This is a genomic window from Bacillus sp. RIT 809 (assembly GCF_016892495.1).
GTDB classification, from domain to species: domain Bacteria; phylum Bacillota; class Bacilli; order Bacillales; family Bacillaceae_G; genus Bacillus_A; species Bacillus_A cereus_U.
Map to the genome: position 1 here is coordinate 168567 of NZ_JAFEMR010000004.1, position 57671 is coordinate 226237.

Genomic DNA, 57671 nt, shown 5'->3' on the forward strand with positions numbered 1-57671 from the left:
TTAGACCAAGAAAGCATTCATTATTTACGCCTTATTCGTCATTTGCAATATGCTATTGAACGGGTGAAAAAAGGAGAAAAAGTAGAAGAAGCACAAAGTTTTGCTGATTTATTAAAGGCAGAATATCCAGTCTGTTATAACTTAGCTTGGAAGCTAGTTAAGGTAATGCAAAAAGAATTACAACTTCCTGTTTATGAAGCAGAGAGTATTTATTTAACGATGCATTTACAACGATTAGTGAAAGCAGAACATGTGTAAAAAGACATATATTTTTGTCTAAAATGAAAACGTTAAAAAAAATGATTGAATCGCTTACAATAGTTATGTATAATAACTATTGCAAAGTTATACAAAATTCGACAAACAAATTAAGGTAAATAACGAAAACGTTTGCTTTAATTATAGTGAACTTATACGTAATCCTATTTTTGACACGTGTTACTGATTCGATCAGGCATGAGTGGAGAAAAGCTGGGAATGTAAGCTAAAGAAAGGGACATACTACCCTTTGTATAGCTATCGTTCTATCTTTTTTTTCCTCATGCCTTTTTGGCGTTTGTCGAAAAGTATCAATATAGATAAGAGAGGAAGGGTTTCCATGTTTAAGAAGATCTTTGGTGTTCTTCAAAAAGTCGGAAAAGCGCTTATGCTTCCAGTAGCGATTTTACCGGCAGCAGGTATTTTACTTGGATTTGGTAATGCATTTCAAAATCCACAACTAACAAATGTTATTCCTGCTTTAAAAGCAGATTGGTTCGTAATGGTTGCAAAAATTATGGAACAATCTGGTGATATTATTTTCGCTAACCTTGCGCTATTATTCGCAGTTGGGGTAGCAATCGGTTTAGCTGGTGGAGACGGAGTAGCTGGTTTAGCAGCGTTCGTCGGCTACTTAATTATGAACAAAACGATGAGTGTGTTCTTAGAAGTAGATAAACTAGTGAAAGTAACAAGCACTGGAACAGATCCAGTGAAAATTGGATTTTCAGATCCAGCATATGCAAACGTATTAGGAATTCCAACGCTGCAAACAGGAGTGTTTGGTGGTATTATCGTCGGGATAGTAGCGGCATATTGTTATAATAAATACTTCAACATTGAATTACCATCATACTTAGGTTTCTTTGCAGGTAAGCGTTTCGTACCGATCGCAACTGCAACATTCTCTTTAGTAGTAGGTATTATCATGTGCTTCATTTGGCCATACATTCAGGGTGGCTTAAATACGTTCTCACATCAAATGATTGATGCAAATAGAACGATAGCAGCATTTATATTCGGTTTAATCGAACGTTCATTAATTCCATTTGGATTACATCATATTTTCTATTCACCGTTCTGGTTCGAATTCGGTCAGTATACAAATGCAGCTGGCGAATTAATCCGTGGTGACCAAAAAATCTTTATGGCACAGTTAAAAGACGGCGTAGAATTAACAGCTGGTACATTTACAACTGGTAAGTATCCGTTCATGATGTTCGGTCTTCCAGCAGCAGCTTTAGCAATGTACCATGAAGCACGTCCAGAAAATAAAAAATTAGCAGCTGGTATTTTAGGATCTGCTGCATTAACATCTTTCTTAACAGGTATTACAGAACCGCTTGAATTTTCATTCTTATTCGTAGCACCAGTATTATTCGGAATTCATGCAGTATTCGCTGGTCTATCATTTATGACAATGCAAATTTTAGGTGTTAAAATTGGTATGACATTCTCTGGTGGTTTAATTGACTTCATATTATTCGGTGTACTACCAGGTCGTACGGCATGGTGGTGGGTAATTATTGTTGGTCTTGTACTAGCAGTTATTTACTACTTCGGATTCCGTTTCGCAATCCGTAAATGGAACTTAAAAACACCTGGTCGTGAAGTAGCAAATGCTAATGAAGGCGCAGGGAAAACAGAAGCAGGAGAACTTCCACGTGAAGTATTAGTAGCACTTGGTGGTAAAGAAAACATTGCTTCGTTAGATGCTTGTATTACTCGTTTACGCGTTCAAGTTAACGAACAAAAAAATGTAAATAAAGACCGCTTAAAAGAGCTTGGAGCAGCCGGTGTACTTGAAGTTGGAAATAACATTCAAGCTATTTTCGGACCGAAATCTGACACATTAAAATCACAAATTCATGATATTATGTCAGGTCGTACACCTCATGTTGAAAAAGAAGCGCCTGTAAAAGCGGAAGAAGCTCCTCAACAGGTTGATGAAAATGAAACAATCGTTTCACCAATTGAAGGAAAAATCTTACCGATTACAGAAGTACCTGACCAAGTATTCTCAGGAAAAATGATGGGAGATGGATTTGCGATTGAGCCAACAGAAGGAACAGTAGTTTCTCCGGTTAATGGTGAGATTGTAAATGTATTCCCTACAAAACATGCGATTGGTATTCAGTCTGAAGGCGGAAAAGAAATTTTAATCCACTTCGGTATTGATACTGTAAAATTAAATGGTGAAGGCTTTGAAGCGCTTGTAGCACAAGGTGATAAAGTGAAGCAAGGACAACCATTATTAAAAGTAGATCTTGCATTTGTAAAAGAAAATGCACCATCTATTATTACACCAATCGTCTTTACGAATTTACAACAAGGGCAACAAGTCGAATTGAAAAAAGATGGAAATGTTAAGAAGGGCGAAAACGCTATTATTGACATTCAGTAGGAATTTGACGCAAAATGTTTATAATTATAATAGGCGATGTGGTTGACCGAACATCGCCTATTATATACAATAGATGATGTAGTACTCACGTCTATACAACTAAAAAAATACTGTATTTAAAGGAGATAAATTATCATGGAAAAAATCTTTAAAGTAACTAGCGACTCAGGAATTCATGCTCGTCCAGCAACTCTACTTGTAAACACTGCAAGCAAATTTGGTTCTGACATTAACTTAGAGTATAACGGAAAAAACGTTAACTTAAAATCAATCATGGGTGTTATGTCTTTAGGAATTCAACAAGGCGCGGAAATTAAGGTCACTGCAAATGGTGATGATGCAGCTCAAGCACTAGCAGCTATCGAAGAAACTATGAAAAACGAAGGATTAGGAGAATAATGACTCTTAATATCCAAGGGATCGCTGCATCAAGTGGGATTGCTATTGCAAAGGCTTTCAGACTTGAGAATCCTGAATTTAACATTGAAAAGAAATCAATTACAGACGAAGCTGCTGAAATTGCACGCTTAGACGCTGCGCTTGAGAAAGCAAAATCTGAACTAGAAGCTATTAAGGACCATGCTTTTGCTGAGCTAGGTGCTGATAAAGCTGCTATCTTTGAAGCGCATTTATTAGTATTAAATGATCCAGAATTAGTAAATCCAGTAAAAGATAAAGTAAATGGCGAAAAAGTAAATGCTGAATTTGCAATGGATGAAGTTGCATCAATGTTTATTTCTATGTTTGAAAACATGGATAACGAATACATGAAAGAACGTGCTGCGGATATTCGCGACGTAACAAAACGTGTTCTTGCACATTTACTAGGAATTAACTTCTCAAATCCTGGTACAATTTCTGAAGAAGTAATCATCATTGCTGAAGATTTAACACCATCTGATACAGCTCAGTTAAACCGTGAGTATGCAAAAGGTTTCACAACTGATATCGGTGGACGTACATCTCACTCTGCAATTATGGCTCGTTCTATGGAAATTCCAGCTGTTGTTGGTACGAAAGTTGTTATGGAGAAAATCCAAAACGGCGATATCGTAATCATTGACGGTTTAGATGGAGAAGTAATTGTAAACCCATCTGAAGAAACTCTTCGTTCTTTTGAAGAAAAGAAAGCGAAATTTGAAGAGCAAAAAGCTGTATGGGCAAAATTAAAAGACCAAGCAACTGTAACAAGTGATGGACATCACGTTGAGCTTGTTGCTAATATCGGAACACCAAATGATGTACAAGGTATTATCGATAATGGCGGAGAAGGTGTTGGTTTATATCGTACAGAATTCTTATACATGGGCCGTGACAATCTTCCAACAGAAGAAGAGCAGTTCGAAGCGTATAAAGCAGTTCTTGAAGGTGTAAAAGAAGATCAACCAGTCGTTGTTCGTACACTTGACATCGGTGGAGATAAAGAGCTTCCATACTTACATTTACCAAAAGAAATGAACCCATTCTTAGGATACCGTGCAATTCGCTTATGTCTTGATGAGCAAGATGTGTTCCGTACACAACTTCGTGCATTACTTCGTGCTAGCGTATACGGTAACTTAAAAATTATGTTCCCAATGATTGCAACTCTTGATGAGTTCCGTCAAGCGAAAGCAATCTTATTAGAAGAGAAAGAAAGACTTGTTCAAGCGGATACAACTATTTCTGATTCTATTGAAGTTGGTATGATGGTTGAAATTCCAGCTTCAGCAGTATTAGCAGATCAGTTCGCAAAAGAAGTTGATTTCTTCTCTATCGGAACAAATGACTTAATCCAATACACAATGGCTGCAGACCGTATGAACGAACGTGTAGCTTACTTATACCAACCGTATAACCCATCTATTTTACGTCTTGTAAAAATGGTTATCGATGCTGCTCATAAAGAGGGCAAATGGGCTGGTATGTGTGGTGAGATGGCGGGAGATTCACTTGCTATCCCATTATTATTAGGCTTAGGTTTAGATGAGTTCAGTATGAGTGCAACATCTATTCTTCCTGCAAGAACACAACTAAGCAAGTTGTCAAAAGCAGAAATGGAAACATTAGCAGAAAAAGCATTAACAATGTCAACTGCTGAAGAAGTTGTTGAATTAGTTAAAAGCATATAATAGTAAAAAAACCTGAGACGATTCGAAATCGATCTCAGGTTTTTTCTATGAGAAAAGTAAATCTTATTTTGCGGCTATTGAGGATAAAGAACAGAATTAGATAGCGATTGCAACGATATCAGTTGGGCATACACGTAAAATACCAGTAAAACGATTTTGATTCTGATTGTTCTTATCGTCGTTATTGTTATTTTTGTCATCTTTGTCATTACGAGCTAAAGCAGAGAAAAGAGCAACACCGTTAGCGAAACCTTCAAAAATTAAATTACGGAATGATCCGTCGCCTCTAATGCTTAAAAGGGAAATTTCTGTTCCCACTGAAATGCTAGCAAGTACGTTACATACAGCAGTTCGTTGTGGTCTAACTTCTTCTCTCTCTTTTTCGCGATGTTCGCGATGGTCACACTCTCTTTCACGATGATGACAGTCTCTAAAGTTATCACAGCATCCAAATGATCCAAACATAATCCTCATCACCCCCTTCACACTTATAATCTATGTAAGTTTGGCAGTCGGTGACTGGACAGATAATGGAAATTTTTCTAGGGGATTTTCTCATTTTAAATGACTAGATGGGTGTTTAGTATGGAATGATGTTTAAAATAGGGGAAATATCACAAAAAAATGTAAAGACCACCGAAATGAATGAAATAGGTAGCCTTTACACTTTTTTGCTTTTATATAAAACGATGATATATACAGGAAGAGCTAAGAGTAGTGGTGCAATGGATCGTGCAGTATGTTTTTCTGCTTCTAATTGTAACGCTTCTTCTTTAGGGAATTGTAACACTGATATGTTTGCAGCATCGCCAATAAAATATAGCAGCAGTACAGTTACTATGTAACTTAAAAGTGCGATAAAGCTTCCGTATGAACTCAATGAAAATCCCTCTCTTGTTATCTATTTGTTATCATTGTATCACAATTGTAACAAAAATACACGGTTATATTTCGATACTTTAACAAATTTCGACACAAAACGCCATATTTGTTTATGGGGATAGCATGAAAATTACGATTTCTCTATGTATAGATGTCGAATAATACATTGTAATATTACGGATGTGTGACAGAATATAAAAAAACGAAGGTAATGAAATTACCTTCGTTTTTATTATTTCGCCCATTCACTTACTTGTTCTACGCTCATGCGTGGTGCAGGGTGACCTTTTAAAGTTGATTCACCAATTGTAATAAGCATAATTGGTACGTAACGCGATGAAACATTAAATTCTTCCATTAGTGCTTGTGGGTTGAAACCACCAATTGCGCAAGTATCCCAGCCAGTTGCTTTAGCAGCAAGCATAAGTTGCATTGCTGCTAAAGCAGCATTTGAAAAGGCAGCATCTCGTGGGTATTGCTCACGAGTATATGCAGATTCAATGTTTTTAGCTAAGCGTTCTTTAGCTTCTTCTTTCATAAATCCTTGTTCTACAATTGGACCGTAAACAGGTTCAACATTTTTATATGCTTCTAAATCACCTAAAATAGCGACTACGGCAGAAGCATCGAGAATTTGTTGTTGGTTATAAGCAATTGGATGTAATCGTTTTTGTACATCTTCGCCTTGGAAAACAAGGAATTTCCAGTGTTGCAGGTTCCAAGCAGAAGGTGCTTGAGCAGCTGCTTTTAAAATTTCGTGTAATTCTGTAGATGAAATTTCTTTTTCGGGGTTGAATGCACGTGTAGATGTGCGTTCATATAAAACGTTAAAAAAGTCACTGTTTGTCATTATATATCCTCCAAATTACATAGCAGCTTAATTTAAAATACATGTAATATATTCTACTTACATTTTGTAAGTTATTGAATTTAAGAATATAATAACTTTATTTTAATTGTCAAGTTTTAAGTGCTAAGGAGGGCATTCATACAAACGATACAATTCCTACAATCATACACTAAAAAAGGAATTTATTGAGTAAAAAGGCGAAGATAACATTCTCAATTAGCTTGTTAATATGTATCCCTCACTAATCGAATTTTTTTGAGAACAATCTTTTATAAAATGATTGTGAGGAATTCAGTAAAACAAGATATATGAAGTGAGTGAAGACTAGTGATGAACATACTACATTTTTTATTAGAGAATACTGTTTTCCAAAATGTATTACAAGATCTTCAGTTGAATGTCCTTTATATAGAAGATGGATGTACACATCAACAAACGATAGAAAATGTCCATCCAAAATGTATGTTTATAGCAAATAGTTTTGAAGAAGGAGAAATATTGTTTCATCGAACTAGACCGCATATTGTAATTATGTATGTAACAGATTTTGCTCAAATAAAATATATAAAGAATATATATGATTCGCGGAGTACATTCATTATCATTTGGGATCAACAGATAAACAATGAGTTTGCAGATTTACTAATGTTAGGAATACGTAATATTGTTATAGCACCAGTAACCCCACAAGTGGTACTAGAGGAAGTGAATAAGAGTTTATATCAACTTTCTTTAGTGCGGCAAGTAGGTTTACAACAAGAATTGCTTCAAACGATGTTTGATTTTCAAAATGATTTATTATTTATAGTAGAAGATGATGAGATTGTTGATTGTAATACGAATTTTTTACAATTCTTCGGATATGATAATTTATTTACGTATCGCGAACAACATTTAGTGTTTGCAGAACATCTTATTAGAGAGAACGGATATTATTCGACGACTCACGATATAACATGGTTGGATGATACTTTATCAAATGGAAGAAGAATTAAAATGTACAATCATGAAGGAGAAGCATTGACTTTTCTATTACGTGCGATACCATTACCAGAAGACTTATCGCGATTTATAGTAAAATGCACAGAGATTACAGAATTAGATGAAATCTATCAAGAGCAAGAAAGACTTGCAATGATAGATTCATTGACAGAAATATATAATCGTTTGAAATTCCAACAAATATTGGAGAAAGAGTGGGAGAATGTAATACGTAACGATGAAAAAATAGCACTTATTTTGTTTGATATAGATAATTTTAAATCAGTAAATGACACATATGGTCATGATTTTGGCGATTTAGCATTAGTACAGCTTGCAGATCTTATGAAATCTAAAGTTGAAAATCAACATATATTTGCAAGGTGGGGAGGAGAGGAATTTATAATATTAGTGACAAATACGGTAGAAAAAGAAGCGTTTCAAGTTGCGGAGTCATTACGATTTTTTATTGAAACAAAGCAATTCTCTGGAATTTCAAAGTTAACAGCGAGTTTTGGAGTTGCGTTACATGAGAATGGGATTACTAAAGAAGAATTAATGCAAAGAGCGGATATTGCATTATATGAAGCAAAAAAAAATGGGAAAAATCAAGTATGTATATATAGGAAAGAAAAAATGTGATTTTTCGCAACAAATTGTTGCGATTTTTTTTTATTACCTGATAATAGAATATGGGGGACCATTTTAAATGAAGTAACGACGGAGGAACAATATGATAAAAAAAATAATGGCTATGGTTTCACTGTCTGCTGTAGTTTGCGGCGGAGTATACTATTTTCTCTATAGTCCAGATCCAAAGGAACAAGCAGTATTAACAACAAAGGTAACGCCTGCTATTGAGTCAGAGGTACAAGATAATATAGAAGAAGTACAAAAAATTGATTATGCTAGTATATCTCAAAAGTTAGATCAGTATTTAGTAGGAAAGCAATTTAATGGGACAGTTTTGGTGACAGATAAAGAGCATGTTATATTGAATAAAGGATATGGATATGCTGATGTTCAAAATAAAATAGAAAATACACCTCAAACAAAATATCGTATCGGTTCTATTACGAAAACAGTTGTTGCTACATCCATTCTACAGTTACAAGAACAAGGGAAGTTAAATATCCAAGATAATGTAAATAAATACATTCCTTCATTTCCAGCAGATAAAAACATCACGTTATATCACTTATTAACGCATACATCTGGTTTACCGGAAAATGGGAAAGGAAAGGTTAATGTAGCTTCACGTATAAATTTAATAAATTGGATTGGAAGTCAAAAGTTAGATTTTCCACCAGGAACAGGTTGGAAGTATACGGATTATAATTATATGGTGCTCGCTTATATTATAGAAAATATAACGAAAAAGCCTTTAGGAGATTATATAAAAGAAAATATATTTACAAAGGCAGAGATGCATGAATCAGGTATGGGAAATATGGTGCCTGGAGATAAAAACTTCACGAAGGGTTATGTGAAGAAAGATCAAGAACTTGTACCAGCGCAAAAATTAGGGATGGACTGGTTATATGGCTCTGGTGAGATGTATACGACAGTAGGAGATATGAAGAAATTAGATGAAGCGATTATAAATGGCAAGCTTCTTTCTGAACAAAGTATACAAGCGATGTTTACACCTTCACAAGAAAGAAAATATGCATTTAGCTTTTACATATATCCTGATTTTTTCCATAACCATGGTGTACTATCTGGTTGGAATACGTTTAATAATTTCAATAAAGAAAAAGGAACGTTTGTTATTTTATTTTCAAATGTGAAGAATGGTTTGGATGATGATTTTAATAAGGAATTTCGGAAGATGGTAAATGATTTATTAGAACAAAGGGGATGAGAAGATGGAAAATAAAAATTTATCAATAGGTTTTATTGGTATTGGTGTGATGGGAAAAAGTATGGTTAACCATTTAATGCAAAGTGGTTATAAAGTATATGTATATAATAGAACGAAGGAAAAAGCGGATTCTTTAGTGCAAGAGGGTGCGACTTGGTGTGATACACCGAAAGCGTTAGTAAAGCAAGTTGATGTTGTTATGACGATGGTTGGTTATCCTCATGATGTAGAAGAAGTGTACTTTGGGATAGATGGAATTTTAGAACATGCAAATGAAGGTACGATAGCAATTGACTTTACAACATCGACACCAACATTGGCAAAACGTATTAATGAAGTTGCGAAAAGCAAGAATATATATACATTAGATGCACCAGTATCTGGAGGGGACGTTGGGGCTAAAGAAGCTAGACTAGCAATTATGGTCGGTGGAGAGAACAGAATATATGATATTTGCTTACCTCTATTTGAAAAACTAGGAACAAATATTCAGTTGCAAGGCCCTGCTGGGAGTGGACAACATACAAAAATGTGCAATCAAATTGCAATTGCTTCTAACATGATAGGAGTATGTGAAGCGGTAGCGTATGCGAAAAAGGCGGGACTTAATGCAGATAAAGTATTAGAGAGTATTTCGACAGGAGCTGCAGGTAGCTGGTCATTAAGTAATTTAGCTCCTCGAATGTTAAAAGGAGATTTTGAACCTGGCTTTTATGTAAAGCATTTTATGAAAGATATGAAGATTGCTTTAGATGAAGCTGAAAAATTACAATTACCAGTACCGGGTTTAACCCTAGCGAAGGAATTGTATGAAGAGCTAATCGCAGATGGAAAAGAGAATAGCGGAACACAAGTATTATACAAAAAGTATATAAGGGGGTAAATGAAATGGATCTCCAAAAGTTTGACGAAATGATTGATGCTGTGCAGCGAGCAACTTGTGTACAGATTAATGATAAGCAAAAAGAAGCTTTTAAACAAAAATACGATTTTGAACCAAATTTTGAATATGGAAGAGATGAGAAAGGGCATTATGTTATCCGAACCTCGAAAAAGATGTTAGAGGAAATGGAGTTTTATTTGGCATTGAAATATGATCGGGATGGAATTGCCCTTTATATGCATGCTGAGATTGAAGGGACATGTCATGTATCAGTTAGCTATAGTGAAGATGCACTTCATTTACAAGAATTGTTTCAATTTCTAGAAGAAAATAAATAAAAAGTCCTCATTTGAGGACTTTTTATTTATTTAGGCAGGCATAATATTTAAGTTGGATAATCTATAGGCTGGAAGCGCGACGGCATCTTTCAATTGGGAATGGAATAACTTGTGCAATGTGATTAGGACCCAACTGTTTCGCGCGAGCATGGCGTAGTATATAAAATGCGCACAGAATAGAAACAGGAATAGCACCATATAAACCGAAAAATAAAGCGCTTACACAAGATGCAGCAAAACCTAAAACACCAACTTCTAATTCTTCCATAATAGCTCCTAAAATGACAGGAATAGCTCCGCATATAACTCCTAGTATAAGTGCGATAAGTAAACTCATGATTATCCCCCTCTGTTTGCAATATTCTTTTCCTTCTTATTAGTTGTAGTATATCATACATAAAACAGAATTTTCAGAAAAGATTCAAAAAAAGTTCAATAAATGTTCAAAAAGTATTCCGAAATGTACTTGATAAAGTGGAAGTATGATTCGAGATATTTGATTTAAACAAACGAAAGGGACAAATCATTTTAGTAAATAAAAAATCAGGCTTACTTCAATGTTATGAAATAAGCCTGTTCCATAGGAGGATGTATATATGTAGAGTGAATAAAAGGTTGGAAAAGGGGTTCCAAGTTCTTTTATTCAACTAGCTACCTTAATAAATTGGAACCCAGCCTTCTGTTGTAACAAAAATACGAATAGCTACAACTTGGCGATCATCTTGTAAGGTAAAATAGTGTCTTGCATTTTCAGGTACAGATATAAGATCACCAGGCTCAAGTTCAACATCAAAGAATCGACCATCTTTTCCTTCAATAGCGAAGATGCCATGACCGCTGACAATAAAGCGAACTTCATCGTCAGTATGATGGTGTTCTTTTTGAAAATTAATTAATAACTCGTCAAGGTTAGGTGTGCTATTTGAAAGTGAAATCACATCATATGCTTTATAACCTCTGCGCTCTGAAACATCCGCAATTTCTTTTGAAAACAACATTAATATTTCAGCTTTGTTTTCATCTGTTAAGGAGTAATTTTCTTTTAAATGAGTAGGAAGTTTAGAAATATTCCATTTCTCATATAAAACATCTTCTCCTTGTAGAAAGTTTGATACTTCTACTTCATTCTCAATACGAGTATTTTCCTCATGAATACGAATTTGCGCCATTAGAAACGCCTCCTTGAATTGATAATAATTTTATATGAAATTGGAATAAAAACTCATAAGCTTCTAATCTTTTTTTTGCATCAAAGCTATCATGGCCCCATACGGTAATGCCATGGTTTCGAATTAATACTGCTCCTGAATCTCCTTGTATATGCTTTCGAAATTGCTCTCCAAGCGTTGGGATATGAGCATCATTTTCGATAATAGGAATGTTAATCGTTGCACCTTCTTCCCAAATATCAAGAGCTTTAATAATCTCTTGATTTTGAAGGGTGACTTTATCGCTATACAAATTTGTGATGACATTATTATCAGTTGTATGAACATGAAGTACGCACCCAGCATTCGTACTGTTATAAATATGTGTATGCAATATTGTTTCTGCTGAAGGGCGTAACTCAGTTTCTAAAACGGGAACTCCTTGATGATTTACTAATAGAAAATCATCTGGAGTGGTTTTTGTTTTATCTTTGCCACTTGCTGTAATAAGAAAAGTAAGGGGATCATGACTGACTTTTATAGAAATATTTCCACTTGTTGCTGGAAACCAATTCCGAGTTGTTAATTCTTTTTTTATTTCACTTAAGTCATACCATTGACGAAAAAGTTGTTTCATGATTTCACCTCCAACAAATGTTGTAATTCGACTTGAATATCGTGAAATGTGTTAAAGGATGTATAAGCAATATGATTTTCTTCACATTTTGTAATAAGGAAGTCACGGGCAAATACTTTATCTGCTTGTTTTGCTGCTTGTAAATCAGTAATGGAATCTCCTATCACAATATGAAAATCATCTTTAGAGCTTAGTTTACGAATTAATGATGATTTACAGAGACCACAACTATGCTGACATTGCTCGTCACAAGGGTGCGGCCATTTAACTTCAACAAATTCTCCTGAAAAGTCAGTTGCATTACAATAAATTTGTTCTTTAGGGATTATTTCTTGTAAGAGTGGATAGACGAAGAAATCCATTCCACCTGATATAACGTAAAAGGAAATATTATTTTCATTAATGAATTGTATGAATTCGTGAAAACCTGTACGGATTTCAGCAGTTTCTTGTAAAAACTGAATAATATCATCGTGTAGATTAATAGGTATTAATCGAAATAATTGAGAAACACCTTCTTGAATAGAAAGTTCTTGCGATAAAATTTTTTGCTTTATTTCCTCTGCTTCTGGTGGTGCGAATTTTTCCATAATGGACATGATATTATCGTTATTTGTAATCGTACCATCGAAATCACAAAATACTTGAATACTCATAATTTCACCTCATGAGAAGGATTTCCCCATATTTGTAGTGCGCTATGCAAATTTATTTCATCCACTTCATGGAGTGGTTTACCTTGTAAAGTAGCTTCAATTGCAGCACGGAAAGCTTTGCCACCACCTTGAGCTCCATTTGGATGCCCATGAATCCCGCCGCCGGCATTAATAACAACATCCTTACCAAAATCTCGTAGAATAAAGGGAACGAAACCAGGATGAATTCCAGCAGATGGAACAGAAAAACTTTTCTTGAAATAGTGGTCTTCCTCAGTTAATGCTTCTGTAATGAGAAGAGCTTCCTCTTTTTCTAATGCAACGTTGCCGTATGGTGATGGGAATAAAGAGAAATCAGCACCAGCGTAACGTAGTAATTTTCCAAGTAGTAATGGAGAAGAGAACCCGTATAGTTTCGATGACGAATATGCGCCACTTACAGCAGGGTGTGCCATAATAGGAATTGGAATTTCATCGTCTTCTACAAGTGATTGCAGTACATCTAATCCATAAGAAAATACATTAAATAAAAGAATGTCTGCTCCAGCTAACACCGCACGTTTCGCATTCTCTTTTAAATCATAAGTTCGCCCTGTTAAATTTACTGCGTATAAAGTTTTATGTCCGTAGGTTTCGTATACAGATTGTAAAACTTCTTTCCCAGATTCAATTCTTTTTGTAAGTGGTGTTAATGAGTTTTCGAATAAAATTTCATCATCTTTTACAATATCTACGCCTCCAATTGCCTGATCACGTAGTTGAGTTTTTAAATATCCAATATTCCGTCCTATCATCCCTTTGAAAATACTCATTAGAAGAGGGCGATCTTGAACTTGTAGAAGGTTTCGGATGCCTTCAATTCCAAATTTCGGTCCAGGGAACTGTTTCTTTAATTCGTCTGAGAATGTTAAATCAATTAGTTTAATTTCCCCATCTAACGAAAGTTTTCCAAATGTTGTTGTCAAAATGGCTGGTAAGTCTGGGCTGAAGTTCAGCGATGGATAATGAATTTTAATGATTCCACGTAATACTTTTTTGCCAAGATAGGAGTTAATATGTTCTTGTTCGTCTAACTCTTCAATATGAATGACATTGCCTTTATGTTGTTTTAATTGTTCTTGTAATAAGTGTGGTAAATGAGTCCATGAACCAATTGTTAAACCAATTGCAATTTGTTCTGCTTTCTTTTCTAAGTTGTGAGAATCATCGTGGATTAAATATGTCGCTATAATTCCGCTCATTGTTATAACCTCCTAGTTAAATAAAAAAACCTCTCAGCTAAGGAGAGGTTTTTTTACAACCAGCTCCTTATCTGTCAGCGTAACGCTGCGAGAATTAGCACCGTGTCTACAATTGTAGATCGGTTGCCGGGTTTCGTCGGGCTCGTCCCTCCACCTGCTCTTGATAAGAAGTATTTAGAAATGTTTAAATTTTTAAGATAACTGAATTTTGTCAGATTTTTTTTATGTTGTCAATGCCTTTTCGAAAAAATTTAATTTATCAATTCGATTAATTGCTTCTCGTAATCGATCTTCTGTATGTAAGAGACCAACACGAACATACCCTTCGCCGTGCTCACCAAATCCAATACCAGGGGCAACAGCGACATGTGCTTTTTCTAGCAAAATATCAGAAAATTGCTCAGATGTATAGCCTTCTGGTACAGGAAGCCATGCAAAGAATGATCCGGTTGGAATATTTACATTCCAACCAATCGAGTGACAAGCTTTAATAAGAGCATTTCTTCGAGATTCATAACTATTAACAAGTTCTACCACACAAGACTGAGAGCCTAATAGTGCTTCGCGGGCAGCATCTTGAACTGCACCAAAAATACTAACATACATATGATCTTGCAATAGGTTAATTGTTTCGATGACACTTTCATTCCCCACTGCAAAAGCAATACGCCAGCCAGCCATATTGAAAGTTTTTGATAAAGTGTAAATTTCAATTCCTGTATCTTTGGCGCCGTCTGCTTGCAAGAAACTAACAGGCTTTTGACCATCAAATCCGATAGCACCGTAAGCAAAATCATGAACAACTAATATATTATGTTTACTAGCAAAATGAATGGTTTCATCAAAGAATTCTTTTGATGCAGTAGCACCGGTAGGATTATTAGGGTAGTTTAAAAACATTAACTTGGATTTCTTGGCAATAGAGTCATCAATTTTTGTATAATCTGGTAAAAAGTTATTTTCTGCAATAAGCGGCATTGTTTCAAAGTGCGCTTTTGCTAAAGCAACTCCGGATAAATAATCTGGATAGCCTGGATCTGGAACGAGAATGGTATCACCAGGGTTTGTAAAACAAATTGGTAATTCTACTAATCCAGCCTTTCCACCAAACAAAATAGCAACTTCAGTTTCTGGATTTACTACTACATCATATTCACGTTGATAGAATGTTGCCACGGCTTCTTTTAAGCTTTCATGTCCGCGAAATGGCGGATATTTATGATGAATGGCCTTTTCAGCAGCATCTTGTAAAGCTTTTACGATATGCTGTGGTGTTGGTTGATCTGGATTACCTTGACCTAGATTAATAACATCGTGACCAGCTGCAACGACTTTGTTAACTTTTGCAACAAGTGAAGCGAAAAATTGTGTCGGCAATGATGTTACTACTTCGGAAGGTTGAAAATTTTTCATACTTTTCACCTCTTTTGAAAGTTGTTACAATTCTAGTGACAAATGATATAATCTTTCCAGTATTTTGTAAAGAAAAAATTAGGAATGGGGCGGACAAAATGAAAGTCGCATGTATTCAAATGGATATTGTCTTTGGTGATGTAGAAAAAAATATTGAGAACGCTAAAAATAAAATAAGCGAAGCGATGAAGGAAAGACCAGATGTTATCGTCTTACCAGAATTATGGACAACAGGATATGATTTAACAAGACTTTCTGAAATTGCAGATAGGGATGGATTGGAAACGAAAGAAAAGTTGAAAGAGTGGTCGAAACAATATGGTGTACATATTGTTGGTGGTTCCATAGCGAAGCAAACAGAGCAAGGTGTTACAAATACAATGTATGTTGTAAACAATGAAGGGAATCTAGTCAATGAATATAGTAAAGTACATTTATTTCAGCTTATGGATGAACATAAATATTTAGTAGCTGGTAATGAGACAGGTGAATTTAAGCTAGATGATGTAGAGTGCGCTGGCACAATTTGCTATGATATTCGTTTTCCGGAGTGGATGCGTGTTCATACTGCTAAAGGTGCAAAAGTTTTATTTGTTGTAGCAGAATGGCCATTAGTACGTTTAGCGCATTGGCGTTTGCTTTTACAGGCGAGAGCAGTTGAAAACCAGTGTTATGTTGTAGCATGTAATAGAGCAGGAAAGGATCCGAACAATGAGTTTGCAGGTCATTCTTTAATTGTCGATCCTTGGGGTGAAGTTGTAGTAGAGGCAAATGAAGAGGAATTTATTTTATTTGGAGAGCTGAAATTCGAGAAAATTAAAGAGGTTCGCAAAGGAATCCCAGTTTTTGCAGATCGTCGTCCAGAATTATACAAATAAAATGTTGACAAGTGATTTTTATTCTTGATATAGTCTTCATCATAAAGTTAAAAATTCAAAAAATTATACAACTCTTATCAAGAGCAGGTGGAGGGATTTGGCCCGATGAAGCCCAGCAACCGACCGCAATACCATTGTGAAATGGGGCGTTTATGACGTCAAAAGGCACGGTGCTAATTCCAGCAGAAAGTAAACTTTCTGGCAGATAAGAGGGGAGAAGATAAACTTCAAACCTCTTTCTTTGTGGGAAGAGGTTTTTCTGTGCTAGAAAAACCTCTGAATTAAAAGGGGGAGAAGACGATGGGATATTATTCATTAACAGAAGTAACAGCTGTACACTACGCAAAAGAACATGGATACTTTGATAAGAAAGCGAATGTAATCTGCCATGAAATTGGAGATGGCAATTTAAATTACGTATTCAAATTAGATGATGGAGAGAAGACAATTATATTAAAACAAGCACTTCCATATGCAAAAGTAATTGGTGAGAGCTGGCCATTGTCAATAAAAAGAGCAACAATTGAAAGTAAAGCACTACAAATTTTCGCGAAGTATGTACCGGAATACGTTCCAGAAGTATACAGTCATGATGAGGAGTTGGCAGTGACAGTAATAGAAGATTTATCAAGGCTAACGATTACAAGAAAAGGATTAATAGACGGAGAAGAGTATCCTCTTTTATCCCAGCATATTGGTCGCTTTCTAGCACATGTTTTATTTTATACTTCAGATTTCGGCGTACGTTCAGATGAGAAAAGAGTGTTAGATAGTGAATTTGTTAATCCAGATCTTAGTAAAATCACAGAAGATTTAGTGTTTACAGATCCGTTTGGTCATTATGATACGAATGATTATGAGCCAGAGTTACAACTAGCGGTTGATGAACTGTGGAGTGACAAAAATTTAAAATTAAAAGTAGCACAGTATAAGTATAAGTTTTTAACGAGAAAAGAAGCGCTCATTCATGGGGATTTACATACTGGTAGTATATTTTCATCGCCTTCTGAAACGAAAGTAATTGATCCAGAATTTGCAACGTACGGTCCATTTGGATTTGATCTTGGCCAATTTATTGCAAATTTATTATTAAATGCGTTATCGCGTGAAGAGGAAAAAAGAAGTGTGCTATTTTTCCATATCGAGAAAACATGGAGTTATTTTGTAGAAGCTTTTACAAAGCTATGGATTGGAGAAGGTGTAGAAGTATATACGAAAGAGAAACAATGGTTACCAATTATTTTGCAAAATATTTTTAGTGATATTGTTGGATTTGCTGGATGTGAACTTATTCGTAGAACAATTGGTCTAGCACACGTGGCAGATTTAGATGAAATATCAGATAAAGAAAGAAGAATTCAAGCTAAAAAACAAGCACTTTATTTAGGGAAAGAACTATTAAAATATGAATCAAAGAGCGCAGATATACAACTGTTCCGAACATTATTTCAACATACAATTTCAGGAGGCGTAAAGGCATGAGTACAATCATTACTATTCCGAGATCTGTAAGTTGGAAAGGAGATACCATCGCGGTATTAAACCAAACAAAGTTGCCGCATGTCACTGAATACAAAACATTAACGAATGTTGAAGATGTATGGAAAAGTATCATTATGTTAGAAGTACGCGGAGCACCTGCAATTGGAATTGTAGCTGCGTTTGGTTTGGCGCTTGCGGCAAAGAAATATGATGCTACAAATATCGATGAATTTCAAAAGAAGTTTAATAGAGATTGTAACTATTTAGGGACATCACGTCCGACGGCAGTCAATTTATTTTGGGCAATTGATCGCATGAGAGAAGCTATACGAGGGATTTCTACAATAAAAGAAGCACAAAAAATATTAGAAGAGGAAGCACTTCGTATTCAGCAAGAGGATGAAGTGGTGTGCCGAAGTATTGGAGAACATGCTTTAACATGTTTTAAAGACGGTGATAAAATTTTAACAATTTGTAACGCTGGAAGTATTGCAACTGCTAGATATGGAACAGCATTAGCCCCATTTTATATTGGGAAAGAGAAGGGTGTACGTTTACATGCCTATGCGTGTGAAACGAGACCGGTTTTACAAGGTGGTCGTTTAACGACATGGGAATTGAAGCAAGCAGACATTGATGTAACGCTTATTACGGATAATACTGCAGCACATGCAATTCGAACGAAAGAAATTAATGCGATTATTGTAGGAGCAGATCGAATCGTTGAAAACGGTGATACTGCTAATAAAATAGGAACATTAAATTTAGCTATATTAGCAAAGTATTTCGGTATCCCATTTTACGTTGCAGCACCGTTATCTACATTTGATACTACGAAACAAACAGGTGCTGAAATTGTCATTGAAGAAAGAGATGAAACAGAAGTTACGAAAATTTTTGGGAAACAAGTGGCGCCACTTGGAACGCCTGTATTTAACCCTGCATTTGACGTAACACCGCATGGATTAATTACAGGAATTATAACTGAGAAAGGTATTTTACGTGGAGATTATAAGCAAGAAATTACGTCATTATTTGAAAAAACAAGCTAATCACAAATAGCTTGTTTTTTTATGCCTAAGATTCTCTTTTCCTCTTATTTATGTAATGAAGGGAGGAGAGAAAGATGGAAGAGTGGATCAGGATGATAGGTAATGTGGGGTTTCCGATTGTTGTAACGCTATATTTACTACATCGCATTGAAAGTAAATTAGACGGAGTGATTGTTGCAATTGAGAAACTCCCTAAACAATTACTAAAGTAGGAAGATCCTCGCGATAGAAAGTAAAATAAAGTTTGCTCTTCGTGAGCAAACTTTATTTTTTATCCCGCATTAACGGGCAGTAAAACTCCCACCTCAAAATTTGGTTGGAGCAAAGAAGTTAGGTCGGAGATTAACTGCCCGTAAAAGCCCGATTGGTGAAGGCTAATAATCAGTGGGGGATGAACAAAACCCCCACTGATTAAAGTTTCACTTTATTGAGCAGTATATCCACCATCGATAACAACAGCTTGACCAGTTATGCCTTTTGCCTTTTCACTTGCTAAAAACATAGCATAATCTGCAATTTCTTGTACTTGCAACAAGCGCTTCTGCGGTACAAGAGGATAAATAACATCTTCTAAAACATTTTCAAGTGGTACATTTCGTGTAGTTGCTAAATCTTGTAGTTGATTTCGTACAAGGGGAGTATCAACATATCCGGGACAAAGAGCGTTTACAGTAATTCCATGAGTTGCTCCCTCTAAAGCAGCCACTTTTGTTAATCCGATTACGCCATGTTTCGCACTATTATAAGCAGCTTTTCCAGCAAATCCGACAAGGCCGTTAATAGAAGCGATATTAATAATTCGTCCATACTGTTGTTTCTTCATAATAGGAAAGGCAAGCTTGGTTGCAATAAATGGAGCAATTTGCATAATTTTAATAAGAAGTTCGAACTTATCCGTTGGAAAATCTTCAATTGGTGAGACGTGTTGCATGCCTGCGTTGTTAATTAATACGTCTAATGAACCGAAGTGAGTAACTGTTTGAGAAATTGCTGCTGCAATTTCTTCTTCAGCTGTAACGTCACATTTTAAACCGATAGCTTGATAGCCTTCTTTTTGCAATTGTTCAGCAGCTTCTTTTGCACGATCTTCAAGACGATCACTAATGACAACTTTAGCACCTTCTTTTGCGAAAGCACTTCCCATTTCATAACCAATACCGCTCGCAGCACCTGTTAAAAAGACAACTCGATTTGTAACCATGATGAAAAACACTCCTTCATAATAAAAGTTCTCTTATTGGTCTATTTAGAGAGGTGATAATGAAATTCCTGCAAACATTTGGAAAAATATATTTAGCTATCTTGTTTTACAAAATAGTCTCTGCTATACTATTTTGTAAAGCAAGATACTTACGCTTATCTATCTTGTAAAACAAGATAGTGGGAGGATTTGAAATATGTCGACAAGTCAAATGCTAAAAGGGATTTTAGAAGGTTGCTTACTTGCTATTATTTCTGAAGGTGAAATATATGGTTATGAAATGAGTGAAAAATTAGCGAAATATGGTTTCACAATGGCGAGTGAGGGAAGTATTTATCCGTTATTAATACGAATGCAAAAGGAAGGATTAATAACAAGTGTAATGAAGGAATCTCCATCTGGTCCAAAGCGAAAATATTATACATTAACAGAAAAAGGCGAGGAAGCACTGGATGAATTTATGGATCGCTGGGAAGCGATGCAAAGTAGTGTAGAGCGTCTACTTGAAGGGAAGGGAAGAAAAAAATAATGCTATCAAATGAAGCACGCAATTTTTTATTGGATATGAGATTATTTTTAACTGCAAAGAGTGTGAAAGAAAGCGATATTGAAAGCTTTTTAGAAGATGCAGAGTTGCATTTAATAGAAGGTGAGAGTGAAGGGAAAAGTGTAGAAGATATTTTCGGAAGTTCACCGAAAGAATACGCGAATGAACTTGTAAAAGTGATGGAAAGGGATAGAAAGGAAACGTGGAAGCAAATTGGGTTTACGGTAATGAATATCGTTTCGTTTTGGATTATTGCTTCTATTTTAATAGTTAATAATGGGGTTTTACAGATTTCACTTATTCAGTGTATTGGCTATAGTTTTACATTGATTTTAGCTGTTGTGGGTCCTAATTTTCTGCTTCGTAAAATGACATTTGTAACAAGTTTTACAAAAACATGGTTTTCTATGTGGTCTTTAGTCATGATCGCGCCAATGTTTTTATTAGGAGCTAGTACGATATTAGATGTAATATATCCTACAAAGATGGTTACATTTACCCAAGTGCAAAGTTATATGTTAGCTGGAGGAATCTTTATCATCACAGTAGCTATAAATATATATTTTGAAGGATGGTTTAAAAATTTATATTTAATCATTCCGCTTTCTATTATGTTAGTGTTTAAAACATTTACATCGGAAGATCTTATGCCAATGTTATTTCAAATTATATGTTTATACGGAAGTTTGTTTATTTTAATTTTCGTTGAAATTATGATGAAGGCGAATAGAAGAGAAACGATTAAATAAGGGAGGGGTTATAATGCAAGTTTCTAAAGAAGGGGAAAAGTTTCTAATCGATACGAAATTGTATTTAATAACGAAGGGAATTAAAGTAGAAGATGTGGATGCATTTCTAGAAGATGCAGAGCTACATTTAATAGAAGGTGAGAAAAAAGGAAAGACAGTAAGTGATATATTTGGTGATTCGCCAAAAGCGTATGCGGAAGAATTGGCGAAAGAGATGGAGAAGGATAAAAGAGGGAGTATAAAAAGTATTCTTGCGATGATAATTGGGATTGGCGGGTACTGGATATTAACACATATTTTGTTTAATAATCCGAATCAGCAATTTACGCTAACAAGTATACAGTTAATTGGCTATCCTATCGTCTTAATCATTACGATTATTGGAACAATTGTTGCCTTTAGAATGTCTTCTTTTAAAAATAAGTTTGTAGAGTTTGGGATTATTTACGTAATAGTAATGGTTCCTATCTTATTATTAGTATTATTGATGTTTATTGATAAATGGTACGGTACACCTATTTTGCAATTGTCGACAATACAAATATATATATTAGCAGCAATTATCTTTTTAGTACTTCTTATTGGTGAGGTGTATGTTCTTGGTTGGATGGGCGTTTTGGTGCTAATTGTTCCTTTGGCAATTATGTTTATATTTAAAGACTCAGAAGAAAGAAATGTATTTTGGGGAATTGCAAAGATTTTACTTATGTATGGAAGTATATATGGATTAATGCGATGGTATTTAAAAATTGAAGAGCGAAAAAGTATAAACTAGCTGTACGATACGAAAGTAACGAGCAAATAATTAGCAAACGGAATTTTCTATTAAGTGGGGTACAAATATGCAAAATATATTTATATGTATATTAACTATTATGTTTCTAGGATTAGCAATTTTAGGGATCTATACTGCTTTCACCAAAAGAATACATGATGAATATTTTAATACTTTATTAGATGATACATCAGGATATGTTTTGTTTTTCGGTTTAATAGGAAAAGGGCTGCTTTGGATATGCAAAAAAGTATTTCCAAAGAAATATTATATTGGGATTTTTAGAGGGATTACATTTACTTTTAGTTGTATGTTTTTATTTCTCGCAGCCGGTATTTGGTTTGTTGATTGGAATATGTTGTTTTAAACAGTAACAATATCGTTACTGTTTTTTTCTTTGTAATAAGGGACTTTGTAAAGAGAGCGCTTTTTGTTCATTTGTTAATAATGAATTGATGTGAACTTTATTAGGGCTAGGGACTATAGGGTACATAAGGTTCGATGGTGAATGGTGATGTTCAGAACCGGTTGGAGAGTGGGGATCTGCGTGCGTAAGTTTTCCATGAATTCGTCTTGTGAATAAAATATGACCAATTTCGTGAGCGAGGGTGTATATATTTTTCATTGGAGCAGCTGAGTTTGTTAGAACGATGTAACCAGTAAGTTGTTGTTGTTTCGCTAGAGAGTAAGCGCAAGCGATTACTGCGGTTTCTTTGAAATAATCACTGCCAATATAACAAATATAAAGGTCACATTCAGGAGCTTCGTTAACACAAGTTTGAAAAAAGGATGATAATTTTTCCTGACTTTGAATGGAGTTTTTATAACTAATTTCCCGATTTGAAAAACGGAAAAGCTCGTTTAGTACAATTACTTCTTTAATTTGAAATGTAATGGGATGCCAAATTGATTCTGCAACTGCTAAATCTTTTGCAATACGGTCGTCAGAAATATCGGCGCCTGGAGTAATGCAAACACATATATTAACGTATGAATCCATAAGTAACACCTCAAATGAAAAAATTCTTTCTATAATATATGTGGGGAAAAGGTCCTATGTATGGATAAACGCCTTGTTTATTACACGAATATATAGACTACAAGTCGAAAAAATTTCATAGTTCTATAACGTAGTATGGTCATCTTTTTGATATAGTAAAGAAAAGGGGGAGAATATATGTATACATTAAAAATCGTTTCAGACAGAGAAGCTCTGTATCAATTTGCGAGCTATGTAAGAGTTGTGCAAGGGGTTGAAGATGTATATGTAGAGGTGGGAGAACCTTTATATGAACATCCATTAATGAAGTTTTATGTACATATTACAATTGAAGAAACATATGATCAGCATAAAGCGTTACAAGAAATAGCTAGATTAGTAGAATTAGGGCGTTTTACGTATGTCCATTATAGCAATGAAGAAATTGAAGAAGCTTTTGAAGCTGTAAAATACGAAAGCTTTAAGAAATAAAGTGAAACTTTAATCAGTGGGTTTTTTGTCCATCCCCCACTGATTATTAGCCTTCACCAATCGGGCTTTTACGGGCAGCCCGACCCCCGCCTAACTTCTTTGCTTTCGCTGAATTTTGAGGTAGGGGTCTTACTGCCCGCAAATAGCGGGATAACGGTAAAAAAAGGAAGCGGAAGCTTCCTTTTTTTATTGAAAATTACAGCAACAAAAGGAAGAGAATTTTGTTATGATAAGGAAGGGTGAGGAAAGGAGAGTTTACATATTGGGGTATATTGAAGAGTTACGCAAAGTAGTTGGTACGAGACCACTTATTTTAGTAGGATCAGCAATTATTATATTAAATGATAATCAAGAAGTATTGCTTCAATATCGTTCAGATACATATGATTGGGGTGTGCCTGGCGGGGCAATGGAACTGGGAGAAACGACAGAAGAAACTGCTCGTAGAGAATTATTCGAGGAGACGGGGTTAAGTGCAAAAATAATGCAATTTCTTGGTGTTCTTTCAGGAAAGGAAGTTTATTTCCGTTATCCAAATGGGGATGAAATTTTTAATGTGATTCATCTGTATCAGGCACATCATGTAAGCGGAGAATTAAAGCTCGATCATGAAGGGTTACAACTTCAATATTTTCCAGTAGACAAGTTACCGAAATTGAATGAAACGACAGAGAAGATATTACAAAAATTCTTATACGCATTGACAGAATAGAAGGTTAATTCCTTCTATTTTTATTATATTAAATATTTTGATTTTTTGGTATGTTTATAGTATGATAATTTTAGACATACAACTTATGGGATTTCACCTAAAAACTTACTAGGGTACATAAGAGAGGGGCAAGTACAAAATGCATAATGTTGTCATTACAGCTGCAGTTCGTTCACCTATTGGAACTTTCGGAGGAGCACTAAAAAATATAACACCAGTAGAATTAGCTGTTCCTGTACTTCAGGAAGCTGTAAAAAGAGGCGGAGTAGAGCCACATGAAGTTGATGAAGTAATTTTAGGTCATTGTATTCAAAGAACTGATGAAGCAAATACGGCAAGAACAGCTGCATTAGCGGCAGGATTTCCTGACACAGTTACTGGTTATACAATTCAACGTCAATGTTCTTCAGGTATGCAAGCAATTATGTCTGCTGCAATGCAAATCCAATTAGGTGTAAGTGATATTGTTGTTGCAGGTGGAGTAGAAGCAATGAGCTCGAGCCCTTATGCATTAAAACAACACCGCTGGGGACAACGTCTACAGCACGGAGAAATTCGTGATACGGTGTGGGAAGTTTTAGAAGATCCGATTCACCATATTATGATGGGTGAAACAGCGGAAAATTTAGTTGAACAATATGAAATTACAAGAGAGGAACAAGATGAAGTTGCGCTTCGTAGCCACACATTAGCGTTGCAAGCGATTGAGTCTGGATACTTTGACGATCAAATTGTTCCTATTTCGATAAAAGAACGTAGAAAAGAAGTTGTATTTTCGAAGGATGAACATCCACGTGCAGATATTACAGCTGAAAAGTTAGCGGGATTAAAACCAGCTTTCCGTAAAGATGGATCAGTAACTGCAGGGAATTCATCTGGTCTTAATGACGGAAGTGCCGTTTTAGTATTAATGAGTGAAGAAAAGGCGAAAGAAAAAGGTTTACAACCGTTAGCTCGAATTGTTGGATATTCAGTAGCAGGCGTAGATCCGAAAATTATGGGTATTGGACCAGCACCAGCAATTCGCAAAGGGTTAGAAAAAGTAGATTGGTCATTAGAAGATGCAGATTTACTTGAAATTAATGAAGCTTTCGCTGCACAATACCTAGCTGTAGAGAAAGAGTTAGGGTTAGACCGTGAGAAAGTGAATGTAAACGGTAGTGGTGTAGGGCTTGGACATCCAATCGGTTGTACAGGAGCTCGTATTACGGTAAGTTTAATTCACGAATTAAAAAGACGTGGATTAGAGAAAGGTATTGCCTCTCTATGCGTTGGAGGCGGTATTGGAGTAGCTTTATTTATAGAAGCATTATAAAAAAGAGGCAGCGATTGCTGCCTCTTTTTTTATGACTCAAATAAGTGATGAAATAATCGATCGCGATTTTCAAAGAAAAGTTTCGTCGTTTGATAATGCTCTGTTTCTTCTAATGTCGATTCGTGAATCCCTTCTTGAGTTAAAGAGTATATAGTAGATTCAGGATAAGCCATTAAAATGGGAGAATGCGTTGCGATAACAAATTGTGAACCTTGTTCAGCTAGCTCGTGCATGCGAATGAGCATTGAAAGTTGCCTCATCGGTGATAAAGCTGCCTCAGGCTCATCTAAAATGTATAAACCTTGTCCTGAAAAGCGGTTCATAAATAATGAGAAGAATGATTCGCCGTGGGATTGTTTGTGTAGTGAGATACCACCATATGAGTCAATAACTGGATTTCCGCGTGCTTCTGAATCAGCATCTATTTCATCAATGTAAGAAGCAACGTTATAAAATGATTCAGCACGTAGAAAAAAGCCGTCTTTTGGGGTATTAAAACTTTTTGAAATTCGAATGTATTTATGTAAAGATGAGTGTGAATCGTACGTGTTAAAATGGAAGTTCTTCGTTCCACCTTCTGCATTAAAACCTAAAGCAACTGCAATCGCTTCGAGTAATGTTGATTTACCCGTTCCGTTTTCTCCAATAATGAATGTTACATTTGGATGGAAAAGGAGCGATTGTAATGTTCGAATGGCGGGTAAACAGTAAGGATATGCGGAAAAGCTAGGGATATCTTCTTTTTTTAATGTGACACTTTTTAAAAAGGGTACGTCAATCAATATATAAACCTCAATTCATAAGGGATTTTGTTTCTAAAAAAGCAGCGAATACAAGTGTAAGAAAGCTTGCTAATAAAGTGAAACTATAATCAGTGGGGGTTTTGTTCATCCCCCACTGATTATTAGCCCGCGAAAAAATCCTATTGTACGTACTTAGTAAAAGAATAGAAAGAACAAGAAAAAAGACAAGTGTTAACGACACGTGATCCTCCCTTGTTTTCTGAATATTTCATGTGGATTATAACATTTAAACTATCATATTCCAATGTGAAAATAAATATTGCATAGAGATTGTTCCTATCGTTATGATAATATGTATTCTATTGGAAATATGAAAAGGAGTTAAAATATGCCATTTACATTCGCGCATCCAGCAGCTGTTCTCCCTTTTGCTAAGAAACATTCTAGTTATATTTCAGTGACGGCTCTTATATTAGGTAGTATGGCACCTGATTTTGAATATTTTTTACATTTTAGGCCATACGGTATTATTGGCCATACATGGGCTGGTTTCTTATATTTGAATTTACCACTCGTTTTTTTATTAGCATATGCATATCATCGTATTTTAAAAGGACCATTTATAACCCATTTACCTAAGCCTTTTGCTAGTTACTATAAATATGTAGTAGATGAGAAGTGGGGGCTTTATACTTGGAAAGATTTTTTTGTATTTTGCTATTCTGCTTTATTCGGTATGGTGACGCATGTCGTTTGGGATGCTTTTACCCATAAGACAGGCTATTTTGTTATGAAAATGCCGCTGTTACAGCAAGAAGTATATAGTATTCCGATGTATAAATTTTTACAGCATGGGAGTACATGTTTTGGTCTACTATTACTAATATATGTACTATGGAAATATAGGAGGGAAACTGATCAAGATATTAGTTTAACTTCGGAAAAAAAGAAATATTGGGCTTCATCTATCGTTGTGGCGGCCATTATATTTATCGTGCACGCGTTATTAGACCCCTATTTTCATATTTTCCAAATAGGAGGTATAATAGTATCTGGACTGACAAGTTCGTTTTGTGGACTTCTTATTGTTTCTATAGTTTACAAATCAAGGGACTAATATATTTTAATGAATGATAGTGTTAGGAGAAATTAAATGATGAAAGCATGGAAAAGTATTTTTGTTTTATGTAGTTTTCTTCTTATGTTAAGTGGTTGCTTCCATCAAGAAGAAAAGAAGGCAGAACCTAAGAAGAAAGAATCTATTCCAGAAACAAAAGAGTATGGTGGGCGTGAGCTTAAAAAAGTAGGACAAAAAGTGAAAGAAAAAGGGTGGGGGACATTTGAATTAGAACAGATTCATTCTGTGAATCAGACATTTGAAGTAGCCCCAATGAAAATTCACGTACAAGACGTTAAAGTTATCTCATTATCACAAATGAGCAAAGATGCGAAAAATACATTGAAAGTGTATACTGCATTAACTCCTGAAGAAGTAAAGCGTAGATTAGGAGATAAAGTGAGTCAAGAAGACGCTGAATTATATGCATCGTTAAGTGGAACAGAGATTAGCGATACGATTCGGTATGTTGAAATTACATATAAGGTAGAGAATAGTGGAAATAAGAACATGCAATTCTTCTCTATGAATGATGTTATTATTAATGACAAACAGCATTTTAAGGTAGCGACTCAAAACTTTTTATATGAAGAAGACACACTTGTAGGCACAAAGAGTGTATCAAGGGAAGATTATAAGCCTGGTGAGACACGAGAAGGAATTATCGGTTTAATACTCGATGATGGAAAAGAGAAGGTAAAGGATATTAAGTTTACAACAGATGATTTAGCAGTGGGAGATACTCATGAAGCTGTTAAAGAGCCACAAACTTTCAATATCTCATTTTCTAAGTAAGGTGTGTACTTAAACGAAAACAGTCAGCATAAAAAGTTATGCTGACTGTTTTTTTAGCTCTTTCACATATGAATCTACACTTTGAAAAGGTACTGTAATTTTAAAAGCATCTTTTTGCTCGTTAAATTGTTTTTCATTATAAGGACCGAATCGTTTATTATGCTTTACATCGATAATCCAATAATGTTCACTTTTTTTATTTGTAATTGCTGCGTCAGGATTATTTGGATCTGATTTTTCCTCAATTTGTTTTGTGATAATGTATTTATCGTCCCAAGCAATTTCTGTAATTTTTGCAGGGATGTATTGTGTAGCATATACAGCATCCTGAGAGGGGAAAAGTTCAAATGCATCTCCAGAAGTATGTATGAGTTCATATTCATCGTTAATTGTATAAGTTAAATGGTTTGTATTGCCTGTACAACCTGTTAATAAGAGTGCGGCAAATAGGATTATCCATCTTTTCAATATGGGAACCTCCTTTACAATGCTGTTGTAACACATTGTACAAGAAAAGTAAGCGAAACGCCAGTTTACAATGTTTTTTAGAAGTGGTACGATGAAACGGGTAAAGAAGGATATGAAGGAGTCGACACAAAATGAAGTTAAAGATGCATCGTCCAGCGCTTGTAATGAATCGCATAGGTGCTTCCCTTATTGACATGTTTTTAATCTCAGTTACGTACGGTGCAGTAGTAGCTATTATTACCGGGAACTATAGTGCTATTTTCAATCGTTTTAATATAAGTTTAGGTGACTATAGATATGACCTTACACTTGTTTTCGTATTAATGGCTATAAATTTTATTGTGTTACCTTTTCTTTGGAACGGTTCTACACTTGGTAAAAAGGTAACAAGAACAAAAATAATCTCGTTAACAAGTGAAAAACTAACGTTACAAACATTAATAATACGATTTTTGGTATTATTATTACCAAGCATATTATTACTTGGAGTTCCATTAATATGCAATGTATATATGATGTTATTCCGCAAAGATAATTGTGGCTTCCATGATTTAATTGCAAAGACGAAAGTGATGAGTCTTGTATAATTAATATTTAAATTATAGGTGCTACTAATGAAATAAGACTTTTTATTGTTTGTATATAAAAAGTCTTATTTTTAATTTCGTAAAAAGTTTGATTATATAGGGAGGATATCTCCTATATAGTACCTTTCATATTACTGAAGGATGTTTAAAGAAGCGGTAGCTAATTCAAACACCCTATTTCTGTTTTGAATAGATTGAAAATTAAGAGAATGGTATAATGGATATAAATAATATCGTTATATAACAAAGGGGGATTTGCAATGACTGGAGGTAGCTTAATATTTTGGGGAATTCTTATTTTTATTGGTTTAACCTTCGATCAGTATAATAGTAAGAAAAAAAAAGAAACAAACAAGTAATCGCTTACAAGTTTTCGAGTTAACTTTTCCTGCTTGCGGATTAATCTAATAAAAGAGTATACTGAATGACGGTAAGACTTATAGAAGGGGTAATGAAAATGAAGCTTGCAGGAAAGGTTGCCATTGTAACTGGTGGTGGCATCGGTATTGGACGTAGTACAGCTCTTTTGTTGGCTAAGCAAGGCGCAAAAGTAATTGTGACGGACATTGATCAAGAAAGTGGACAAGCAACAGCTGAGGAAATTACGAATCTAGGCGGAGAGGCACTTTTTGTATCCTACGATATGGGAAAACAAGGAGATTGGCAACGTGTTATCAGTTTTGCTATGGAGGCATATAGTCGTGTTGATATGCTTTTTCAAAATGCTGGTCTGTATAAAATAGATTCTATTTTTTCTCGCCAACAAGAGAACGATTCCAATGTACTTTGTATTAATGACGTTTGGATAGAGATAAAACAATTAACGTCATCTTTTATGAAACAGCAAGAAGAAGTGGTGCTCAGTGATTTACCAGTTTTCGGTATTATTAGCACGAGAGGACAATCATTTCATACAATAGAAGCCCTAGTATAATAATGGAAAACCGCCCTCAGTATATATGTGGACGGTTTTTTTGTGTGTATTTTCAGCCATTCTAATTTCTTATCGTATAAGTAGAAACTATACAGAATACAAGTGATTTCGTACCCACTATTTTCTTTGTTTTAATTTGGTATGGGGTAGGAAGAGAATTTGACCGTTTCTATGCATGGCTAGGTTCTCTTTTCTACCTAAAAAAGAAGGTGTTGTATTTGCATGTATACTTAGCGAATACGTTGTTCGGTTTGACTATCAAAGAAATGTGCTTTATTCATATCAAAAGCAAGGTTAATTTGGTCACCAGGTGAAAAGATATGTCTGGCATCAACACGTGCTGCAAAATCTTGATTTCCAAGTTTCATATATAAAATGGATTCAGCCCCTAACAACTCTGCAACTTCAATTTTTGTTGTGAAAGTAGTAGATTGTGAAGCTTCTAAAAATAATAGTTCATCATGAATATCTTCTGGACGAATACCTAAAACAATTTCTTTATTTACATAGCCTTGTTCGCGTAATAACTTCATTTTTCCTTCAGATACTTTAATCTTTAGTGAACTGTCTATAACGAAATCGGTTTCAGTTAATTTTCCACGGAAGAAATTCATTGCGGGTGAACCGATAAAACCACCAACGAAAATATTTTCAGGTGTTTCATATACTTCTTTTGGAGTTCCAATTTGTTGGATTTTTCCGTCTTTCATAACAACAAGACGGGAAGCCATTGTCATTGCCTCAGTTTGATCATGTGTTACATAAATTGTCGTTGTACCAAGGCGGTGGTGTAATTTAGAAATTTCTGATCGCATTGCAACACGTAGTTTAGCGTCTAAGTTTGATAATGGTTCATCCATTAAGAAGACTTTTGCGTCTCGAACAATCGCTCTACCTAATGCGACACGTTGGCGTTGTCCACCTGATAAAGCTTTCGGTTTTCTATCTAAATATTGTTCAAGCCCTAAAATTTGAGCTGCATGTTTCACTCGACGGTCGATTTCATCTTTCGGTATTTTTCGAAGTTTTAATCCAAATGCCATATTATCATACACACTCATATGTGGATAAAGAGCGTAGTTTTGGAAGACCATTGCGATATCTCGATCTTTTGGAGGAACATCGTTCATTAGCTTACCATCAATTGAAAATTCTCCTTTTGAAATATCTTCAAGTCCAGCTACCATTCGTAGTGTTGTAGATTTTCCACAGCCAGAAGGACCAACGAATACGATAAATTCTTTATCTTGAATGTGTAAATTAAAATCTGTTACGGCTGTTACGTTATTATCATATATTTTATAAATATTTTCTAATTTAAGTTCTGCCATGATATTTCCCCCTAGAAAGTTTATGCAAACGTTTTCTTTGAATTTATTATAAACGAATAGATTCAAAAAAGAAATAAAAACACTATAAAAAAATAAAACGTTTTCATTATTCCTATGAATATATAATAAGTTCCACATGTTTTATCAGAAAAAGAAAATAAATATTGTAAGCGCTATTTTAAATTTGGATAGAATCTGTTATCATTCAGTAATGAAAACGTTTGCGCCTTAAAAAAAGAAAAAAGAATCAATAGTATAGATGAAATGGGGTAGCATAATGGAAAAACAATGGTGGAAAGAAAGTGTAGTATATCAAATTTATCCTCGTAGTTTTATGGATAGTAACGGTGATGGCATAGGGGATCTTCGTGGTATTCTTTCAAAGCTAGATTACTTAAAAGAACTAGGTATTGATGTAATTTGGTTATCACCAGTCTATGAATCTCCAAACGATGATAATGGTTACGATATAAGTGATTATTGTAAAATTATGAATGAGTTCGGAACAATGGAAGACTGGGATGAACTATTACATGAAATGCATAAACGTAATATGAAACTTATGATGGACTTAGTTGTTAATCATACTTCAGATGAACATAATTGGTTTATTGAATCACGTAAATCAAAAGAAAATAAATATAGAGACTATTATATATGGCGTCCTGGAAATGAAGGGAACGAGCCGAATAACTGGGGAGCAGCATTTAGTGGCTCTGCATGGCAATATGATGAAATGACAGATGAATATTATTTGCATCTGTTTTCTAAAAAACAGCCAGATTTAAACTGGGATAATGAAAAGGTAAGACAAGATGTTTATGACATGATGAAGTTTTGGTTAGAAAAAGGAATTGATGGGTTCCGTATGGATGTTATTAATTTTATTTCTAAAGAAGATGGCTTACCAGCTGTTGAAACGGATCAAGAAGGATATGTTTCAGGGCATAAACATTTTATGAACGGTCCGAACATTCATAAGTATTTGCATGAAATGAATGAAGACGTATTGTCTCAGTATGACATTATGACGGTTGGGGAAATGCCTGGTGTAACGACAGAAGAAGCTAAATTGTATACAGGAGAAGCTAGAAAAGAACTGCAAATGGTATTCCAATTTGAACATATGGATTTAGATTCTGGAGAAGGTGGGAAATGGGATGTAAAACCATGCTCACTTATTACTTTGAAACAAAATTTAACAAAGTGGCAAAAAGCATTAGAACAAACAGGCTGGAATAGCCTTTATTGGAATAACCATGACCAGCCTCGCGTTGTATCTCGTTTTGGTAATGATGGAGCTTATCATACTGAATCAGCAAAAATGTTAGCGACAGTGCTTCATATGATGAAAGGGACACCATATATTTATCAAGGAGAAGAAATCGGAATGACCAATGTTCGATTTGAATCGATTGATGAATATCGAGATATTGAAACATTAAATATGTATAAAGAAAAAGTTATAGAGCGCGGCGAAGATATAGATAAAGTGATGCAGTCTATATATATAAAGGGACGAGATAATGCTAGAACCCCGATGCAGTGGGATGATAGAGAACATGCTGGATTCACAACGGGTGAGCCTTGGATTGCGGTAAACCCTAACTACAAAGAGATTAATGTGAAACATGCAATCCAAGACGAAGAATCGATTTTTTATTACTATAAAAAATTGATTGAGTTACGCAAAAACAATGAAATAGTTGTGTATGGAACATATGATTTAATACTAGAAAATAACCCTTCTATTTTTGCTTATGTAAGAACATATGAAGAAGAAAAGCTTCTGGTGATTGCAAACTTCACTGCAGATGAATGTGTATTTGAATTGCCTGAGGATATTATTTATAGTGAATCAGAGTTATTAATATACAATTATGACGTAGAAAATGTATCGATAGAAAACATTACGTTACGACCATATGAAGCAATGGTATTTAAATTGAAATAAGAAAAAGCCTTATGCCACCCTGGCATAAGGCTTTTTCTATTACCATTTTAAAATAGAGAATCCGTACGGTGGAAGTGTAACTTGTAATACATTTGCTTCCGCTGAAAATTCTTCATTTGTATAAATGTTAATTATTTTCTTCCCAGTAATACGAAGAGGGAGTGAAGTTGTAACTTCACTGTTAGTAGGATTTAAAACGAAAAAGATAGTTTCATCTTCATATGTTTTTGTATAAGAAATATAATTATGTTCATCATTTGCCTCAATGAATTGAAAAGTACCGTGTCCTCCAAATGATTTATATTGTTTCCGTAATGAAATTAATGTTTGTATATGTGTAAATAAAAGAGTGTCTTGTTCTTTTTTATCCCATATCATGCATTTGCGACAGCCAGGGTCCATTCCACCATCCATACCGATTTCATCGCCGTAATAAATACAAGGAGAACCGATGAAAGAAAGGTGAAATACATAGAGTAACTTTAACTTATTTTTATCCCCGTTACATGTTGCTAAAATTCTAGGTGTGTCATGGCTGTCTAATAAATGAAATGCCGCTTCATTTACATTCATAGAGTAAAAATGTAGAGAATCTGTAATTTGTTTCATAAATTCACTTGAATTAATGGACTCGTTAGCAAAGTAAGAAAGTAGAGCGTTTGTAACCGGATAGCTCATTACAGCATCAAATTGGTCACCTTGTAGCCAGGGGAGTGCATCGTGCCAAATTTCTCCTAAAATATATACTTCAGGATTTAATGCTTTTATTTCACTTCGGAATTCTCTCCAAAAACTGTGATCGACTTCATTTGCCACATCAAGGCGCCAACCATCTATATGGAATTCCCTTACCCAATAACGACCTACTTCAAGTAAATATTCTTTTACATCTGGATGTGCCGTATTTAATTTAGGCATATATGGTGTAAATGCGAAAGTATCATAGCTAGGAAGTGGCTCGGTTATAATTGGAAACTCATGAATATGGAACCAATCTTTATAGGCGGAATTCTCACCTTGGTCCAGCACGTCTTGAAATTTATCAAAGAAGTATCCGCTATGATTAAAAACAGCGTCGAGCATTACTTTTATACCACGTTTATGACACGCTTCAATGAGTTCTTTGAAAGTTTCTTTCGTCCCGAATTGTGGATCGATTTCCATGTAATCAATTGTGTCATATTTATGATTCGAATGAGCTTTGAAAATAGGAGTGAAATAAATGCCAGAGATTCCAAGCTTCACAAGGTAATCAAGATTTTGAAGAATACCAGCAAAATCACCTCCGAAAAAATTAGTAGCAGTTGGCTCTGCACTGCTCCAAGGAAGGGTGTTTGCCGGATTTAATGTGCTATCCCCGTTAGCGAATCGTTCCGGGAAAATTTGATACCATACTGTGTCTTTAATCCAGGATGGTGCCCTGAAAACGTCTTTTGCATGAACAAATGGAAAGCAGAAAAAGTTACCGACATCGTCATTTGGGATATTAGAAAAAAATCCTCGTTCTGTATAAATAAAAGTTTCTACGTCGTTTTTTAATTCGAATCCATAACGTAAGCGTTTAAATTTTGGTTTGATTGAAACGGACCAATAATCAAATAACTCAGTAGATCCAGTTTTTTTCATCGGTGTACTCGCTGTAATCCATTTCCCGTCCTGCCATTCGTACGGGTCACCGTAGATGAGAGCGGCGTTGTGAACATCATCTCTTTTTGTGTGTATTCGGATGTGAATTGTTTTTTCGTCGTAAGCGTATGCATAATTATCTTTTGGCCTATGATAGATCGCTTCTTTAAGCATATAGAAAATCCCCCTTTAATATCTCTATACATATAGTTCCCTTAAACGAAATAATAAAGATTATGTTGCAAACGATTGCCTTCCACATAACTTTAATATTGCTTATAAGAGTAGTATTCATTTTATGTAAAGTCAATGAATAAAGAGTATGATAAGATTATTTTGAAAATTAATATTTGCAAAATGAATAAAAGGATGTATAATGATAGACAAATAGCGCAAACGTTTTCATAGATTTAGATATTGTTTGCGCTTCTATTAAACTATTAAATGCAAACGTTTTCAATTAAAGAGGTACATAGACAATTTAGGGAGGTTTTTGGGATGAAGAAAGCATTATCACTATTAACGATTTCAGCATTGTCAATTGGCATGTTATCTGCATGTGGACCGAAAGATTCAGGAAAAAAAGAGGAAAGTAAAGCGAAGAAAGACTATGATCTTCTCGTTTGGGAAGATGATAAAAAAGGTGTTGGTTTAGAACCAGCAGTGAAAAGCTTTGAGGAAAAATATAAAGTAAAAGTAAAAGTTGTTGAAATGCAAATGACAGATCAAGTGAAAAAGTTACGTCTTGATGGACCAGCGGGGACGGGACCAGATGTTGTAACATTGCCACACGATCAAATCGGAAATGCAGTAACAGAAGGCTTACTTTCTGAAGTAAAAGCAGATGACACAGTGAAGAGTAAATTTACTGACTTATCAATAAAGGCACAAACATACAACGGGAAATTATATGGTTTACCAAAAGCAATTGAAACACCAATTTTTATTTACAATAAAAAATTAATGCAAAAAGCTCCAGAAACGATGGACGAGCTATTTAACTTCTCAAAAGACTTTACGAAGGATGGCAAGTACGGATTTTTAACATTAGGAGATAACTTCTACTTTGCTAACGCGTTTATGGCAGGTATGGGCGGATATGTATTTGGTGAGAAAGACGGAAAGCCAAATGCAAGTGATGTTGGATTAAATAATAGCGGAGCAGTACAAGGTGCTGAATATCTTCAAAAATGGTACAAAGAAAAGTTATTCCCGAAAGGTATTATCGGTGAATCTGGTGGACCTGCTGCTGACGGATTATTCAATGAAGGAAAAGCAGCATCTATTATGAATGGACCGTGGGCGTTCCAAGCGATGGAAAAGAACGGAATTGATTATGGTGTTGCTCCAATGCCGAAATTACCAAATGGTCAACCGATGAAAACATTTGTTGGGGTAAAAGGATGGCATGTAACAAGCTTCTCTAAACAAAATGATTTAGCTACAAAGTTCACTGAGTGGGTAACAAATGAAGAAAATGCAAAAATTCGATTTGAGAAGACAAAAGAAATTCCTCCAGTAAAATCAGTAATGGAAGATCCGATTATTAAAGATAACGAAGCTGCAAAAGCAGTTGCAACTCAATCAGAAAATGGAATTCCAATGCCGAATATTCCAGAAATGCAAGAAGTATGGAAACCAGCTGGAGACGCTCTTCAGTTAGTTGTTACAGATAAAGAGGCACCAAAAGCCGCGCTTGATAGTGCAGTGAAACAAATTAAAGGAAATATTGAGGCAAATCATAGTAAGCAAAAATAAGGTGAAATTCGTGCCTCTAATATGAGAGGCACGAATTCTCTCCCTTCCAAGTAGGAAGAAAAAAGGGGGAAGGAACATGCAAACATCTATGGAACCAATGAAAGATATGAACGGTTCGAAACATAGGAAAATGGCGACCATGTTATCTATTATTCCAGGCATGGGTCAAATATATAATAAACAATTTGTAAAAGGTCTTATTTTTCTAGTATTAACAGGTTCATTTATTGTAGCATTTGCTGATTTGTTAAATATGGGATTATGGGGAATTGTAACGCTCGGTACAGAAGTTCCACGTGACCATTCTGTCTTTCTATTAGTAGAAGGAATTTTGGCACTTATCGTCATAGTGTTTGGACTAGGAATATATGGATTTAACTTATATGATGCATACCAAAATGGGAAGAAACGTGATATAGGAACACCATTAAACTCAGTAAAAGAGCAATACCGTAACTTATTAGATCAAGGTTTTCCATATTTAATGGTTTCACCAGGATTTCTATTACTTATCTTTGTAGTTGTATTTCCAATCATTTTTGTAATTTTAATTGGATTTACGAACTATGACTTATATCACTCTCCTCCAGCTAAATTAGTAGATTGGGTGGGCTTTAAAAACTTTATTGATATTTTCACATTACCAATGTGGAGAGAGACATTTTTAAGTGTATTTTCTTGGACTGTCATTTGGACATTTGTTGCAACAACATTACAAGTTGCACTTGGTATTTTCTTAGCAATTATCGTAAATCAGCCTGGTATTAAAGGTAAGGCAATTATTCGAACAATCTTCATTTTACCGTGGGCTGTTCCAGCATTCGTATCTATTCTTGTCTTCTCGGGTATGTTTAATGAAACATTTGGAGCAATTAATAATCAAGTATTAGCTTTATTCGGGATTGAAAAGATTGCTTGGATGACAGATCCGTTTTGGGCGAAGATTGCTTTAATTATGATCCAAACGTGGCTCGGTTTCCCATTCGTCTTTGCAATGACAACAGGTATATTGCAATCGATTCCAGGAGAATTATATGAAGCTGCTACAGTAGATGGAGCAACTGCTTGGCAACAGTTCCGCAAAATTACATTGCCACTTGTTTTATACGCAACAGCACCAATTTTAATTACACAATATACGTTTAACTTTAATAACTTTAGTATCATTTATCTATTTAACGGCGGAGGTCCTGCTGTAGCGGGGCAAGATGCAGGTGGAACGGATATTTTAATTTCATGGATTTATAAGTTAACGATGACTTCAGCGCAGTACGGAAAAGCAGCAGCTCTTACAATGATTTTATCGTTAATCGTTATTACAGTTGCATTATGGCAATTTAAGAGAACAAAATCATTCCAAGAAGAGGATATGATGTAAATGAATATTAAACGACAAAAGATGTTACGTCTTTCATTAAGTTATTTAGTTATCTTCATAATGTGTGCGATTATTTTCTATCCATTACTATGGATTATTGGTTCATCGTTTAATCCAGGAGATAGTTTGTCTGGTTCTAGCATTATTCCAAAAAATGCTACGTTAGATCATTATCGTAAGCTACTTGATCTTGATTCAAGTAAGTACTTACTTTGGTATAAAAATACGTTAAAAGTTAGTGTTATGACGATGATTTTTTCGGTGTTAGCAATTAGCTTTACTGCTTATGCATTTTCGAGATATCGTTTTGTCGGAAGAAAAAATGGTTTATTAACATTTTTAATTCTACAAATGATTCCGAACTTTGCAGCGTTAATCGCACTATACGTATTAGCGCAGTTAACAGGATTAATTGATACACATCTTGCATTAATTTTAATTTATGTAGGTGGAGCAATTCCAATGAATACTTGGCTTATGAAAGGGTATTTTGATACGATTCCGAAAGAGTTGGATGAGTCAGCCCGCATGGATGGAGCAGGACACTTCCGTATTTTTTGGCAAATCATTATGCCGCTTGCAAAGCCAATCGTAGCGGTTGTAGCATTATTCACTTTCATCGGTCCATTTACAGATTTCATTTTAGCAAGTATTATTTTACGCACGCCGGAAAATTACACTTTAGCAGTTGGATTATATGAAATGGTAGCGAAAAAATTTGGTAATGAATTTACGACGTTTGCAGCGGGTTCAGTATTAATTGCAATACCAATTTCGATTTTATTCCTATCATTACAAAAATACTTCATTTCTGGTTTAACAGCTGGTGGTACGAAAGGATGAAAATGGGACATTACGTCCCATTTCTCTTTTCATCTCTCTATAAAAGGATTTGTAGGGAGATGAAAAGAGATTTGACATTAAATGTGAAAAAATGTGAAATAAATAGTATATTATAGTATAGGAAAAAAGAGCTATATCCCTTACAATACATGGAGAGGGAGAATAAGATGATTTTTGCAAGATAAAACAAAGTGATGAAAGTTTACGACTTCTCCTATTACTTGCACCGATTGCAAGATAACAATATATGAAATATGGCAGAGAAGTGAGAGGGGGGATTTTTATGACAGTTACAATTAAAGATGTGGCGAAGAAGGCAAATGTTGCACCATCGACAGTTTCCCGTGTAATTGCTGATAATCCAAGTATAAGTGAAAAGACAAAGCGCCGTGTTCGAAAAGTGATGAGTGAACTAGGCTATCACCCAAATTTAAATGCAAGAAACCTTGCAAATCAAACAACGAAAACACTTGGGCTCGTTATGCCGAGCTCAGCAAGTAAAGCTTTCCAAAACCCATTCTTTCCAGAAGTTATAAGAGGAATTAGTTCATTTGCACATATGGAAGGGTATGCGCTCTATATGTCGACAGGTGAAACGGAGGACGAAATTTTTAATGGTGTTGTAAAGATGGTACAAGGGCGCCAAATTGGTGGAATTATTCTTTTGTATTCAAGAGAAAACGATCGGATCATTCAATATCTGCATAATCAAAATTTCCCGTTTGTCTTAATCGGAAAACCATATGATCGAAAAGATGAAATTACATATGTAGATAATGATAATTATACAGCTGCAAGAGAAGTAGCCGAGTATTTAATTTCATTAGGGCATAAACAAATCGCATTCATTGGTGGGGGATCAGATTTACTTGTAACGAGAGATCGTTTGGCAGGTATGAGTGATGCTTTGAAATTAGGAGATATTCTACTACCGAAAGAGTACATTTTACATTTTGATTTTTCAAGAGAGAGTGGTCAACAGGCTGTTGAGGAATTAATGGGACTAAAGCAACCACCAACAGCAATTATCGCAACTGATGATTTAATTGGACTTGGCGTACTAAGCGCACTTTCTAAAAAAGGGTTTGTTGTACCGAAAGATGTTTCTATTGTAAGTTTTAATAATGCTTTATTATCAGAAATTGCTAGTCCACCGCTTTCAACAGTTGATGTGAATATTTATCAATTAGGGTATGAAGCGGCAAAAGCTTTAGTTGATAAGGTAGAGCATTCTGAGTCTACTTCAAAATGCATTATTATTCCGCATAAATTATTGAAGCGCCAAACTTGTGATCATTATGCGTAAAAAAAGCTAAGAGTTTAACTCTTAGCTTTTTGCTTTAGAAAGGCTTCTAAACGGTCGCAGCCTTCTTTTAAAGTTTCCATACTATAAGCATAGGAAAGGCGAAGGTAGCCTTCACCATATTCAGAAAATGCCGTTCCAGGAACGACGGCCAGCCCAGCTTCTTTTACAAGATCAAGTGCAAAATCAAATGATGAAGATGTTAAGTTTCCGACATATGGGAATAAATAAAATGCACCCGTTGGCTTCTCGACTGTTAAGTCCATTTGAATGAGTCTATTATATACGTAATCACGGCGCTTTTTATATTGATGACGCATCATCTTAGGTGCATCTTTAGCAGCTGTTAACGCTTCAATTGCAGCATGTTGGGCGATTGAATTAGCGCATGTCACATTGTATTGATGAACTTTTAAAATATGCTTTGCTAAATAATTAGGAGCAAATAAAAATCCAATACGCCATCCTGTCATAGAATGTGATTTGGCTAAGCCATTAATGACAATAGTCTTCTCGCGCATTTCTGGGAATTGAGCAATAGATGTGTGTTGCCCTTCATATACAAGTTCGCTATAAATCTCATCGGAAAGAACGAAAATATTCTTATCTTTTAAGATAGATACAATATCTTCTAATTCTTCTTTTGATAAGGTAACACCAGTTGGATTAGAAGGATACGGTAAAACGACGCATCTTGTTCGTTCTGTAATTGCATTTTGCAGAGCTTCAGCTGTTAAACGAAATCCAGTTTCACGAACATCTATAAAAATGGGAGTTGCACCGCATAGTCGAATAATCGGCTCGTAACCAGGATAAATAGGAGCAGGTAAAATCACTTCCGTTCCTGGCTCTAAAATTGTTCGAAATGCAACATCAATCGCTTCACTAGCACCGATTGTAACGATGGTTTCGTTTTCAGGTGAATAATGTAAATCGTAATTATCTTTTACAAAGTTACAAGCCGCCTCGCGTAATTCTAGTAAACCAGCGTTATGTGTATAGCTTGTATAATTTTCTGTAATGGCCCGTTTAGCAGCTTCTTTTACTAAAGAAGGTGTAGGGAAGTCGGGTTGCCCAATTGTTAAAGAGATGAGATTATCATAGTTTTGAATCATGTTAGAGAACTGACGGATTCCAGAAATTTGGATGTCCTTCACTCTAGGATTAATGAATTGTTCCATTGTATCTCCCTTTCTTCCGTTTGAAAATTAAGTTCATTTTATCATATTTTTAACTATTACGCTTTGTTTATAAAATTCCCCCGCTATTTTTAAAATTCAGTGGAAGTAAGAAATTATGTGAGGATCCAAATGTCCATAAGAGTATAAGTTGTGTGAGTTAATTAAAGCTTCACTCCATTTGTTTAAGCATAAACAAAAAAAAAGCCGCTGCAAGCGACTTTTAATAACCGTATTCCCAATCTATTTCATCTTCGTTCCAAAGTACGGAAGATACTCTGCCAAGATGGACAACGGATTCATTTACAGCACATGTACAATCTTCTTCCCCTGCTTTATGTTGCAATTCTTCGTATACTGATTTTTCAACGTTTTCTAGCACAACCAAATTTTCTTCTTTTAAAACAAGCGTAGTACCCGCCATATTTATCTTCCTCCTACTAAAGTAATGATCACTTATTTGTAAACATAGATAGTATGGATTATATGCTGTATTTTGCAATAGTTGTCCGTCTAGTGAAGTGTTTTTTATTTTCTTTGTAATCCGTATTCATTGTATACTGCACGAAGGAAATTTGGTACAGGGTTTACAATCATTTCGGAAATTTGTAACATTTATTATTAGTTGTTAACAAATAATTAACAAAAATGTTAAGAAAAATCAAAATTTTAAAACAAATAGACTTATAAAATGATATAATCATATCAAAATACATATAGGGGATGACAGGCTATGGAGCTGATTCGTGATTTAATGATCCAAATTGCCATCATTATTTTACCACTATTTTTATATGAAGCGATTCGTTTAAATCGTTATCAAGAAATGCTTCCGAAGCCTAATCGCTACTTTATTATGTTTTTATCTAGCGTTACACTCGTTCTCTCCATGACATACTCTATTTGTTTTGGTACCGTTTGCGGATACAATTTCCATCCAATCCCAATTGTTAGTGGTTTTTTATATGGTGGGATTGTTGGGCTCATCCCTGCCATTATTTTTGTTGCATATGAATGGATTTCTAAGGGGCTCAGTTGGTTGCCTATCGTAGAAGTTATATTTCTTTCGATAATTCCATTGTTTTTGTCAAAGAAATGGTCTCTGTTTTCAAGAGATAAGAAGCTAATATTAGCTTTTATGATTGCATCATTTTATGTTCTTGTTTCATTAGTAGTCGGGATGTTGAATGTCCTTTTAGAAACAGGTTTTACACCGTACATATCTAATCTATATAGTGGGTATATATTTGCATCACTTATTATGGTTATGACAATGGTATTTCAAGTGTATTTGACTGAGTATTTAAACGAAAATGCATTATTGCGTACAGAAATGCAAAAATCAGAAAAACTTAATATTATAAGTGAGTTAGCTGCAAGTGTTGCACATGAAGTTCGAAACCCTCTCACTGTTGTACGAGGGTTTATTCAATTGCTAGAGAGTACGGAAGACGTAAAAAACAAAGATTATATGCGTCTCGTATTAGCTGAACTGGATCGTGCTGAACAGATTATTTCAGATTATTTAAATTTAGCAAGGCCTCAAATTGAAAAAAAAGAACATATTTGTTTATCAGCACAATTAATTGAAATGACAACTCTTATGTCATCATTTGCAGCGATGCAGGGCGTTTATTTGCAAGTTGAGATTTCTGAGAGCCTTTATACTATCGGCGATAAGGCGAAATTGAAGCAAGCTATTATGAATGTTGTTAAAAACGGTATTGAAGCAATTCAAGGAAACAAAGGGTATTTAAAAGTAACGGCTATTCAAAAAGATGAAATGATAATAATAAGAGTTAAAGATAGTGGTGTTGGAATGACAAAAGAACAGTTAGCAAGGCTTGGACAACCGTATTATTCTTTAAAAGAAAAAGGAACAGGATTAGGTCTTATGGTAACATTTAGTATTTTACAAGCGCATAATGGTACATTGGAATATAAAAGTGAAAGCGGAAAAGGAACTGAAGCTATTATTATATTGCCAGCTGTACGATATAAGGAATAAAAGTTACCGGTAGAAGGTAACTTTTTATTTTATCTTGCATTAGAAAAATATACGAAATTTCATTCATTTATTTTATCTTGTTTTGTTCGAACGAATAAACTTTTAAATGATTGAAAGAAGCTTTGCTCTTTTGAGGCGGCGACTAATTTTTTTGTTTCCTGAATTTCGCGAATAACTTGCATAAGTTGTGCATCGCGGTTGCTATCTTTATTGTAAATTTGATTGACAAGTTTATTCATTTTTTCTTCTTGTTTGGATTCTCGCTTATACATATGATTCATTAATAAGTCCATCTTTTCTTTTTGGAGTGCATCTGTTTGAGCGGCGTGAACAACTAGCTCTTGTAACATTTTTTCTTGAGAGCCTTCTTTTACATAAACTTGTTGCATTAGTTCATCTAATTTCTCGTCTTTTAAACGATTTTGTGTAATGAGAGTAGAGTTTTGATGAATAATTGCTTCATTTAATTGAGCAAGCATTTCAAGTTTTAACATGAACTCCTCAAAGTTACGTCCATCTTCTTTCGGTTGTATCTCTTGTTTATCTTGAATAACAGGGACAGGTGGGGCCTCTTTTTCTTTTAAAATAATAGGTATTGTTTCTGAAATGTCTTCTTGTAATGTAGCAGCTCTTTCATGTATAGATTTCAATAGTTTTAAATCATCCAATTTATAAATACGAGCATCAGCTGTTTTGGAAATAATATAACCGTGTTCCTCTAAGAGTTGGCTATATTTTCGGACTATATGTTTTGGGATACCTGTTTTATTTGTAACATCTTTCGTTTTATAAATAGCTTCCATGATAGTTCCTCCCCAAAAAGTATCGTATATATCATTTCAATCTTTTATGAGGACTTCCTTTGAAAAAGAATGTCGGAAGGTTATTAGTTTTCTACAGCATTAGTGAAAAGATGAGGAAAAATGAATGTTTTTGGCGAAATGGAGAGGAAGAGCTAAAATAATGTCTGAAAACATACATAGAAGAAGTTTGTTATAATAACTGAGGAAAAGAAATTGGTAGGAACACGGAGGTACACATGAAGCAATTTAAAGGTGTTATCATTTCAATTATTGCAATTCTTTCTCTTTTGGTAGCGGTATATGAAGTACTTGTGCCAGAGGAGACAAGTACTAAAAAAACAACTACGTATGATCAAATTCTAGAGTTCCCGAAAGAACGATATCCAGAGACCGGGAAACATATAACGGATGCTATAAAAGAAGGGCATTCAGAAATGTGCACAATTGATCGTAATGGTGCAGCGGATAGAAGGAAATTATCGTTAGCGCCATATCCGACGAAGAAAGGTTATGATCGTGATGAATGGCCGATGGCGATGTGTAAGGAGGGTGGAAAAGGAGCCCATATTGAATATATAAGTCCAGCAGATAACCGCGGTGCAGGTTCTTGGGTAGGGAATAAGCTAGACAAATATCCAGATGGTACGCGTGTGAAATTTGAAGTGAAATAGTAATTGGCATACATTTCATATTGGAGGAGAGGGGTAGTTATGGAATTAACAATTTCATATTCGCAATTAATGATAATGAATTATGATGGTCAGCAGCCTTATGTAGATTGGACTCCTGAAGATTTTGAAAGAGGCTATGCTGAGGTGGATGGAGCTATTATTTTTGAAGCAATCTCTGACTATACTTGTGAAGTAGAAGTTACTTGCGGAAATCATATTGAGAAAGAAGAAGTGGTTAGAACGATATCAGTTCCTTTCACAGTGAAGAATGAAGAAGTATATATAACAAGTATTCTTTCTAATAAATTGCATATTCCTATTCCTAACGGGGAATATATGATAGTCTTGCAGGCAACTCCTCTTGAAGAGCCAACAGACGATGAATTGTATAAAGTACAATACGACTTCTATTTTGAGAGTGTAGAATAAAAAAACGTGTTATCCTTTTTGAAGGATAACACGTTTTTTTATTATGCGTTTGTTTTTAGGAGAGAACGAGCTTCTTTTGCTGCCTGAACCATGTGCTCTAAAGCAGGTATAACTTCCTCAGTTCTTCGTGTTTTTAAACCACAGTCTGGATTAATCCAGAAATATTTAGGATCACATACTTGTAAAGATTGTTCTAAGATTGCGAACATTTCATCTTTACTTGGGACACGTGGGCTATGAATATCATATACACCTAGACCAATTCCTTTTTCATATGTTGTATGTTTTAATGTATTAATAAATTCTCCATGACTTCTTGATGTTTCGATAGAAATAACATCTGCATCTAATGCACGAATTGCATCTACAATATCTTCGAAGTTACTGTAACACATATGAGTATGAATTTGTGTTTCATTTTCTACAGAAGATGTTGCTAAAAGGAAGGATTGAACTGCCCATGTAATGTATGCATCCCAATCTTTTTCTTTTAACGGCATACCTTCACGAAGTGCAGGCTCATCGACTTGGATTACTCTAATTCCGGAAGATTCAAGTAATTCAATTTCATGACGAAGTGCTAATGCAATTTGATATGAAACTTCTTTTCTTGAAATATCATTTCGAACGAATGACCAATTTAAAATAGTGACAGGTCCAGTGAGCATACCTTTTACTACTTTCTCTGTTAAGCTTTGTGCATATACAGTTTCTTTAATAGTCATTCCACTTATAAAGGCAACATCACCATAAATAACAGGTGGTTTTACGCAACGGGAACCGTATGATTGTACCCATCCGTTTTTAGTAAAGGAGAAACCAGCAAGTCTTTCGCCAAAATATTCCACCATGTCAGTTCTTTCGAATTCACCATGTACTAGTACATCAAGACCAATATCTTCTTGGTAACGAATCCACTTTGCAGTTTCTTGTTCAATGAATTGATTATATTGTTCATTTGTAATATCGCCGTTACGCCACTGTTTACGTGTTTGACGAACTTCAGATGTTTGCGGGAAGCTACCGATAGTTGTTGTTGGTAACAACGGTAATTGTAAAGCTACTTGCTGTAGTTCATATCGTTTTTCAAATGGAAGAGGACGTGAGAAATCATCTTCTTTAAGTGATGTACGTGCCACTTTTACATCTTCACGATTACGTGCAGCTGATGAGCGGATTGCATGATGTGCATTACGATATGTTGTCAAATCGCTACTTATGCTGTCTACACCTTTAGTAAGAGCAGAATGGATAAGGACTAGTTCTTCTAATTTTTGATTAGCAAATGCAAGTGCATCAAATAATTCAGTTGCTAAGTGCGTTTCTCCTGTTTTATCAATTGGAGTATGCAATAAGCTACAAGAAGGTTGAACAATGAAACCTTTTGCTGTGATTTGATTTTGTAATGTTGTAAATAAAGAAAGTACATCATCAAGATCAGCTCTCCAAATGTTACGGCCATCTATACAACCGATAGCTAAAATTTTATCGGCTGGGAATCCATATTTTGAAATAGCATTTACATTACCTTCTTTGCCATGAACAAAGTCTAATCCAATACCAGAAACAGGGAATGTAATGATTTCTTCATAGTTCTCTTCTACACTATCAAAATATGTTTGTAGAAAAAGATTAGCATTCGGAACTTCTTTATGAATAGCTTCGTAAAGTTCTTTCGCTTGATTAATTTCATCTTTTGTTAAAGATGCGAAGATTGGTTCGTCAACTTGAATAATTTGTGCTCCAGCTGCGTGTAATTCAGAGAATAATTGTACATAAGGTGCAACTAGCTCTTTTAAAATAGTGGCAAATTGCTCTTCGTTATAACCTTTTGCTAGTTTTAGGAATGTATAAGGTCCTAAAATAACTGGTTTTCCATCAACACCTAACTCTTTTTTCGCTTCTTCATATAAACGAAGAGGACGATTGTCTTTTAAAGAGATTTGTAATCCTTCTTCATATTCAGGAACAATGTAATGATAGTTTGTGTTAAACCATTTTGTCATTTCAGAAGCAACATGATCTTTAGAGCCGCGTGCCATTGCAAAATATACATCAAGGTAAGAGGTAAACTCTGAAAAACGTGACGGGATGAATCCTAACATGTAGGCCGTATCCAGAACGTGGTCATAATATGTAAAATCGCCAACTGGAATTAATTCAATTCCTTTTTCTTGCTGTACTTTGACGTGTTGAAGGCGAATTTCTTTCATTGTCGTTAAAAATTGTTCTTCATCAATTTTATTGGACCAAAAAGCTTCCAATGTTTTTTTCCACTCTCGTTGTAGTCCGATACGTGGATAACCTAAGTTACTTGTTTGAATTGCCATTTTAAATTCCTCCCTAATTGAAAGTAAGCATTTCCGTTTACTCGGAAATACCTATAACAAAAAGCATAAAGGCATAGAAAAATAAGCCTTCCTTTTTGTTTTTAACACCTCATCATCATCCGTGAGTCTATCAGTGTTGTTAAAACAGGCAGGTCTCCTGACTTATGCTTTATATAATTTCTTTCACCTTCCCGTTTTCACAGTGGCATAGAAAAGAAATCTCAGCATTTACAGTGGCGGGACCGTGTTGGAGTTGCACCAAGCTTCCCTTTTAAACACGAAACGAAATTTCCGTGTACCTATTTTCCTTTTGAAAGGAATTTAACAAGCGATATGATATTGAAACAAATTCTAACACAATTTTTTGAATTTTGTCCACTGTTTTAAAAAGAGAAAATTCTAAAGTTTTTTATTAATTATTATTTTAAATATTCTGATTTTTATAAGTGGAGAAAAGGTATGAGAATTGAAATAAATTGTGGTTAAGTTTCCGAAGAAGAGGGCTATCTTCTTCGGAAACTTAACCTTCATCAATATCAATTTCTGAAAGCCGTCCTGCCACTGCATCTGTAAGGAGGGTGTTTAACCATTGTAATTCAACGGTAATATGCTCAATAACGCTTTGTAAAATGTATAGTTGTGCACGTGGAATGTTCCCTTTGCTACAATCGTATATAGTTTGCATTTTATGTAAATATTGAACGGTATCATTTTTCTTTTTTTCTAAAATAGGAACTAACTCTCGATCATCACCAAAATGAGCAAAAGAGAGTGCGGAATAGATCGGTTTATATATTTGGTTTTTTGCTTCGAACTGTTTTAATAGTAACGTGTGAAATAGCCGTTTACCTTCTTCTGTTATATGAAAGATTGTTTTATCTGGTCTATTCGTATCTCGAACAATAGTTGTAATGCGAATTGCACCTTGCTTTTCTAATTGCTCGAAGGCGTAGTACAGTGATCCTTTTGCATATTTAATATAATAATCCATGTGTCGTTCTTTCATAATGTGCTGCACTTCATATGGATGTTTATCTCCTTCGAGTAGCAAGCCGAGAATGACTAATTTCATACTCATGCTGTCTCAACTCCTGTATATAGAAACTTTATTCATATTATAAACGGCATATCCTTTTTCATAAAGGGATATGCCGTTTCTTTTTCTATACTAACTTACTTTCTTTTGTTTTTGTTTCGTTTTTGGTCCTGTGAAGAGGCGCTCATTTCCCATAAGTAAAATACAAATAATACTTAGTACGGCTGGAATAAGTGCCCAGAAGAACGTATTAGCAATAGATGTTGCAAGAGCCTCCTTAATGCCGCTCAGTACTTCAGGAGGTAGCTTTTCAGTAGCATTTGGTGATAATAAAAAGCTTGTGTCTCCACCTTTAGGAGCCATTTTTGCTAGTTCAGGAGGGAAGACTGCTTTTAATTTATCAGTGAAAACATGATTTTGAATTGTACCGAAAATCGTTACACCAAGAGTCATACCGAGTGAACGGAAGAATGAATTTGTTGATGTAGCAGAACCGCGATCTCTCATTTCTAGTTTGTGAATAGATGCCATACTTAAAACTGAGAAGGAGAATCCAACTCCAAGTCCAGCAAGTACCATAAACATTGTTACGAGTGTACGAGGTGTTTCCATTGTTAAAGTACTTAGTAAATAAATACCAAGAACGAAGAAAACTCCAGATACTATCATGATGTTACGATAACTTGTTCGTGAAGCTAACTGTCCACCAGTTTGACTTCCAATTACAGATCCTACCATCATAGGTGTCAAAATTAATCCAGCATTTGAGGCTGAACCACCGAGAACACCTTGAACGAAGATTGGAATATAAACTGTACAGATGATAAAAGCTGCGCCATAGAAAAAGGCAACACCTTGGCTAGCTGCAAATAAAGGTTTTTTAAATAAATGGAAAGAAATAATAGGCTCGGTTGCGTTTCTTTCTACGAAGAAGAAAATAATAAGCATAATAATAACAGTTGAAAATAAACCAATAATCACATTAGAGTTCCATGCATATTCCTTACCACCAAGTTCTAGGGCAAACATTAAGCAAATGATACTAATGACAAGTGTAATGGCACCAGCCCAGTCAATTTTTTGTTTTCTATATTCTAGAGACTCGTTATAGTATTTAGTAATGAAGAAGAAGGAAATAAGTCCTAATGGAATATTAATATAGAAGACCCAGTGCCAACTTATATAATCTGTAATGTAAGCACCTAATAAAGGTCCGAAAACACTAGATGTTCCGAAAACAGCACCAAATAGTCCGGTCATTTTTCCGCGTTTTTCAGGCGGGAATATATCATACATAATTGTAAATGCGATAGGCATAAGAGCTCCGCCACCAATTCCTTGAATGGCTCTATAAATACTTAGTTGTTCAATACTTGATGCTGTCCCGCAAAGTGCAGAACCGAATAAGAAAAGAATTAGTCCGCCAATATAAAAACGTTTCCGCCCGTACATATCAGAAAGCTTACCGAATATAGGCATTCCGGCCATTGTTGCTACCATGTAGGCAGATGTGACCCAAACGAATTTGTCGAACCCTCCTAAGTCTCCGACAATCGTTGCCATCGCAGTTGCGACGATTGTGTTATCCATTGCTGCCATTAGAATACCAAGTAGTAAACCAGCAACAACAAATTTTGTTTTACTTGAATCTTTTTTTGAAAGTTGTGCTTCCAAATATAGCCCTCCTTTAATGAAAATTAAACTAACTTAAGTTTTTTAGTGCAATGCGTACAAACTTTATGTACAGTTTGTATCGTTCCCTCTTCATTTATAAAAAATTGCATTGACATGATATAAAGGATGGAAATCATAAATTATATTATAGTCAAATTTGACTAAAAGGTAAATGTTTTCTTAAGCCAAAGTATTTTATTATATTGACGAAAAGAGAGAGTAAGAATTTATTTTTTTATGTAGTTACGGAAGGAAATTGTAAAAAAATATTTAATTAAAGAATAACCTGTGTCAACCTATTAAAAATGGTTTTTTCTTTATATTGTCGAATAGGATAAAAGGAAAAGAAAAATTTAAAATGGTTTGTAACAAGCTCAATATTTTTTCTTAGTGTAGTTTATTGCATCGAGAGGCAGAATAAAGTTGTATAGATGATATATCTGGAATGAGGTGAATATATTATGAAAATATGGAAACGAATTTCGGATCAAGGAAGGTATTCTATACCGTTACAGCCGGTTTTGTGGATTGATGGTTCTAAAAAGGATACGGAAGCATCTAATGTAGCAGTCACATTGCAAATCCGTAGTATGTATAAAGAAAAATTTTCATATGAGATAATCTATGATGTTAATGACATACTAATTATTCGACTTGAAGTTGAAAACAAAGGTGTTGAAATGATTTCGCGAGTAGTTGTAAGTCATATGATTCGTGATTATTTCGCGTATATCCCAAACTCTTTAAAAGCAGATAAGGGAATAAGTGAGTTTTTATTTCAGCTTGTAAGGTGGCGAATCGATAATCTATCGCCGAGTGAAAGGGTAGAATTAATTTGTCAAATAAAAGCAAATAAAGATAAAGCTCCTCCCAATTCATTATTTCAGGCTACATATACATTTCAATATAAAGGAGTATCATATGGACCGCTACAAACAAATGAAGTGGTTGTCAGAAAATGATAAGAAGGAACCTGTGCGAAAGGTTCCTTCTTTAATGAAGATTGTGCTTCTTGAGTAATTTCTTTTGTTCCACTCCTTTTTTTCCAACATAGTTATTTTTGTATCCAAAATATAGAATGAATAGAAATGAAATAACATTTACTAGAGCGTCAATTTGATCGTTTGTAATGAAGTTTATTCCGAAAGAGTTAAATAGTAAGTTTAATGATAATAAAAAGCCAGCTAGTAAGCGCATAATATCTGATAGATTTTCTTTTTGAGGCATATAGGTCACTCCTTTCTAAAAACGATATATAGTATATATATGAAATAAAATAGAAAAGGTATACGAGCTTAAGTAGAAATGTACATGGAATATGTACATTTTTTATTTTGTAGAAAAACATTATTGTTATAGAAGCATATATTAGTATAGAAGGGAGGGAAAGTATGAAATATAAAGGGAAAATAAGTGGATTACTACTTGGGAATACAGTGGCAGTTACAGAATGGATTGCGCTGCAGGACGTAATTACAAAACTGGATTCGCGATCATTTTATACTGTCTTTATTATTTATATGTTGCAAATGATACTAAGCTGCTATTTTGGACATTGGTATGATAAAAGAGAGAGTGGGCGTATGAATACGGAAGTAGGAGGAATGGCAAGCAACGATTTTGTTGTTGATTTTTTGGGGAAATTAGCTGCTTTATCGGAACGAGATTCTCGTAATATTACAGTGTACATTCTTTCTGTAAAAGAATGGGAAGAATTAAAAGACACAGTGCAAGAAAAAAGGTTGGAAGTGTTAGTGCAAAAATTGGAACATACCATTGTAAAGACAATTCGAAAAGGTGATGTCGTTACTAAATGGGATGAAAATAAGTATGTTATTGTAGCGATTGATAATGGCTATGAAAAGTCAACAATAACAAATCGATTAATCAAAAATATTCAAAATGAAATAGCGAATGATTTATTAAGTGTCACACTATTATTTGGGGCTGCAAGTTATCCGATAGGAGGGAAAACTTTTGAAGATTTGTTTAGAAAGGCACAAAATCAATTGTATAATTATAGAAACTTGCAAAGTCATGAATGAAACTTTGATTTGAAGAAGTATGATATAAAGAATTTTTTGTAACATTTTTTTGTCTTTTGTTACAAGAAAACTTTTTTTTGTAACAAAAGTCTTTAAAAATATATGAAATCAGCATATAATTGTCTGTGGATGTGTCAATGCATTTTGCACAATGCGTTTCATTTTAAAAGTGTAGAGGAAAGCATGCTCTACACTTTTCCTTTTTAAGAAATTAAAAGAATCTTTGTAAGAGTTGCGAGGTCACCTTTGCACTATGTAAAATGGACAAAGAGGCTATTTGATAGAAAGTGAGAAAGGGAATGATAGACGTGAGAGGTCAACGATCATCTTTTATCAGGTGAAACATTATAGTGTTTCTTGCAGTAGGTAAGATTAAGGTAAATACCTTTATGTTTTAAGATATTACATAATTTCAAGTGCGAAAATTGTACAAGCAGTATAAATAATTATTGATGATCTTCGTAAAAAAGATGCGAGCGTGAAATAGATAAAGAAGTTACATGTTTTTCATGGAATTTTTGGCACGATGATCGTTTATTAATAGGAGGAAAAGATGTTGAAATATAATAAATTAGCAATTGTAACTGCATTATCAATGACTTTACTAGCTGGTTGTTTCGGCCCAAAACCAGAAGAGGAGCTATATGTTGCATTTGAAAATGCTGCCAAGCAAGAAAAAACAATGTTTGAAGATGCGAAAAAATTAGAGTCATTAGAGAAAGAGGGGCAAGTATTATATAATCAAATTGTCCAAGAAGGAAAAGATAATAATCAGGCTGTTAAGGATAAGCTTGATCAAGCAGTGAAAAATACAGCTGAACGAGAAAAAGTTCTTATTAAAGAAAAAGAGGCTTTAAATAAAGCGCAAGAAGAAGTGAAGTCAGCTGATAAGCATGTGAAGAAAATTGAAGATAATAAATTAAAAGACCAGGCGGATAAAGTAAAGAGTACTTATGAGAAACGACATGATTCATTCGAAAAGATGTACGATAGCTATAATAAATCTTTAAAGCAAGAAAAAGAATTATATACAATGCTACAAGATAAAGGTACAAAATTAAAAGATATTAGCGAGAAAGTAAAGTTAGTAAACCAAGCATATAAAGATATTGAGACAGAAAAAGATAAGTTTAATGAATATACGAAATCATATAATACAGAAAAAGTTGCATTCTATAAACAAGCGAATATTAAAATTAAGGAAGATAAAAAATAAAACAGTTTGGCCTAATATGGGCCAAACTGTTTTATTTTTTTGTATAGGTACGGCTATACCATGGAACTGCTTCGTTTAATTTTTTTTCTTGTTTTAATGCTTCAGGACCAATATAATCTTGAAGTGTTTTTTTTGCTATTGTTAAAGATAAGGTTGTTTTCGGATTTCGATAGGAGGATTCAAGGTGACCAAGATGCGGTAGGGTGCGAAAATCATCTTTCGTAGGAGGGATATGGAAAAAATAATCACCTAAACGTATAAGAACATCGGATTGTTGTTGACTAAAACGTGGATTTCTAGAAAAATGTAATCCTTCTTTGATAGCCTTTTTTTCAGTAATTAAGCGTTCTAAAGCAGTCTTTTTTAACCAATATAAGTACTTAGGGTTAGTGGCAGCTTTAGCATGACGATTCACAACGAAAATAGATTGAGCTAGTCTATTAATAGAATGTTGATTATGTAATTGAGATTGGGGTTGTGAAGGTTTCATATTGAATCTCCTTTCAAGTTTTCCTTATTATAGCATAAATAAAATGGGTTTTTATTATATGCAAAAAGTAATTGTATATATTTTCAATATTAAAGCAATATTGTTACAAAAAACAACTATTTTGTATAATAGTGATAGAATATGTTTCAGAAATTTGATAATGAAAGAGTGAGAAGTTTGAAAGAAATATTAAAACTACAATATGCCATTATAGACATTGGTTCTAATACAATGCGCTTAGTTATTTATGAAAAACAAAGCGGGGGTTTTTATAAAGAGATTGAAAATACGAAAGTGGTCGCTAGGTTAAGAAATTATTTAGTAAATGGTGTATTAAGTGAAGAAGGAATAGAAGTATTATTACAAACATTATTTCAATTTCAAGAAAGTACACGATTCCATAAGTTACATCATGTACTTTGCGTTGCAACGGCAACAATTAGACAGGCTGAGAATCAAGATGAAATTAAAAAACTTGTTGAAGGGCAAACAGATTTTACTCTTAGAGTTTTATCAGAATATGAAGAAGCACGTTACGGTTATTTAGCAGTTATGAATTCCACTTCATTTTCAGAAGGAATTACAGTTGATATTGGTGGGGGGAGTACAGAAGTTACATACTTTCGAAATAGAGAAATTTTAGAATATCATAGCTTTCCTTTTGGAGCACTTTCTTTAAAGCAACAATTTATTCAAGGTGATATTCCTACTACAGAAGAGTTAGAGGAAATAAAAAACTATTTATGGTACCAATTTCGAACGCTACCATGGTTAATCGATAAAAAATTACCCCTTATCGCAATTGGGGGGAGTGCGAGGAATATGGTAAAAATCCATCAAAATTTAATTTGTTATCCTATAGCTGGATTACATTTATACAAAATGAAAGAAGAAGATATTAAACATGTAAAAGAGGAATTAAAAGAATTGTCGTTCATAGAGCTTCAAAAGATGGAGGGGTTAGCGAAAGATCGAGCAGATACAATTATTCCAGCGATCGAAGTCTTTCATATGCTTGTTAACCTTATAGAGGCATCGGCATTTGTATTGAGTAAAAAAGGATTAAGAGAAGGTGTTTTTTATGAAGAATTAGCGAAAAATTTGGGGATTTCGTACTATCCGAACGTAGTAGAAGAAAGTTTATATTTATTATCATATGAATACGAAATGGATATGGAATTTGTAATTCAACTTATTAAACAAGGAACATTGATTTGTAAACAACTTGAAGGAGCAGGACTTATTTCTATGTCGGAAAAAGACTGGGAAATATTCCATCAAGCGGCGAAAGTATTTAATATAGGGAAGTACATTGATGAAGAAGCGAGCCGCTTACATACGTTTTATTTACTAGCGAACAAAACAATTGACGGTATGATGCATAAAGATCGAGTTAGATTAGCGCTTATTGCTTCGTACAAATCAAAAATGTTATTTAAACAACATTTAGCCCCATTTGAAGGGTGGTTTGATAAAAGTGAACAAAAAAAAATCCGGTTATTAGGAGCTGTTTTGCAATTTTCAGCCGCTTTAAATGTGAGACAAAGAGCGCTTGTTGAAACGATATCTATAACAGAAAGTAAAGAAGGATTAACATTTAGAATTGTATGTGAGCAATCGGCATTAGCAGAAAAAGTGCAAGCTGAAAAACAAAAAAAGCAGCTAGAAAGAGTATTGAAAACGAATATTAACTTATTATTCGAATCAGAATGTTAAGTTGTACGGATGTCTTTACGAAAAATTAACACTTTGGAATATTATAATTTGATAAAATAAAAGTAACTAAATTATAGTGAAAAAGTTTCAAAGGGAAGTGTGAAGAGAATGGAATTGCTAAAGGGGAATTTAGTAAATTTAAATGATACAGCGTATTATAATAACCGCGAGTTGAGCTGGTTAGCTTTTAATGAACGTGTACTACAAGAAGCGCAAGATGAAAATAATCCACTTTTAGAAAGATTAAAGTTTATTAGTATTTTCAGTTCAAATTTAGATGAATTTTTTATGGTGCGCGTAGCAGGTTTGAAAGATCAAGTAAGTGCTGGATTTAATCAGCCAGAAAATAAAGCAGGTTTAACACCGAAGAAACAATTAAATAAGATTGCGATAAAAGCTCATGACTTAATGACTGTACAGTATGATACGTTTAAAGGTTACGTATTGCCAGCGCTTGAACTAGAGGGGATTGAGCGTCTAACATTCCATGATTTGACGAAAGAGCAGAGGGAATTTATCGAAGAGTATTTTGATGAACAAATCTTTCCAGTGTTAACTCCTGTAGCTATTGATGCGTATCGTCCATTTCCTATGTTATTAAATAAAAGCTTGAATTTAGCTACTATTTTATACGATGAGAAGCAGGCAGAGGAAGAAAATCGCACGAAGTTAGGAATTGTCCAAGTGCCTTCTTTACTGGAGCGTTTCATATTTTTACCGAGTGAAGGGCAAAAACATAAATTTATTTTATTAGAAGATGTAATTAGTGGTTTTACTCATAAATTATTCACAGGATATAACGTATCACCTGTTACTCGTTTCCGTATTACACGTAATGCGGATTTAACAATCCATGAAGAAGGTGCACGCGATTTATTAAAAGTAATTGAAAAAGAATTGAAAAAGCGTAAGTGGGGAGCTGCCGTTCGTTTAGAAGTTGGTAAAGAACACATTGATGAAAGAGTGTTAGCGTTATTGTATGAGGTGTTGGAAGTAAAAGATGAAGATGTGTACATGATGGATGGACCGTTAGATTTAACATGTTTATTCTCCTTATATAAAAAATTAGCGCCTTTATATGAACATCTAGTATATCCGGCTCTTATTCCTCAACCTCCTCAAGATTTAGGTGATGAGGAAGATGTATTTGAAAAAGCGATAGAACATGATATTTTATTACACCATCCCTTTGAGTCGTTTCAGCCAGTCGTTGATTTTGTCCGTGATGCGGCAGATGACTCGAATGTACTTGCAATCAAACAAACATTATATCGTGTAAGTGGAGATTCTCCAATAATTCAGGCGTTGAAGGTAGCAGCTGAAAAAGGAAAACAAGTGACGGTATTGGTTGAGTTAAAGGCGAGGTTTGATGAAGAGAATAATGTTAATT

60 protein-coding genes and 3 riboswitches (2 of these 63 cut by a window edge) are annotated in these 57671 nt (G+C 34.6%); of the genes, 37 read left to right on the plus strand and 23 right to left on the minus strand.

Annotated features, from left to right (window positions below):
• The 4 genes from glcT to ptsP form a co-directional block, all read left to right on the plus strand.
• Window positions 1-258 carry the final stretch of a glucose PTS transporter transcription antiterminator GlcT gene (glcT, locus tag JTF23_RS06690; protein ID WP_002160625.1) on the plus strand. 591 nt of this gene lie to the left of the window's left edge, so the window shows 258 of its 849 coding nt (coding positions 592-849); its start codon lies beyond the left edge, outside the window; it ends in the stop codon at window positions 256-258.
• Window positions 259-598: 340 nt separating this feature from the next.
• A complete protein-coding gene (gene ptsG / locus JTF23_RS06695) occupies window positions 599-2662 on the plus strand; it encodes a PTS glucose transporter subunit IIABC (RefSeq protein WP_002111599.1) in 2064 nt (687 codons plus the stop codon).
• Between the two features lie 135 nt (window positions 2663-2797).
• Window positions 2798-3061, plus strand: a complete 264-nt coding sequence (ptsH, locus tag JTF23_RS06700; protein ID WP_002033915.1) for a phosphocarrier protein HPr — start codon at window positions 2798-2800, stop codon at window positions 3059-3061.
• Window positions 3061-4773 (plus strand): phosphoenolpyruvate--protein phosphotransferase, encoded by a 1713-nt coding sequence (gene ptsP / locus JTF23_RS06705; protein WP_204208326.1) that lies wholly within the window; start codon window positions 3061-3063, stop codon window positions 4771-4773. Before ptsH ends, ptsP begins: the two co-directional genes overlap by 1 nt.
• Before the next feature lie 96 nt (window positions 4774-4869).
• On the opposite strand, the gene JTF23_RS06710 is transcribed toward ptsP, so the two are convergent.
• The 3 genes from JTF23_RS06710 to JTF23_RS06720 all read right to left on the minus strand — a co-directional run bounded on the left by JTF23_RS06710 (window position 4870) and on the right by JTF23_RS06720 (window position 6505).
• Window positions 4870-5238: a DUF3915 family protein gene (locus JTF23_RS06710; RefSeq protein WP_204208327.1), complete on the minus strand. Its 369-nt coding sequence runs from the start codon at window positions 5236-5238 to the stop codon at window positions 4870-4872.
• Window positions 5239-5434: 196 nt separating this feature from the next.
• Window positions 5435-5653: a hypothetical protein gene (locus tag JTF23_RS06715; RefSeq protein WP_002088422.1), complete on the minus strand. Its 219-nt coding sequence runs from the start codon at window positions 5651-5653 to the stop codon at window positions 5435-5437.
• Between the two features lie 234 nt (window positions 5654-5887).
• On the minus strand, window positions 5888-6505 hold the full coding sequence (locus tag JTF23_RS06720; protein ID WP_002145933.1) for a nitroreductase family protein: 618 nt from the start codon (window positions 6503-6505) through the stop codon (window positions 5888-5890).
• A 330-nt stretch (window positions 6506-6835) separates the two neighbouring features.
• Between JTF23_RS06720 and JTF23_RS06725 the strand changes: the two genes are divergently transcribed.
• From JTF23_RS06725 to JTF23_RS06740, 4 genes are all read left to right on the plus strand, one after another.
• A complete protein-coding gene (locus JTF23_RS06725; RefSeq protein ID WP_002160630.1) occupies window positions 6836-8128 on the plus strand; it encodes a GGDEF domain-containing protein in 1293 nt (430 codons plus the stop codon).
• Between the two features lie 91 nt (window positions 8129-8219).
• Window positions 8220-9350, plus strand: coding sequence for a serine hydrolase domain-containing protein (locus JTF23_RS06730; protein ID WP_002160631.1), 1131 nt, complete (start codon window positions 8220-8222; stop codon window positions 9348-9350).
• 4 nt (window positions 9351-9354) lie between these two features.
• Window positions 9355-10233, plus strand: coding sequence for an NAD(P)-dependent oxidoreductase (locus JTF23_RS06735; RefSeq protein WP_002160632.1), 879 nt, complete (start codon window positions 9355-9357; stop codon window positions 10231-10233).
• A 5-nt stretch (window positions 10234-10238) separates the two neighbouring features.
• Complete coding sequence (locus tag JTF23_RS06740; protein ID WP_002199456.1) at window positions 10239-10571, plus strand: DUF3909 family protein; 333 nt, start codon at window positions 10239-10241, stop codon at window positions 10569-10571.
• 61 nt (window positions 10572-10632) lie between these two features.
• Here JTF23_RS06740 and JTF23_RS06745 read toward each other — a convergent pair whose 3' ends face one another.
• From JTF23_RS06745 to JTF23_RS06770, 6 genes are all read right to left on the minus strand, one after another.
• On the minus strand, window positions 10633-10908 hold the full coding sequence (locus JTF23_RS06745) for a hypothetical protein (RefSeq protein WP_002160633.1): 276 nt from the start codon (window positions 10906-10908) through the stop codon (window positions 10633-10635).
• 319 nt (window positions 10909-11227) lie between these two features.
• Window positions 11228-11740 carry a 1,2-dihydroxy-3-keto-5-methylthiopentene dioxygenase gene (locus JTF23_RS06750; protein ID WP_204208328.1) on the minus strand — a complete coding sequence of 171 codons (513 nt, stop codon included), beginning with the start codon at window positions 11738-11740 and terminating at the stop codon, window positions 11228-11230.
• Complete coding sequence (locus JTF23_RS06755) at window positions 11718-12356, minus strand: methylthioribulose 1-phosphate dehydratase (RefSeq protein WP_204208329.1); 639 nt, start codon at window positions 12354-12356, stop codon at window positions 11718-11720. Before JTF23_RS06755 ends, JTF23_RS06750 begins: the two co-directional genes overlap by 23 nt.
• Complete coding sequence (locus tag JTF23_RS06760) at window positions 12353-13012, minus strand: 2-hydroxy-3-keto-5-methylthiopentenyl-1-phosphate phosphatase (protein WP_002111579.1); 660 nt, start codon at window positions 13010-13012, stop codon at window positions 12353-12355. Before JTF23_RS06760 ends, JTF23_RS06755 begins: the two co-directional genes overlap by 4 nt.
• A complete protein-coding gene (gene mtnW / locus JTF23_RS06765) occupies window positions 13009-14253 on the minus strand; it encodes a 2,3-diketo-5-methylthiopentyl-1-phosphate enolase (protein WP_088079311.1) in 1245 nt (414 codons plus the stop codon). Before mtnW ends, JTF23_RS06760 begins: the two co-directional genes overlap by 4 nt.
• A gap of 64 nt (window positions 14254-14317) precedes the next feature.
• Window positions 14318-14423, minus strand: a riboswitch (SAM riboswitch).
• Between the two features lie 52 nt (window positions 14424-14475).
• On the minus strand, window positions 14476-15666 hold the full coding sequence (locus JTF23_RS06770) for a pyridoxal phosphate-dependent aminotransferase (RefSeq protein WP_204208330.1): 1191 nt from the start codon (window positions 15664-15666) through the stop codon (window positions 14476-14478).
• Window positions 15667-15680: 14 nt separating this feature from the next.
• Here JTF23_RS06770 and JTF23_RS06775 point away from each other — a divergent pair, with 14 nt between their 5' ends.
• From JTF23_RS06775 to JTF23_RS06790, 4 genes are all read left to right on the plus strand, one after another.
• Window positions 15681-16544: a carbon-nitrogen family hydrolase gene (locus JTF23_RS06775; RefSeq protein WP_033711022.1), complete on the plus strand. Its 864-nt coding sequence runs from the start codon at window positions 15681-15683 to the stop codon at window positions 16542-16544.
• A gap of 71 nt (window positions 16545-16615) precedes the next feature.
• Window positions 16616-16756, plus strand: a riboswitch (SAM riboswitch).
• Window positions 16757-16844: 88 nt separating this feature from the next.
• Window positions 16845-18026, plus strand: a complete 1182-nt coding sequence (gene mtnK, locus JTF23_RS06780; protein WP_204208332.1) for an S-methyl-5-thioribose kinase — start codon at window positions 16845-16847, stop codon at window positions 18024-18026.
• Entirely contained in the window at window positions 18023-19078 is a 1056-nt protein-coding gene (mtnA, locus tag JTF23_RS06785; protein ID WP_016106074.1) for an S-methyl-5-thioribose-1-phosphate isomerase, read from the plus strand. Before mtnK ends, mtnA begins: the two co-directional genes overlap by 4 nt.
• Window positions 19079-19152: 74 nt before the next feature.
• On the plus strand, window positions 19153-19290 hold the full coding sequence (locus JTF23_RS06790) for a YvrJ family protein (RefSeq protein WP_000393342.1): 138 nt from the start codon (window positions 19153-19155) through the stop codon (window positions 19288-19290).
• A 212-nt stretch (window positions 19291-19502) separates the two neighbouring features.
• Here JTF23_RS06790 and JTF23_RS06795 read toward each other — a convergent pair whose 3' ends face one another.
• Window positions 19503-20279: a 3-hydroxybutyrate dehydrogenase gene (locus JTF23_RS06795; protein WP_002160640.1), complete on the minus strand. Its 777-nt coding sequence runs from the start codon at window positions 20277-20279 to the stop codon at window positions 19503-19505.
• 196 nt (window positions 20280-20475) lie between these two features.
• Here JTF23_RS06795 and JTF23_RS06800 point away from each other — a divergent pair, with 196 nt between their 5' ends.
• The 4 genes from JTF23_RS06800 to JTF23_RS06815 all read left to right on the plus strand — a co-directional run bounded on the left by JTF23_RS06800 (window position 20476) and on the right by JTF23_RS06815 (window position 22717).
• On the plus strand, window positions 20476-20808 hold the full coding sequence (locus tag JTF23_RS06800; protein ID WP_002111568.1) for a PadR family transcriptional regulator: 333 nt from the start codon (window positions 20476-20478) through the stop codon (window positions 20806-20808).
• Window positions 20808-21575, plus strand: a complete 768-nt coding sequence (locus JTF23_RS06805) for a DUF1129 domain-containing protein (RefSeq protein WP_204208334.1) — start codon at window positions 20808-20810, stop codon at window positions 21573-21575. The genes JTF23_RS06800 and JTF23_RS06805 overlap by 1 nt, the downstream gene beginning before the upstream one ends.
• 13 nt (window positions 21576-21588) lie before the next feature.
• Entirely contained in the window at window positions 21589-22350 is a 762-nt protein-coding gene (locus tag JTF23_RS06810) for a DUF1129 domain-containing protein (RefSeq protein ID WP_204208336.1), read from the plus strand.
• A 67-nt stretch (window positions 22351-22417) separates the two neighbouring features.
• Window positions 22418-22717 (plus strand): DNA-binding protein, encoded by a 300-nt coding sequence (locus JTF23_RS06815; protein WP_204208338.1) that lies wholly within the window; start codon window positions 22418-22420, stop codon window positions 22715-22717.
• Between the two features lie 15 nt (window positions 22718-22732).
• Here the strand turns inward: JTF23_RS06815 and JTF23_RS06820 are convergent, their stop codons facing one another.
• A complete protein-coding gene (locus tag JTF23_RS06820; RefSeq protein ID WP_002122123.1) occupies window positions 22733-23350 on the minus strand; it encodes an ImmA/IrrE family metallo-endopeptidase in 618 nt (205 codons plus the stop codon).
• 177 nt (window positions 23351-23527) lie between these two features.
• Between JTF23_RS06820 and JTF23_RS06825 the strand changes: the two genes are divergently transcribed.
• The 3 genes from JTF23_RS06825 (at window position 23528) to JTF23_RS06835 (ending at window position 25848) form a co-directional block, all read left to right on the plus strand.
• The gene (locus tag JTF23_RS06825; protein WP_000288333.1) at window positions 23528-23821 is read left to right on the plus strand and encodes a DUF3928 family protein; all 294 of its coding nucleotides are present in this window, start codon (window positions 23528-23530) and stop codon (window positions 23819-23821) included.
• Between the two features lie 262 nt (window positions 23822-24083).
• Window positions 24084-24533 carry an NUDIX hydrolase gene (locus tag JTF23_RS06830; RefSeq protein ID WP_002145954.1) on the plus strand — a complete coding sequence of 150 codons (450 nt, stop codon included), beginning with the start codon at window positions 24084-24086 and terminating at the stop codon, window positions 24531-24533.
• A 139-nt stretch (window positions 24534-24672) separates the two neighbouring features.
• Window positions 24673-25848: an acetyl-CoA C-acetyltransferase gene (locus tag JTF23_RS06835; protein ID WP_002199469.1), complete on the plus strand. Its 1176-nt coding sequence runs from the start codon at window positions 24673-24675 to the stop codon at window positions 25846-25848.
• A 29-nt stretch (window positions 25849-25877) separates the two neighbouring features.
• On the opposite strand, the gene JTF23_RS06840 is transcribed toward JTF23_RS06835, so the two are convergent.
• Window positions 25878-26630 carry an AAA family ATPase gene (locus JTF23_RS06840; protein ID WP_204208340.1) on the minus strand — a complete coding sequence of 251 codons (753 nt, stop codon included), beginning with the start codon at window positions 26628-26630 and terminating at the stop codon, window positions 25878-25880.
• A gap of 349 nt (window positions 26631-26979) precedes the next feature.
• On the opposite strand from JTF23_RS06840, the gene JTF23_RS06845 reads away from it, so the two are divergent.
• Both JTF23_RS06845 and JTF23_RS06850 read left to right on the plus strand, forming a co-directional pair.
• Window positions 26980-27708 carry a DUF4184 family protein gene (locus tag JTF23_RS06845; RefSeq protein WP_204208342.1) on the plus strand — a complete coding sequence of 243 codons (729 nt, stop codon included), beginning with the start codon at window positions 26980-26982 and terminating at the stop codon, window positions 27706-27708.
• 36 nt (window positions 27709-27744) lie between these two features.
• Window positions 27745-28503 (plus strand): hypothetical protein, encoded by a 759-nt coding sequence (locus JTF23_RS06850; RefSeq protein ID WP_002160649.1) that lies wholly within the window; start codon window positions 27745-27747, stop codon window positions 28501-28503.
• Window positions 28504-28539: 36 nt separating this feature from the next.
• On the opposite strand, the gene JTF23_RS06855 is transcribed toward JTF23_RS06850, so the two are convergent.
• Window positions 28540-28971: a DUF3997 domain-containing protein gene (locus tag JTF23_RS06855; RefSeq protein ID WP_002033805.1), complete on the minus strand. Its 432-nt coding sequence runs from the start codon at window positions 28969-28971 to the stop codon at window positions 28540-28542.
• Window positions 28972-29102: 131 nt separating this feature from the next.
• Here JTF23_RS06855 and JTF23_RS06860 point away from each other — a divergent pair, with 131 nt between their 5' ends.
• From JTF23_RS06860 to JTF23_RS06870, 3 genes are all read left to right on the plus strand, one after another.
• Window positions 29103-29558, plus strand: a complete 456-nt coding sequence (locus JTF23_RS06860) for an RDD family protein (RefSeq protein ID WP_002014800.1) — start codon at window positions 29103-29105, stop codon at window positions 29556-29558.
• A 260-nt stretch (window positions 29559-29818) separates the two neighbouring features.
• The gene (locus JTF23_RS06865) at window positions 29819-29917 is read left to right on the plus strand and encodes a hypothetical protein (RefSeq protein WP_002145961.1); all 99 of its coding nucleotides are present in this window, start codon (window positions 29819-29821) and stop codon (window positions 29915-29917) included.
• A gap of 65 nt (window positions 29918-29982) precedes the next feature.
• Window positions 29983-30492 carry an SDR family NAD(P)-dependent oxidoreductase gene (locus tag JTF23_RS06870; protein WP_033710801.1) on the plus strand — a complete coding sequence of 170 codons (510 nt, stop codon included), beginning with the start codon at window positions 29983-29985 and terminating at the stop codon, window positions 30490-30492.
• 230 nt (window positions 30493-30722) lie between these two features.
• Here the strand turns inward: JTF23_RS06870 and JTF23_RS06875 are convergent, their stop codons facing one another.
• The gene (locus tag JTF23_RS06875; protein ID WP_002111551.1) at window positions 30723-31823 is read right to left on the minus strand and encodes an ABC transporter ATP-binding protein; all 1101 of its coding nucleotides are present in this window, start codon (window positions 31821-31823) and stop codon (window positions 30723-30725) included.
• Window positions 31824-32100: 277 nt separating this feature from the next.
• Here JTF23_RS06875 and JTF23_RS06880 point away from each other — a divergent pair, with 277 nt between their 5' ends.
• A complete protein-coding gene (locus JTF23_RS06880) occupies window positions 32101-33777 on the plus strand; it encodes a glycoside hydrolase family 13 protein (RefSeq protein WP_204208344.1) in 1677 nt (558 codons plus the stop codon).
• A 39-nt stretch (window positions 33778-33816) separates the two neighbouring features.
• On the opposite strand, the gene JTF23_RS06885 is transcribed toward JTF23_RS06880, so the two are convergent.
• The gene (locus JTF23_RS06885) at window positions 33817-35577 is read right to left on the minus strand and encodes an alpha-glycosidase (RefSeq protein ID WP_204208346.1); all 1761 of its coding nucleotides are present in this window, start codon (window positions 35575-35577) and stop codon (window positions 33817-33819) included.
• Between the two features lie 324 nt (window positions 35578-35901).
• On the opposite strand from JTF23_RS06885, the gene JTF23_RS06890 reads away from it, so the two are divergent.
• From JTF23_RS06890 to malR, 4 genes are all read left to right on the plus strand, one after another.
• Window positions 35902-37161 carry an extracellular solute-binding protein gene (locus JTF23_RS06890; protein WP_204208348.1) on the plus strand — a complete coding sequence of 420 codons (1260 nt, stop codon included), beginning with the start codon at window positions 35902-35904 and terminating at the stop codon, window positions 37159-37161.
• Window positions 37162-37237: 76 nt separating this feature from the next.
• Entirely contained in the window at window positions 37238-38539 is a 1302-nt protein-coding gene (malC, locus tag JTF23_RS06895; RefSeq protein ID WP_002088367.1) for a maltosaccharide ABC transporter permease MalC, read from the plus strand.
• Window positions 38540-39382 carry a maltosaccharide ABC transporter permease MalD gene (gene malD, locus JTF23_RS06900; protein WP_002160656.1) on the plus strand — a complete coding sequence of 281 codons (843 nt, stop codon included), beginning with the start codon at window positions 38540-38542 and terminating at the stop codon, window positions 39380-39382.
• A gap of 283 nt (window positions 39383-39665) precedes the next feature.
• Window positions 39666-40688 (plus strand): maltose operon transcriptional repressor MalR, encoded by a 1023-nt coding sequence (malR, locus tag JTF23_RS06905; RefSeq protein WP_002160657.1) that lies wholly within the window; start codon window positions 39666-39668, stop codon window positions 40686-40688.
• A 14-nt stretch (window positions 40689-40702) separates the two neighbouring features.
• On the opposite strand, the gene JTF23_RS06910 is transcribed toward malR, so the two are convergent.
• Together JTF23_RS06910 and JTF23_RS06915 are read right to left on the minus strand one after the other, a co-directional pair.
• On the minus strand, window positions 40703-41866 hold the full coding sequence (locus tag JTF23_RS06910) for an aminotransferase A (RefSeq protein WP_204208350.1): 1164 nt from the start codon (window positions 41864-41866) through the stop codon (window positions 40703-40705).
• A 220-nt stretch (window positions 41867-42086) separates the two neighbouring features.
• A complete protein-coding gene (locus JTF23_RS06915) occupies window positions 42087-42287 on the minus strand; it encodes a hypothetical protein (RefSeq protein WP_002111542.1) in 201 nt (66 codons plus the stop codon).
• A gap of 309 nt (window positions 42288-42596) precedes the next feature.
• Here JTF23_RS06915 and JTF23_RS06920 point away from each other — a divergent pair, with 309 nt between their 5' ends.
• A complete protein-coding gene (locus tag JTF23_RS06920; protein ID WP_002111540.1) occupies window positions 42597-43871 on the plus strand; it encodes a sensor histidine kinase in 1275 nt (424 codons plus the stop codon).
• 59 nt (window positions 43872-43930) lie between these two features.
• Here JTF23_RS06920 and JTF23_RS06925 read toward each other — a convergent pair whose 3' ends face one another.
• A complete protein-coding gene (locus JTF23_RS06925; RefSeq protein ID WP_002111539.1) occupies window positions 43931-44674 on the minus strand; it encodes a DUF3967 domain-containing protein in 744 nt (247 codons plus the stop codon).
• 236 nt (window positions 44675-44910) lie between these two features.
• Between JTF23_RS06925 and nucA the strand changes: the two genes are divergently transcribed.
• Together nucA and comJ are read left to right on the plus strand one after the other, a co-directional pair.
• Entirely contained in the window at window positions 44911-45345 is a 435-nt protein-coding gene (gene nucA, locus JTF23_RS06930) for a DNA-entry nuclease (protein WP_204208352.1), read from the plus strand.
• Window positions 45346-45384: 39 nt separating this feature from the next.
• Complete coding sequence (gene comJ, locus JTF23_RS06935) at window positions 45385-45774, plus strand: competence protein ComJ (RefSeq protein WP_002111536.1); 390 nt, start codon at window positions 45385-45387, stop codon at window positions 45772-45774.
• 41 nt (window positions 45775-45815) lie between these two features.
• Here the strand turns inward: comJ and metE are convergent, their stop codons facing one another.
• From metE to JTF23_RS06950, 3 genes are all read right to left on the minus strand, one after another.
• The gene (gene metE, locus JTF23_RS06940; RefSeq protein WP_204208354.1) at window positions 45816-48104 is read right to left on the minus strand and encodes a 5-methyltetrahydropteroyltriglutamate--homocysteine S-methyltransferase; all 2289 of its coding nucleotides are present in this window, start codon (window positions 48102-48104) and stop codon (window positions 45816-45818) included.
• A 130-nt stretch (window positions 48105-48234) separates the two neighbouring features.
• Window positions 48235-48422, minus strand: a riboswitch (cobalamin riboswitch).
• A gap of 202 nt (window positions 48423-48624) precedes the next feature.
• Window positions 48625-49182 (minus strand): PadR family transcriptional regulator, encoded by a 558-nt coding sequence (locus JTF23_RS06945; RefSeq protein WP_088079298.1) that lies wholly within the window; start codon window positions 49180-49182, stop codon window positions 48625-48627.
• A 90-nt stretch (window positions 49183-49272) separates the two neighbouring features.
• Window positions 49273-50814: an MDR family MFS transporter gene (locus JTF23_RS06950; protein ID WP_002145976.1), complete on the minus strand. Its 1542-nt coding sequence runs from the start codon at window positions 50812-50814 to the stop codon at window positions 49273-49275.
• Window positions 50815-51275: 461 nt separating this feature from the next.
• On the opposite strand from JTF23_RS06950, the gene JTF23_RS06955 reads away from it, so the two are divergent.
• Entirely contained in the window at window positions 51276-51776 is a 501-nt protein-coding gene (locus JTF23_RS06955) for a hypothetical protein (protein WP_002160663.1), read from the plus strand.
• Window positions 51777-51807: 31 nt separating this feature from the next.
• Here JTF23_RS06955 and JTF23_RS06960 read toward each other — a convergent pair whose 3' ends face one another.
• Window positions 51808-52041 (minus strand): phage holin, encoded by a 234-nt coding sequence (locus JTF23_RS06960; RefSeq protein WP_002160664.1) that lies wholly within the window; start codon window positions 52039-52041, stop codon window positions 51808-51810.
• 164 nt (window positions 52042-52205) lie between these two features.
• Here JTF23_RS06960 and JTF23_RS06965 point away from each other — a divergent pair, with 164 nt between their 5' ends.
• Window positions 52206-52859, plus strand: a complete 654-nt coding sequence (locus JTF23_RS06965) for a diguanylate cyclase domain-containing protein (RefSeq protein ID WP_204208355.1) — start codon at window positions 52206-52208, stop codon at window positions 52857-52859.
• 553 nt (window positions 52860-53412) lie between these two features.
• Entirely contained in the window at window positions 53413-54075 is a 663-nt protein-coding gene (locus tag JTF23_RS06970) for a YkyA family protein (protein ID WP_204208357.1), read from the plus strand.
• A gap of 31 nt (window positions 54076-54106) precedes the next feature.
• Here JTF23_RS06970 and JTF23_RS06975 read toward each other — a convergent pair whose 3' ends face one another.
• Window positions 54107-54565: a YkyB family protein gene (locus JTF23_RS06975; protein WP_002160666.1), complete on the minus strand. Its 459-nt coding sequence runs from the start codon at window positions 54563-54565 to the stop codon at window positions 54107-54109.
• A gap of 141 nt (window positions 54566-54706) precedes the next feature.
• Here JTF23_RS06975 and JTF23_RS06980 point away from each other — a divergent pair, with 141 nt between their 5' ends.
• Both JTF23_RS06980 and JTF23_RS06985 read left to right on the plus strand, forming a co-directional pair.
• Window positions 54707-56281 carry a Ppx/GppA family phosphatase gene (locus tag JTF23_RS06980; protein ID WP_204208359.1) on the plus strand — a complete coding sequence of 525 codons (1575 nt, stop codon included), beginning with the start codon at window positions 54707-54709 and terminating at the stop codon, window positions 56279-56281.
• 108 nt (window positions 56282-56389) lie between these two features.
• A protein-coding gene (locus tag JTF23_RS06985; protein ID WP_002160668.1) for a polyphosphate kinase crosses the window boundary here: on the plus strand, window positions 56390-57671 show its 5' portion. The gene runs 827 nt beyond the window's last position; the window shows 1282 of its 2109 coding nt (coding positions 1-1282); it begins with the start codon at window positions 56390-56392; its stop codon lies beyond the right edge, outside the window.

Bases quoted from the DNA above. Each gene is read 5' to 3' on its own strand.
- ptsG (WP_002111599.1), top strand. From the start codon at position 599: ATGTTTAAGAAGATCTTTGGTGTTCTTCAAAAAGTCGGAAAAGCGCTT.
- ptsH (WP_002033915.1), top strand. From the start codon at position 2,798: ATGGAAAAAATCTTTAAAGTAACTAGCGACTCAGGAATTCATGCTCGT.
- ptsP (WP_204208326.1), top strand. From the start codon at position 3,061: ATGACTCTTAATATCCAAGGGATCGCTGCATCAAGTGGGATTGCTATT.
- JTF23_RS06710 (WP_204208327.1), bottom strand. From the start codon at position 5,238: ATGTTTGGATCATTTGGATGCTGTGATAACTTTAGAGACTGTCATCAT.
- JTF23_RS06720 (WP_002145933.1), bottom strand. From the start codon at position 6,505: ATGACAAACAGTGACTTTTTTAACGTTTTATATGAACGCACATCTACA.
- JTF23_RS06725 (WP_002160630.1), top strand. From the start codon at position 6,836: ATGAACATACTACATTTTTTATTAGAGAATACTGTTTTCCAAAATGTA.
- JTF23_RS06730 (WP_002160631.1), top strand. From the start codon at position 8,220: ATGATAAAAAAAATAATGGCTATGGTTTCACTGTCTGCTGTAGTTTGC.
- JTF23_RS06735 (WP_002160632.1), top strand. From the start codon at position 9,355: ATGGAAAATAAAAATTTATCAATAGGTTTTATTGGTATTGGTGTGATG.
- JTF23_RS06740 (WP_002199456.1), top strand. From the start codon at position 10,239: ATGGATCTCCAAAAGTTTGACGAAATGATTGATGCTGTGCAGCGAGCA.
- JTF23_RS06745 (WP_002160633.1), bottom strand. From the start codon at position 10,908: ATGAGTTTACTTATCGCACTTATACTAGGAGTTATATGCGGAGCTATT.
- JTF23_RS06750 (WP_204208328.1), bottom strand. From the start codon at position 11,740: ATGGCGCAAATTCGTATTCATGAGGAAAATACTCGTATTGAGAATGAA.
- JTF23_RS06755 (WP_204208329.1), bottom strand. From the start codon at position 12,356: ATGAAACAACTTTTTCGTCAATGGTATGACTTAAGTGAAATAAAAAAA.
- JTF23_RS06760 (WP_002111579.1), bottom strand. From the start codon at position 13,012: ATGAGTATTCAAGTATTTTGTGATTTCGATGGTACGATTACAAATAAC.
- mtnW (WP_088079311.1), bottom strand. From the start codon at position 14,253: ATGAGCGGAATTATAGCGACATATTTAATCCACGATGATTCTCACAAC.
- JTF23_RS06770 (WP_204208330.1), bottom strand. From the start codon at position 15,666: ATGAAAAATTTTCAACCTTCCGAAGTAGTAACATCATTGCCGACACAA.
- mtnK (WP_204208332.1), top strand. From the start codon at position 16,845: ATGGGATATTATTCATTAACAGAAGTAACAGCTGTACACTACGCAAAA.
- mtnA (WP_016106074.1), top strand. From the start codon at position 18,023: ATGAGTACAATCATTACTATTCCGAGATCTGTAAGTTGGAAAGGAGAT.
- JTF23_RS06790 (WP_000393342.1), top strand. From the start codon at position 19,153: ATGGAAGAGTGGATCAGGATGATAGGTAATGTGGGGTTTCCGATTGTT.
- JTF23_RS06795 (WP_002160640.1), bottom strand. From the start codon at position 20,279: ATGGTTACAAATCGAGTTGTCTTTTTAACAGGTGCTGCGAGCGGTATT.
- JTF23_RS06800 (WP_002111568.1), top strand. From the start codon at position 20,476: ATGTCGACAAGTCAAATGCTAAAAGGGATTTTAGAAGGTTGCTTACTT.
- JTF23_RS06805 (WP_204208334.1), top strand. From the start codon at position 20,808: ATGCTATCAAATGAAGCACGCAATTTTTTATTGGATATGAGATTATTT.
- JTF23_RS06810 (WP_204208336.1), top strand. From the start codon at position 21,589: ATGCAAGTTTCTAAAGAAGGGGAAAAGTTTCTAATCGATACGAAATTG.
- JTF23_RS06815 (WP_204208338.1), top strand. From the start codon at position 22,418: ATGCAAAATATATTTATATGTATATTAACTATTATGTTTCTAGGATTA.
- JTF23_RS06820 (WP_002122123.1), bottom strand. From the start codon at position 23,350: ATGGATTCATACGTTAATATATGTGTTTGCATTACTCCAGGCGCCGAT.
- JTF23_RS06825 (WP_000288333.1), top strand. From the start codon at position 23,528: ATGTATACATTAAAAATCGTTTCAGACAGAGAAGCTCTGTATCAATTT.
- JTF23_RS06835 (WP_002199469.1), top strand. From the start codon at position 24,673: ATGCATAATGTTGTCATTACAGCTGCAGTTCGTTCACCTATTGGAACT.
- JTF23_RS06845 (WP_204208342.1), top strand. From the start codon at position 26,980: ATGCCATTTACATTCGCGCATCCAGCAGCTGTTCTCCCTTTTGCTAAG.
- JTF23_RS06850 (WP_002160649.1), top strand. From the start codon at position 27,745: ATGATGAAAGCATGGAAAAGTATTTTTGTTTTATGTAGTTTTCTTCTT.
- JTF23_RS06860 (WP_002014800.1), top strand. From the start codon at position 29,103: ATGAAGTTAAAGATGCATCGTCCAGCGCTTGTAATGAATCGCATAGGT.
- JTF23_RS06865 (WP_002145961.1), top strand. From the start codon at position 29,819: ATGACTGGAGGTAGCTTAATATTTTGGGGAATTCTTATTTTTATTGGT.
- JTF23_RS06870 (WP_033710801.1), top strand. From the start codon at position 29,983: ATGACGGTAAGACTTATAGAAGGGGTAATGAAAATGAAGCTTGCAGGA.
- JTF23_RS06875 (WP_002111551.1), bottom strand. From the start codon at position 31,823: ATGGCAGAACTTAAATTAGAAAATATTTATAAAATATATGATAATAAC.
- JTF23_RS06880 (WP_204208344.1), top strand. From the start codon at position 32,101: ATGGAAAAACAATGGTGGAAAGAAAGTGTAGTATATCAAATTTATCCT.
- JTF23_RS06885 (WP_204208346.1), bottom strand. From the start codon at position 35,577: ATGCTTAAAGAAGCGATCTATCATAGGCCAAAAGATAATTATGCATAC.
- JTF23_RS06890 (WP_204208348.1), top strand. From the start codon at position 35,902: ATGAAGAAAGCATTATCACTATTAACGATTTCAGCATTGTCAATTGGC.
- malC (WP_002088367.1), top strand. From the start codon at position 37,238: ATGCAAACATCTATGGAACCAATGAAAGATATGAACGGTTCGAAACAT.
- malD (WP_002160656.1), top strand. From the start codon at position 38,540: ATGAATATTAAACGACAAAAGATGTTACGTCTTTCATTAAGTTATTTA.
- malR (WP_002160657.1), top strand. From the start codon at position 39,666: ATGACAGTTACAATTAAAGATGTGGCGAAGAAGGCAAATGTTGCACCA.
- JTF23_RS06910 (WP_204208350.1), bottom strand. From the start codon at position 41,866: ATGGAACAATTCATTAATCCTAGAGTGAAGGACATCCAAATTTCTGGA.
- JTF23_RS06915 (WP_002111542.1), bottom strand. From the start codon at position 42,287: ATGGCGGGTACTACGCTTGTTTTAAAAGAAGAAAATTTGGTTGTGCTA.
- JTF23_RS06920 (WP_002111540.1), top strand. From the start codon at position 42,597: ATGGAGCTGATTCGTGATTTAATGATCCAAATTGCCATCATTATTTTA.
- JTF23_RS06925 (WP_002111539.1), bottom strand. From the start codon at position 44,674: ATGGAAGCTATTTATAAAACGAAAGATGTTACAAATAAAACAGGTATC.
- nucA (WP_204208352.1), top strand. From the start codon at position 44,911: ATGAAGCAATTTAAAGGTGTTATCATTTCAATTATTGCAATTCTTTCT.
- comJ (WP_002111536.1), top strand. From the start codon at position 45,385: ATGGAATTAACAATTTCATATTCGCAATTAATGATAATGAATTATGAT.
- metE (WP_204208354.1), bottom strand. From the start codon at position 48,104: ATGGCAATTCAAACAAGTAACTTAGGTTATCCACGTATCGGACTACAA.
- JTF23_RS06945 (WP_088079298.1), bottom strand. From the start codon at position 49,182: ATGAGTATGAAATTAGTCATTCTCGGCTTGCTACTCGAAGGAGATAAA.
- JTF23_RS06955 (WP_002160663.1), top strand. From the start codon at position 51,276: ATGAAAATATGGAAACGAATTTCGGATCAAGGAAGGTATTCTATACCG.
- JTF23_RS06960 (WP_002160664.1), bottom strand. From the start codon at position 52,041: ATGCCTCAAAAAGAAAATCTATCAGATATTATGCGCTTACTAGCTGGC.
- JTF23_RS06965 (WP_204208355.1), top strand. From the start codon at position 52,206: ATGAAATATAAAGGGAAAATAAGTGGATTACTACTTGGGAATACAGTG.
- JTF23_RS06970 (WP_204208357.1), top strand. From the start codon at position 53,413: ATGTTGAAATATAATAAATTAGCAATTGTAACTGCATTATCAATGACT.
- JTF23_RS06975 (WP_002160666.1), bottom strand. From the start codon at position 54,565: ATGAAACCTTCACAACCCCAATCTCAATTACATAATCAACATTCTATT.
- JTF23_RS06980 (WP_204208359.1), top strand. From the start codon at position 54,707: ATGTTTCAGAAATTTGATAATGAAAGAGTGAGAAGTTTGAAAGAAATA.